This is a genomic window from Clostridium sp. CTA-19 (assembly GCF_054767855.1).
The window spans coordinates 1-40605 of sequence record NZ_BAAABH010000031.1; the positions used below are offsets into that span (position 1 = coordinate 1).

The following is a 40605-nucleotide window of genomic DNA, read 5'->3' on the forward strand; positions in this document are numbered from 1 at the left end:
GGCCTAGTGCTAGAGAAAATATTTATGAGCTTGTTATGGATACTAAACTTATTTTTGACGAATTAAATTCAAATAAAAATAAACTTTTTTCGTTAGCTTATGCTAAAAATTACCTAGTATAATTTTAATTCTGAACTTGGAACCCTATATAGGGTTCAAAATTAAATCTTAAACTTATTCATTTATCAAATGAGAAAACTTAAATTAATATTTTATCAATAACTAACAGATTATTTTAGTTAAAAGTTAAGAGTGAATAGTTAACAGTTGTTGTTATTACTATTCACTTCGTTCCTAGTAATTCTCAACGTATCTTTTTATAAACTTTCAAATCAAATTATATTGATAGATTTTTTAAAATCATTTTCAGAAAGTGTTTGCCACTTTCATCCTAAATTCATAATTCATAATTCTTAACTAAATATATTTGCACTTATTTTTCTCAACTGATAACAAAAATTTGATGAATAAATTTAAAATACTTTTATACAAGATACATTGTTGAATTTTAAGTAATTCGGAGCATGTCTCACTATTTTAGGTATCCAAGTTTTGGAATGGTTAATTTAAAAAGTCGACTTGGAACCTTATACCATATATAGCCTAATATATGAATATACTATAGGGATAATATTAAAAAGGTAGGTTGATTTATGGGCATAGATGGATATGCAACTTTAGAGGGTACAAAGATGTACTTTAACAAAATGAGTGTGGATAATTCTATTTTAAGAAGAACCCCTTGGTTTTATACATTACCAATGGCCATTGGCACATATCTTGGGGAAACTAAGGAAGTTCATTCAGAACTTTATGTAGATAGTATAATCTATGGATTAAGTCATGGCGTTAATTATGTTGATACAGCAGCCATTTATAGAGAAATGAGATCAGAAAAAGATATAGGAAAAGCCTTAGAATATTTAATAAATGAAAAAAGGTTAATTAAGAGAAAGGAAATTGTTATATCATCAAAGGCAGGTATTATTGATAACAATTATGATTTAGGTATTAGTTGTAGTGATTATATAAATAATATAATTTTAAAAGAACCTTCAATAAAAAGAGAAAATCAAATAATAGAAGAAAATCAAGCTATATATTCAATTGATAGTGCACTACATGAATTTTCTTTAAAAAATAGTATGGAAAATTTAAAAGTAAGTACTATTGATATTATGTATATACACAATCCGGAGCTATCAATGAGTATATTAAAAGAAAAAGAATTTTATAATCAATTACAAGAGCTATTTAAATTTTATGAACAGCAAGTTAAAAATGGTAGAATAAGATTCTATGGCATGGCAACTTGGTATGCTTTTAGAGTAGAAGAAAATAATCCAATGCATATTTCTTTAGAAAAAGTAGTAAGTTTAGCAAAAAAAGTAGGGGGAGAAGGACATCACTTTAAGTTTATTCAAATGCCATATAATATAAAGAATACTGAAGCATCTACAAGTAAGACTCAAAAGGTAAACAACAGATATGTTACTCCGATAGAGGCTGCAAATAGATTGGATTTATTTGTTACAATAAGTGCTCCGCTTAATCAATGTAAAGATTTTGACAACAGTGAATTTAATTATAAAAAACTTATAGATTATGTTATAAATACTAAAGGAGTATATGCTGCTATGATAGGAAGTAAAAGAAGAGAGAATTTAATAAAAAATATGGATGCTATTTTATAATTTTTAAATACAAGATGCAGTGTTAAATTCTAAGTAATTCAAAGCATGGCTCACTATTTTAAATATCTAAGTTTTGGAAAATAGTTTTCAAATTAAATATAAACTATTTAATAAAAATATAGCATCTTTTTAAATGCTATATTTTTATTATATTTCTAAATAGTCATATTAAAATGTGTTGTATGAATGTAAGAAAAAATTGTATAATACCTAGAGAAAGAAGGTGGGAAAATGTATTTTAATGCGTTAAAAGAGGTTAGTGCAATATTAAATAAACTGAATTGTTTATGGGCAGTAGGAGGTTCATTAGTGCTTTATAATAAAGGGTTATGGGAATGTCCTAATGATATAGATATATTAATAAATTTTAAAGATGTAGAAAAAGTAAAGAATGTAATGGATGTAAGGTATGAAAAGCTAGAACTTAAATACAAAGATAGTTTTAAAACAAAGGCATTTTTTGGATATAAGATTAATGGCATAAACATAGAGTTTATGGGTGATTTTAAAATAGTTTCTAATGATAATGTATACTCATTTTTATTAGATGAAAAAACCATAATAGACAAAATGGATATAGATGGTGTAAAAGTAAATGTATCATCATTAGAAGATTGGATTGTAGCATACTATTTAATGGGTGATCCAAAGGGACGAGTTCCTATAATAAAACAATATTTTATAGAAAATGGAGTAGAAAATAAGGAGATACTTGAAAGAGCATTGAAACAAAAAGTGTCTAAAAATTTGGAATATGAAATGTTAAATTTAATGTAGTAGGGAGAGTTTGATTTGAAAGAGTTAAATATAGATCAATGGAAGAGAAAAAAACAATATGAGCATTTTAAAAATTTAGATTATCCACACATTAGTGTATGTGCTAATATAGATATTACAAATTTTTATAATTATATAAAAACAAAAAGAAGACCTTTTTTTATATCCTTTGTATATGTTGTTACTAAAACAGCCAATCTTATAAATGAATTTAAATATAGAGTTAGAGATGAAAAAGTTATAGTACATGATGTTGTTAGTCCATCATTTACAATAATGAATGATGATGAAGTATTTAATTTTTGTCCTGTAGAATTTAGTGAAGATTTTAATGAATTTGTAAGTAGAGGGACTAATGAGATTGATAGAAGAAAAAAGTTTGTAGATCTTAAAGATGAGCCTAATAGAGATGATTTCTTATTTATTACAAGTATTCCATGGGTATCATTTACTAGCATGTCACATCCTATACATATGAGCCCAGTTGATACTATTCCAAGAATAGCATGGGGGAAGTATTTTAAAGAAAATGAAAAAATAAAAATGCCATTATCAATTCAAGCACATCATGCCTTGGTAGATGGTGTTCATATAGGGATGTACTTTGAAAAAATTCAACAAATATTAAATAATCCAGAAATTTATCTTTAAAAGTTGTTATGATAGCATTGAGAAAAATGATGAAATTATGTAAAATAAAGGTATGAACATGATGGTTTAAGAAGTATACTATTATATAAAAAGCATGACATGTAGTCATGCTTTTTATATAACTAAATTTATAGATAAGTAAAGTATGGTTTTTCAAGCGTTTAGGTGGTGATTTTAGGGAATATAAAGTTTATTCAATAGCGAATGTAATAGAAGATATAAGTAATTTATCTAATAAACATGTGGGAATAAAAGTGGTTTAAGATGTTAGAGAATATTAATATAATTGTAACTAAATAAAGGGTATATTGAATGAGGTGATGTTTTGGAATTTGATATTTCGGTGGCTATTGCTTTTATAATAAACATAATAATATGGGGTGGCATTATATGGTTACTGGTGAAAATAATAAAGATCATAAAAAAGAAAAGTTTATAGTATTTTAAAATAATAAAAAGTAGTATACGGAGCTGATAAAGTGAGCAGAAAAAAATCATTATTTTGTGAAGTAATAGATGAAATTATAGATATATTAACTTCTCCATTTAGAAGAAAGAAAAAGGATAAAAGAAAAGTTAGTAGCAAAAAAAGTACAAAATCAGAAGATATAAATGTATTAAAAAAAGCTATAGAAGAAAGTCAAGGGACTATAGAATTAGGACAAGAGGAAACTAATATTGTTAAGACATGGCTAAAAGATGATTAACATAAAAACCTATAGACTAGAACAATGAAAAGTTTAAGTCTATAGGTTTTATTATATAGGGTTCCAAGTTGACTCTTAAAGTTATCCTTTCCAAAACCTGGATAACTAGAATAGTGAGACATGCTCCGAATCATTTAGAATTCAATGCTGAATCTTGTATGAAAATATTTTAAAGTTATTGAATAAATTTGAGCTTGTTTCCCTATATACTTGAAAAAGTAAAAATTAAACATGAATACATAATGGAACTATGCCTATGTAGATAGGGGTAGGTTCTGGAAAATCAAAGTTTTCAGCATATGGAAAATTTAAATTATTTGTTGATATAAACTTTTTTATAGGCTCTATAACATCATCTACCATAGTATCTCTTAAGATAGAATCTATATAAGCTACTTTGCCAAAGATAGTTACAGGTTTATTTTCTATACAACTTAATGAAGAAAAATTATCTTTACTAAGAGGTATTACTAATCTATATTTATAAAAAAGTAGCTGAGAAAAATAATCTACACAATGATTAGTATCTATATCAGTTAAAGTAGATTTTAAGTATGTCAAAAATTTTGTAGGGTCCACCGTATTGGAATTAGCGTTGGATAGCATTTGAAGTTCTAGTGAATTAGCAATGGAACAAAGATTTTTTACCTCAGGATCTTTAAACAATAGAGTAGTAACTTCAATCATATCCCCTGCTTTAAGGGATTTTAAATCATTTAAATTATTTAAGTTTTTTATAAGATTATTTTCTTCTAGCATTTCATGCAGTCTTAAAAAAGTTGTAGTTGGACACTGACAAATAGATTCAATAGTTACAGTTACAAAAGCTTGAGTATATTCTATGGTTCCATTTCCTTGAGTAATTCTTCCACAGGTAAGTTCGCTTAATGGCAATGTTGACTTGATGGAAAATTCTTTTTTATTTATAAAAAATTCAGTGTTAGCAAGAGCGATTACAGTAGCTTTAAATATAGAAACTAAGTATGGTGGATTTAAATATATTGGTGTTACAATAGGCATAAAAATCAACTCCTAAAATTCATTTTACACTATAATTTTTATTAAGTTAAAATCTCTTTAAATAGATCTAATTTTTTAGTTATATATGTTTTAAAATTACACGTTTATTAAATTTCAAAATTTAAAATTTAATATTATATAAATATTTCTTATTATTAAGTGTATAAAAAATATTCTAAAGTAGAACTGTTGTAAACAAAAACGTAGTTATAATATGTTAAAAGATTAAAAAAAATGATATAATTTAAAAGTGATAATTTTCGAAAAATTTCAACTAAGGGGGATAGCTATGGAAATTTTAATTGCATTAGTGATAGGTATGACATTAGGGTACATAAGGCCATTGAAAGAAAAACAATTGAAAATCAATGGTAAACTACAACAATTAGGTGTTGTGTTTTTACTTTTCTTTATGGGAGCATCTATAGGATCAAATGATGAAATTATAAAAAATATAGGCTCTATAGGGTTAATTGCATTCATATTTTCTGCATTATCAGTAGTAGGTAGCATTGTGTTAGTATATTTTTTAAGTGAAAAATTAATTATTAAAAAGCATAAGGGTACCAATGCTTCCAATAATGGTAAAGTTATAGATGAATGTACAACATCTTATGAAGAAAATATTTAGAGGGGAGGAGATTTAAGTTTGACTATTGTAATACTTATATCAATGATGATAGGAATATTATTTGGAAAATTTATTTTTCCAGAACAAATTATAGGGAATATGGAGAATATAGCTAATATGGCTTTATTCATGTTAATATTTTTAGTAGGATTAGACGTTGGTTCTAATAAAGAGATATTAAGAGATATTAAAGAAACTGGATTTAAAGTTTTAATAATTCCTTTTGGAACAATAGTAGGTAGTTTAGCAGGAGGATTAATAAGTGGAATAATATTTAAAATGCCTTATAATGAAAGTTTAGCTGTAGCATCTGGATTTGGATGGTATAGTTTATCAGCTATATTGCTTACAGATATGGCTAATGCTAATCTTGGAGCTATAGCATTTTTATCAAATGTATTTAGAGAGGTTATGGCAGTTATTTTAATACCTATATTAGCAAAAAAACTAAACAATTATACAGCAATAGCGCCATGTGGAGCAACTTCCATGGATACAACTCTTCCAATAGTTGCAAAGGCAACAAATAGTGAAATTGGAGTTATATCTTTTATAAATGGAGTTATATTAAGTTCGTTAGTTCCAGTTTTTGTGACTTTCTTTTATAATTTATAAAAATTTAGGATTTAATAAAGTAATACAAGTTAATATTTTAAAATCAACATATTAAATAAAAAAGTTTAGAATGAATTTTTAGTTTCATTCTAAACTTTTTATGTTAATCTTTCTTTTTTATATTGCAACCTTGGCAGCTACCATTACAACCAGAGCAACCACCATCTTTAAGTTTTTTCTTACCTTGTTTAATTAAAATATATAAAGCAACTACAACGATACCTGCTGTTATTACTATTTCTATCATGTGACCACCTTCCTTAAATTTTAAAATAAAAGTGTTCCAATGTTAAATACTAAAAATGATACAATCCAAGCTACTGCAAACTGATATATTGCTCCAAATGCTGCAAATTTACCACCAAACTCTTTCTTTTGTGTACCTATAACTGCTACACAAGGAGTATATAATAGACAGAATGTTAAAAATGATAATGCACTTATACTTGTTAAAGTAGCTGTTAGTGATGCTTCAAGACCAGTTGGATATAGAACTTCCAAAGTACCTATAACTATTTCTTTTGCTCCAAGACCAGTTAGAAGTGCAACTGAATTTTGCCAATTTGCAAAGCCTAAAGGTTTAAATAATGGAGTTAAGAAAGTACCAATTGCTGCTAAAAAGCTTTTATCCATCTCTACCATACCACTAAAGCTAAAGTTAGATAGGAACCATACTAAAACTGAAATTGAAAATATAATTGTTCCTGCTTTTCTTAAGAAACCTTTTCCTTTTTCCCAAGTTAAAAAGATTACTGACTTTACTTCAGGTAGCTTGTACTCAGGTAATTCAACTATAAATGGTTCTTCAGACTTTTTAAATAAAGTATTTTTAAATAATAAAGCAATTGATAATGCTACAATTATACCTAGAAAATATAATGAAAATACTACTAATGTTTCATGGCCAGGAAAAAATAGAGGAACAAACATTGCGTAAATTGGAAGTCTAGCATTACAAGACATAAATGGTAAGATTAGCGCTGTAAGCTTTCTATCCTTTTCACTTTCAAGAGTTCTTGATGCCATTATTCCTGGAACAGAGCATCCAAATCCCATCATAAGAGGGATAAATGCTTTTCCGGATAGACCAACTTTTCTCATTATCTTATCCATTATAAAAGCAACTCTAGCCATGTACCCACTATCTTCAAGTATTGACATACCTAGGAATAAAGTTAATATTATAGGTAAAAAAGTTATAATTCCGCCGACACCTGCAATAATACCGTCAACTATTAATGATTGAAACCATGGGCTTGTGTTAGAAAGCAGTGATGAAACCATACTAGAAAATGGACCATCAAAGAAGCTTGCTAACAATTCTTGTAATGGAGCTCCTATCCAAGTAAATGTAAATTTAAAAATTATATATAGTATAAATAAAAAAGCAGGATATGCTAAAAATTTATTAAGAACGATTTTATCTATTTTTTCAGTTGTTGTTATTTTACTTTCATTAGGTTTAGTTATACAAGAATTTAAAATATTACTAATATATTTATATGTTCTTTCTTCATTCATTGATTCAAAATTATGCCTATTATTTATACTTAAATCTAAAAGAGAATAATCTTTAGATTTAAGAAAATCTTTTACAGTTGAAATTCCTTCTTTTTTAGAAGCAGATATAGGCATAATTTTAACCCCTAATTTTTTAGAAAGTAAATCAAAATTAATATTAATTCCTTTGCTTCGAGCAACATCTATCATGTTAACAACTAGTAAAATCGGTTTGTTAAATTGTGTTAATTGACTTGTAAGATATAAATTCCTTTCTAAGTTAGAAGCATCAACTATATTTATTATTAAATCAACTTCATCACTTTTAAGAAAATCTTTTGAAATTTTTTCTTCGTTTGAAAATGCATCCATAGCATATATTCCAGGCAAGTCCACAATTTTTATATCTTTATCTATAAAACCTTCTTTTTTATCTACTGTAACTCCAGCCCAATTTCCTACATGTTGGTTTGAGCCTGTTAGTGCATTAAATAAAGTAGTTTTTCCAACATTAGGATTACCAAGTAGTGCAATAGTAGCCATCATTATACCTCCATAGCTAGTTTGAATTTTTCTTCATTTGAATTATTATTTAAATCTATATCTATTGTTTTAGCATCTTTTTTCCTTATAGCTAAATTTGTGCCACGTACATTTATTATTATAGGGTCACCTAAAGGTGCAGTTTGTTTCATTAAAACCTTTGTACCTTCAACAAAACCTAAGGCTAATAATCGTTTTGAAAGTTTTTTATCACAATGTATATTTTTAATAAAACCTATATCTCCAGGTTTTAAATCTTGTAATGTCATTAAAATCACTCCTCATTGAAAACAATTCTCAATATCATTATATTAAGGGAAAGTGATTTTGTCAATATTTTTTTAAAATATACTGTAGAATATTAAAAATTTATACATATATATAATAAAATTTAAAAATAGAAATATAATTTAGATTATAGTTGAAATTATATTAAAAATGAAAGCTGTAACTAAATGGGTAAAACCACTTAATTACAGCTTTCATTTAAAGATGATATATTGGTATCCTTATTATCTTCATTTGAAATATATTTGTTCCAATTTACATAGATATAAAATAAACTTACCACATCTTGCATATTATATAAAAGTATTTTTTCTTTCTTAGCACGTGGCATTCTGTTAAAGTAAGTGTCATCTTTCATAATTTTGCTAAAGGTCTTTGCAAGATTAGAGCCACTTATAACTTCACTTTCACGCTTAATATTAAATTTACATTCTAAATTTTTAAGTCCTATTGAAGTATTCATAATTTTTTCATACTCTTTTTGAAGGTCTATATCTTTTAATGAATTTTCAATACTGAAATTTATATTATATTTCTTATAAAGATAATTTATAACTGTAAAATCATTATTGCCAGAGAATGTAACTATATATTTCTTATTGTGATTGTCGATTAAATCTTTAAAATATTTTTCAGATAAATCCAATAACTTTTTTAATTCAAACCTATTTTGAAGCATATATTGAGTAATTTTTAATGTATTATCTTTTGCTTCATAATATGCACTTCCAAAAACACCTATGCATATAGGTTTTTTGTATACATAATGTTCTAAATCAAAAAATATAGCATCTTTAAATAAATCGTTTTGATTATCAAATAACAGAGATGAGTCTAAATTAAAATCTCCAACAGGCATACTTTCATGTTTAATAATCACCATATCACTCTTTTCTTAAAAAAATTATCTATGTAAAACATATAAATTAAAGGTTACTTTAGACGATAACACAAAAAATATTATATCATAGAATAAGTATTTCCATCAAATTCTATTTTATCAAAAATTACCATTATATTAAATTAATTAGAATTTATTTGATATTTTGAAGGAAGATAGAGTTTTATTGCCAATTCGTTTTATTATAAATACATATTGTTAATAATCTTTTATAAAAAACTTTAAAAAGTGTTATATTTTTATACGTTGTAAAATAATATATAACTAATATAAGATTTAAAATTAGTAAATGATATTTGAAAAGTATCCCCAAATAAATATTTAATTATTAATTTTACATAATATAGTAATTATATGTAATATTTTTAATTCACGAGTTTACATAAAAAAAATAGGGGGTATGTAAAAATGGAGTTAATAAATAATATAGCAGAAGAAAAGATTCTTATAAGGAAACTTATGGATGTTGAAGAAATTTTAAATTTAAGAGAAAACAAAGGAGTTTTTAAGATTAAAAGTGAAAATAAAAATTTATCCCCAGACATACACAGTATTGTTTATTTAAGACTTAATGATAGCATAATAGAAAGGTTTAAGTTAGCGTTTAAAATAAAAGAAATACCAATGAGAATTTATGAAGTAGAGATGTTATGTGAAGGAAAAAGTCTGAATTACTTATACAAAGATTCTATTTTAAAAATAATTTCTAATAGAATAAAAGAAGAATTAGAACTTGAAAATTTAAATCCTAAAATAAATGAAAGTTTGCTTAAAGCATATAAAGGAGCAATTAAAGAAGCGTATAAAACATCTCTACAAAGTTAATGATGATTTAATATATGGATCTAAAATTATATTTTAACTTATGCATTGTAAATTTTGGATAGCCATTTGATAAAAATTTGCATTAAATTATATAAAATAAATCTAATCTCCTAATATATTTTTGGTATTAAAAAAGTTAGTTTTTAAAGCTAACTTTTTTTAATGCTTAAATTGTTTAATTTAATAAAAACTGGAAAAGGTATAAATAAAAGTAATTATTAAATAACTAAGAAAAGGAGAGGGTTTATTTATGAAAAAAGTAAAAAGAAAGAAGAGTGGATTCACTTTAATAGAGCTAGTAGTAGTTATATCAATAATAGCTATACTTGCAATTATTGCAGTACCTAAATTTGGACAAATTCAACAAAGTGCAAAACAAAGGGCAGACATTGCAACAGCTAAAAATATAGCGATGGCTGTAAACTCTCAATTATCTTGTGGAAAAACTATAAGTAATCTAAATGAAACAGAGATTTATGAGTACTTTAATGGTGATATAAAGCAACAAGCAAAAGTAGGAAATGAAATTCCAGGGGAGTTTACTGTATATTTAATGGCAAATGATAATATAGTAATAACTACAGGAAGTAGACAGGTATATCCTTCAGTTAAAGAAGATTACACTAGCAGTGGTACAGGAAAATCTATTAGTATAAAATGTAATAGAAATAATTAAGTTTATAAAGGGTTTAAATAAATGAAATATTCAGTTAAAATAGTATTTAAGTTTTATTTAAATTTAAGATTATATTTATTAAGAGTATAAATTAAAAGTTGCATAGGATTTTAAGTTGACTTTCAAAAACATACATTTCAAAATTTGGATATATAGAATAGTGAAACATGCTTTGAATCATTTAGAAATTAACACTACATTTTAAAAAAATATTTTTAAATTATTGAATAAATTTAAAGGGGGAGCTTGTTTCATTGTAACCATATAAACTTAAAATAATGGGGGTGAAAAAGTGATAGATAATATAGAGAAAATATTTAAAAATAGAAAAGTCAATAAAATGGGTGAATACAAAAAAGCAGCAGTTATGATATTATTACAAGAAGAAAATGATAAATTAAATTTAATTTTTGAATTGAGAGCTAAAACACTAAAAAGTCAGCCAGGAGATATTTGTTTTCCAGGAGGTAAAATTGAAAAAAACGAGAGTGAAAAAGACGCTGCAATAAGAGAAACCATAGAGGAATTAAATTTACAAGAAGAGGATATAAAGTACATAGGACAGATGGATGAGTTTGTAACACCGTATAGACTTATAATCTATCCATTTATAGCTAAAACTTCAATAAGAACAATAGAACCTAGTGAATTTGAAGTGGAAAAAATTATAAAAATACCTTTGGACGAGTTATTAAAATATAAGCCTAAATTATATAATATGAAAATAGGTCCAATAGATAAAAATGGTTTTCCTTTTGAACTTATAAATGGAGGAGAAACTTATAAATTTAGAGAAGGGGTAATAGAACAATATTTTTATACTTTTGAAGGATATACAATTTGGGGTTATACTGCATATATTTTAAAAGAATTTTTAGATATAATAAAATCAAAATAAATAATAAAAAACATTTAATGAATAAACTATAATTAAAATTTAAAGCCTTATAGTAACTTTATTTGAAGCTTATATATGTTGGTAATATTGTGATATAATTGTGAATATATATATATTAAATTAGAGTATATTAAAATAAAAAAATAAATAAAAAATTAGTTAATAATTGAATGAAAATGTGAATATTAAGTTAAAAAATTATTATATGTTTAATATTTGTAAAAAATAAATATAATTAGAGTTTGGTTAAACAAAGAGGGATTAGGAGGGGAAATTATGGAGCATATACATCATTGGCATAATGATACTTTAGGAAGAAAAGTTGTTAAGGCTTTAGAAAAAAATCAATTTCATGCAATATATGTTGATACGAAAGAAGAAGCAGAAAATTTTATAATGTATCATATTAAATCTGGAGATAATATAGCATTTGGTGGTTCTCAAACTATAAAGGCTATGAATTTAAAAAGAAAAATAAGAGAGTTAGGTGGAAATATAATTGACCATGGAGAAGAAGGACTAAACAAAGAAGAAAAATTGTCTGTAATGAGAAAAGAATTAATAAGTGATTTATTTCTTTGCAGTAGCAATGCTATCACACTTGATGGTAAATTAGTTAATATAGATGGAGCTGGAAATAGAGTTGCAGCTATGAGTTTTGGACCTAAGAAGGTTATAATTGTGGCAGGAATAAATAAAATAGTAGAAAATGTTGAAGAGGGATTTAAAAGAATACAAAATAATGTAGCACCTAAAAATTGCAAAAGATTAGGTGTAAAGAATCCTTGTGTAATAGAAGGTACTTGTGTAAATTGCAATTCACAAAGTAGAATTTGTAGAATTTCTTCAGTTATAACTAAAAGACCTATGCAAAGTGATATTAGTGTTATTATAGTAGGTGAAGAACTCGGATATTAAATTAGACCTTATTGGTCTAATTTTTTTTGAAAAATTATAAAAATCAATCTTAAAAATTAAATAAAATATAAAATATGTTAAGTAACTGATATAATTTTCTAAAAATACTTTATATTATGTTAATTATACCTTATAATGATAGTATAGCTTATAATGACTTGGGATGGGGGGATGAAATATGGCTAAATGTCCTTTGCTTAGCACAATTGATGAAGATGTAGAATGTTTTAAGGAATGTGATTTGTATAAATGGGAAGGCAATGATAATAAATGTCCCTTTATAGAACTTAAAAAATCCAAAAAAGCATTGAAACATATTTCTGAATATGAAGCTTATAAAGAAGATAAAACCTCTCCTATAAGTATTCTTTATAGTGATGATTATATCAGAGGAATATATACTAAAAATGAGGAGTTAATAGAAGAACTTTAACATATATTAATTATGTTGAATGTTATTTTATATTAGGAATATATTATAAATTCTAGAATGTATTTAGAATAAAGCTTTTTTATAATTTATGAATAATTAAAATTCGAGCTTATTGCGCTATATAGGGTTTCAAGTTGATGGTTAAAATTGCTGAACTTAAAACTTGAATATCTAAATAGATGATGCAAGCTCGTAAGTAGCTAAATTCAATATTAAATTTTGTATAAAAATATTTTTAAGTATTTAAATAAATTTAAATTTGAGCTTGTATCCCTATATAAATATTAAAATTTATTTTCTTTAAAAAGGCTATTATAAAAGAGATAATAAGATACATCAAAATAATTTTATATTAATTATTTTGATGTATTTTTTTATGATAAAATTTAAAATGAAAAAATGATAAATTCATATTTAGGATAGGAAAATTTACATATTATTAAAATACTGATATAATTTTAAAATGTATAATAAAATTTAAAACTTTACAAGTAGGTAATGGTGAATAAAATGGACAAAAGAGAAAAGGTTAAATGTTATTATAGTGAAAAATATAATAAGATAAATAAAGTTGTTACATCTAAAATAATAATAATTAAAGAAGATAAAGTTATTATAAATAAAAATGAAAAATTTAAGAGTAATAGTATTAGAGAAAGCTCTATAAAAATTATAGAATCCATATTAAAACTTTTGAATTGCTTATATATAGATAATAAAATAGATTTTAAAGAAGAAATTGAAATATGGGCTAGAAATAGAGAAATAGTAAAATCTTTAAATGAGTCTAAGAATAAAAATATTTATAGATTCTTAGAAAAAAGTGAAAATTGTAAAATAATATATCATAAATATAGTAATTCCTTTGTAAACAATTTTTTAGAAAAAAAATTTAAAAAAAGTAATAAGAAAGTAACTTTAAAGAGTTTAAAGGACCTGATAGATGACTATGAAAATATTGTATTTTTTGATTTAGAAATGAATTATGGTCTTATAGGAGAAAAAAATTTAAGTGAAACTATAGCTATAGGTGCCGTTAAGTATAATATTAAGGATGAATGTACAGATTACTTTTATTCTTTAATAAAACCCTTATTTAATGTAAAACTAAATGAAAAAATTATAGAACTTACAAAAATACAACAACCAGGTATAGATACAGCTAAAAGGTTTAATGATATTATGATTAAATTTGATAAATGGGTAGGAAAAAATAAAACTATTTTTGTAAGTTGGGGATCTGTTGATATGAAAACTTTAAAAAGAGATAATGAAAACAATGGAAATAAGCTAAATATAATTAATGTTATGATTAATAATTATGTGGACTTTCAAGAAGAATTCTGTGTTTATATGAAATCAAAGAATTGCATTTCATTAATAAATGGGTTAAAAACATATAATATAAATTTTAATGGTGTTCAACATAATCCTTTAGATGATGCTATAAATTTAGAAAATTTAGCGTTGAAATTTATTAGTGAGACAAAGTTGAAAAATAAACGTAAAATAAATTAAATATCCTTTAACAATAAAAATGTTTTAAGATGATATATTCATCTTAAAACATTTTTATTATATAAGGATATAAGCTTATATTTAAGTTCATTCATTAAATTTTTGTTATCAGTTGATAAAACTAAGTATAACTATACTTAGTTACTAGATAAAAGGTGAGAATTGATAGTTAAGGATGAAACTGGAGTAAGGTTTTCTTTAACCTAATAATATAATTTGCTTTACAAACTTATATAAAATAGAAAAATTAGGATTAGAACTATTAATTCTTAATTAAAATAAATTATTAATTGTCGGTAAAGTATTGACTTGAAATTGCTTGCTTGATAAATGAATAACTTTAGAATCCTATACAACATTCTTTTTATTAATTTTTTGTTTAGAAGATACACTGGTTCTAAATATAAGATTTTTAAGGGCATTCCAATTAAATGGAAACAATGGGTAAAGATAAGGTTCACCAGTTAATGTTTTAGTTGAAGCTAAAAGTACCAGTGATAATATAAGTCCAATTCCAAAACCCCAAAGATTAAATAATCCTGTAAGAATCAAAATTAGAATTCTTAAAAATTTTACGGCAAAACCCATTTCTATACTAGGTTGAGTAAAGCTAGCAAGGGCAACAATAGCCATATATAGTATAGCTTCTGATATAAACCAACCTGAATTAACAGCATATTCACCAAGTATTAATGCTCCAATTACTGAGAGAGACATTCCAAGGGAACTAGGAGTATTTAAAGACGCAAGTTTTAATCCATCTACAGAAAGTTCCAATAGTATAAATTGTAGTACCAACGGAACTGGATATATATCGCTAGGCAGTAGAAACTTTAAGCTTTCTGGTAAAACTCCAGGGTTTTGAACTATATAAATATATAGCGGCGTTATGAATACTGTAAATATTAGAATAAGATTTCTAATAAGTCTTAAGTAGTTCCCTGTAATTAAAGGGAAGTAATAATCGTCTATATCCTCAATAAAGTCAAAAAAACTTGTAGGCAAAATCATAGCAGAGGGACTGTTATCTACAAAAAGTACTATTTTACCTTCCATAACATGGGCAGATGCAACATCAGGTCTCTCTGTATACCTAATTTTAGGAAATGGACTGAACCAGTTTTTTCCTGCGATGCACTCAACTAATGTTTGGTCGCCTACAGTTAAGGCATCAACTTTTATGTTTTTTAATTGAGTGGTTACTATATCTAGGGTTTTTTTATCAACAACCCCATCAATATAACCAATAGCTACATCGGTTTTAGTCATTTCACCTATAGAAAACATTTGAAAAACTAATCTAGAATCTCTAATTCTACGTCTAACAAGAGCGGTGTTAAAAACTATTGTTTCAACAAAGCCATCTCTAGAACCACGAAGTACTTGTTCTTTTTCAGGTTCTTGTGGGCCTCTTGCAGGATATGTACGTAAATCTAAAAGAATTGCTGTAGGGAAACCTTCTACTATCATAGCTGTTTGACCAGATAAAACAGATGTAGATAATTTGGATACATCATCTTCCTCACTAACCTCCATAGAGGATATCATCTTTTGTATAAAATCGTTGGAAGTTTCAAATTTTGAAAAGCTCTCTTTAGTCATGAATAATAAAGAACGTATAAGAAATTCTAAATTTTCATCTTTAACAAAGCCATCTACAAAATATAAATAGATTTTTTTATCATGAACATCTAAAATTCTTTCAATTATATCAAAACTTTCTTTAACTTTTAATACAGAAGTAATGTTTTGAATATTTTCTTTTAAATTAGAAGTTATTTTCAAAATAGTCACCCCTTAAAATATAATAACGACAATATGTTTTGCAAATTAAGAAGAATTTATTCAATAATAAAAGCATTATATTATTAACTAATGATTATATTTGCTTATTTCTTTAGAAATAGTTTCTTATAATCATTTTAAAGTAATATAATGCTTTTAAAATATATTATATAGTTTTATTCAGGTAATTTTCTTAAAAGGTCATAGTTTATTAATGTTTTCAAATCAAATCTTTTACATTGGTCTGTAAATTTAATTTCTATTATATCCTCATCAATATAAGTAACTATTCCTTCGTTATTATTACCATGAATTACAGTATCATTTACATCAAAAGGTAGTTTTAATTTATAATTACATTCTTTTATAAAAGGGGATATTTTATAAGTTTTATTTTGAATTGTAGAAGGAATTAGAATATATAAATTATCAATAGCTCTAGTTAGTGCAACATACATAAGTCTACGTTCTTCTTCTAAATTATCCTCAATATTACTTTCATGTGGGATGTACCCCTCTACTGTATTTATTATAAAAATATTTTTAAATTCCATTCCTTTAACACTATGGATTGTACTTAAAATAACACCATCACTATTGTTTTTATTAGAATGTAAAAAATCATTATATTCCTCTATATAGGATAATAATGCTACTATTGTTCTGTGTTCAGTGGCTATAGATTGAAATTCATCTAAAATACTATCAAAATCTGTTATATCTATTTTGAATCTTGAGGTATATTCTCTTAAATAGTCATAATAACCTAAGGAGTTTATAATAAAAGAAATTGCACTCCCAAGGGACATTTTATTCAAATTGTGTATATCTAATTTTAGTTCATCTATATTTTTAATTTGAAAACTACGAATGTTATCAAGTTCTTTTAGAGTTTCAAAACAATCTATGTCTATTTTAGAACTTTTAATTTTTTCTATAGCATTTTTGCTTATATACCTAAAAGGTTTATTTATAATTGAAGTAAAAGCGTCTTTGTTTTTCATATCTAAGCTAAGCTTTAAATATGAAAGAATGTCTTTACAGATAAAATGATTAAAGAAATTAAACTCCTTGTCTATTAATTTAAATGGGATAGAGCGCTTAATGAAAGTATCTATAATTCTTCTACTTTCAAGGTTTGTCCTATATAATATTGCAAAATCAGAGTAATTATAATTGGAAGAAAGGACTGTTTTTTCTATATGATTTGCTATATATAGTCCTTGTTTAGTATCATTTTCTACATTTAGAACTCTAATATCCCCGTCAATTTTTTTATATGGAATAATTGTTTTAGTTCGTCTTGATTTATTATGTTTAATTAGATCATTGGAAATAGAAACTATATTTTTAGCACATCTATAATTTGTTTGCAGATATAATATTTTTGAGTCCTTAAAGTTTTCTTCAAAGGTAATCATATATTTAGGTTTAGAACCTCTAAAAGAGTAGATACATTGGTCTTCATCTCCAACAGCAAATACAAAATTGTCCTTATTAAGCATTTTTAATATTTCAATTTGAAGTTCATCACAATCTTGAAATTCATCTATTAATATATATTTAAACATATTTGAATAGCCATTTAAAAGCTTCGGGTTTTTTATGAAAAGTTGTTTGCACATTATTTGTAAGTCATCAAAATCACATAGACCTTTTTCTTTTTTATAGCTTTCATATATTTCATAAGCATTCTTGAAAAGATCTTTATCTAGTTTTGTTTCAAATTCAAATAGATTAAGCCCACTACTTTTAAAAATAGATATAGCGTTTAAATATTCCTTCACTTTGTCATCACTAACCTCATCCATATATGAAGAAAGAAAACTTCTTATTAATTTAAAACTTTCACTTGAATCCATTATTTTAATTTCACCATAATAATGGGTTAGAATTTTATAAAACAGACCATGGAATGTCCCGAAAAATGGGGTGTGCTCACTTTTAGCAAGTTCTTTATATCTATCTTTCATATTGTTGGCAGCGGCTTTAGTAAAAGTCAATATTATTATATTTCTAGGATTTATATTTTTGTATTTAATAAGATGATATACTTTATAGACTATAACAGTAGTTTTCCCGCTGCCAGGGCCTGCACTTACTAAAGTATTAGTTTCATCACTTAATATAGCTTGTAATTTTTCATTATCGAGATTTTTATATTCTTTATACACAAAAAGCAGCTCCTTATTTAGTCAAAATTAATTTTTTACATATTAAAAAATAATAAGCTAATACTCTTTGATAATATGAATTACTTTAAATTTTTCATTTCATATAAAATTATAATTATAATTAGAGTTTTAAGATTATTATTTAAAAACAATTTTAATTTATAGTTTTTTATATTTATAATAAATTTTATAAAAAACCTATGGTCATTTTATAAAATTTATCGTATACTTATTAGTAAATTTAGTAAATATTAGAACAAATATAATTATAAAAGACAAATAGTTACAAATTTTATTTGTAAAATACTATTATATAGATTGTATAATAGTAATATGTTATAATATAACACATAATTTACAAAACAGTAAGGGGAGAAGAAATGAATACTTCAGAAGGCTTTAATGTTAAAAATCAAAGAAATTTGACTATGCTTGTAGATTTTTACGAGTTGACAATGATGAATGGATACTTAAAAAATAATGTCCAGGATGTTGTTGCTTATTTTGATATGTATTTTAGAAGAATTCCAGATGGTGGTGGATACTGCATAATGGCTGGAGTAGAACAAGCAATAGATTTTCTTAAAGGTTTAAACTTTACAAAAGATGATATAGATTACCTTAGGGAAAAGGATATGTTCAATGAAGAATTTTTAAAATATTTAGAAGATTTCAAGTTTGAGTGTGATGTTTGGGCAATTCCAGAAGGAACACCAGTTTTCCCAGGAGAACCCCTTGTTACAGTGAGAGGTCCTGTAATGCAAGCACAATTTATAGAAACTATGCTTTTACTTACTATAAACCATCAAACATTAATTGCAACTAAAGCAGCTAGAATATGTGAAGCTGCAAAGGGTAGACCAGTTATGGAGTTTGGTTCAAGAAGAGCTCAAGGATATGATGGTGCTATATATGGAGCTAGAGCTGCTATAATAGGTGGATGCAATTCTACAGCATGTACAATAGCAGAAGAAATGTTCAAAGTTCCAGCTATAGGAACTATGGCGCATTCTTGGATTCAATTATTCAAAAATGAATATGAAGCATTTAAAGCGTGGGCTAATACTTATCCAGATAATACAGTTCTTTTGGTCGATACATATAACGTGTTGAAATCTGGTGTTCCAAATGCAATTAAAATATTTAATGAGGTTTTAAAACCATTAGGAAAAAGACCAAAAGCAGTTAGAATAGATAGTGGGGACATAACATATCTTACAAAAGAAGTTAGAAAAATGTTAGATGACGCAGGATATGAGGATGTTAAAATTACTGTATCAAATTCATTAGATGAGTTTATAATAAATTCTGTTATTGAAAATGGAGCACCAATTGACAGCTTCGGTGTAGGTGAAAGACTTATAACAGCTAAAAGCGAACCAGTTTTTGGTGGTGTTTATAAACTTGTAGGTATAGAAGAAGATGGAAAAATAGTACCTAAAATAAAAATAAGTGAAAATATAGAGAAAATAACAAATCCAAGTTTTAAAAGAACTTATAGAATCTTTGACAAATATACAGACAAGGCTATTGCTGATTTAATATGCACTCATGATGAGGTTATAGATATAAATGAGCCGTTAGAAATTTTCCATCCTACATTTACATGGAAAAGAAAAAGAATTAAGGACTACTATATTAAAGATTTAATGGTTCAAGTTTTTGAAAAAGGTAAGCAAGTCTATACTAGTCCTTCTGTTATGGAAATAAGAGAATATGCTAGAGTTGAGAGAAACAAGCTTTGGTCAGAGGTTTTAAGAATTCAGAATCCACATGCATATTATGTTGATTTATCAAAAAATCTCTGGGAGTTAAAAGAAAACTTATTAAATGAATATTCATCTAAATATGGAAATTAAGAGCAGAATTTTATTCTGCTCTTAATTTCTGCAAAGCTTGATGATTTAGCTATTTCTTGAAGTATTTGAAATTATGTTATATAATCAGTAGTAAGTTTAAATATTTATTTATGAATAATAGACTCAAGAGTCTATTATTTTTTTATGAAAAGAGGTGTTTTTATGGACTTTTTAAGTATTGTAACGGAATTTGAAAATCAATTAATATCTCTAAGAAGAGAGTTTCATAAAAGTCCAGAGCTAGATTTTGACCTTCCTAAAACTACAGCAAAAATAAAGAATTTTTTACAAAAAGAAAATATAGATTTTAAGGATATTGGAAAAGGTGGAATTGTTGCAATTATAAAAGGTCATAAAGATGGAAAAACTATAGCTATAAGAGCGGACATGGATGCACTATCAATAATTGATAAAAAGAACGTTATTTATAAATCTCAAAATGAGAATAAAATGCATGCATGTGGGCATGATGCACATATGACTATAGCATTAGGTACTGCAAAAGCACTTAACAATATGAAGGATAATTTAAAAGGAAATATAAAAATTATTTTTGAACCAGCAGAGGAAACATCTGGCGGTTCAAGATTTATGATAGAAGATGGTGTATTATTAGACCCTAAAGTAGACGCTATAATGGGGCTTCATGTTAATGAGGAGATTCCTTGTGGAATGATAGGTGTGAAAAATAATACTGTTTATGCAGCTTCAAATCCATTTAAAGTAAAAATCACTGGTAAAGGCGCCCATGGAGCTAGTCCACATAGGGGAATTGATGCAATTGTTATAGCTAGTGAGGTTATATTAATGCTTCAAACTTTAGTTAGTAGGGAAATGTCGCCAACTTCCCCAGCAGTTATAACTGTTGGTAAGATAAATGGAGGTATGGCTCAAAATGCTATTGCTGATGAAGTTATAATTGAAGGTATGATACGAACTGTTAATATGGAAGATAGAGATTATATAACTAAAAGATTTAAGGAAGTTATAGAAGGAATAGTGAGTATAAAAGGTGGAAAATGTGAAATAACATTAATAGATGGATATCCTTGTGTTATAAATGATAATGCCATGTACAAGTTATTTAGTGAATCATCTAGAGAGATTTTAGGTAATGATAATGTAAAAGAAGTTTTAGAACCTACACTAGGTGTTGAAAGTTTCTCGTACTTTTCACAAAAAGTTCCAGCTATGTTTTATTGGTTGGGATGTAGGAATGAGCAAAAGGGTATAATACATCCAGCACATAGTAGTCTATTTGATATAGATGAGAGATGTCTTAAAATAGGAATAGTTACTAATTTAAATATGATAGTAAATTATTTAAATAATTAATGAATATATGAAATTAACATTTTAATTTTAGGTATAATTAAAGAAATAAGAGGTCAAATATGCTTTGAATCTTTGGTCTCTTATTTCTTTTGATATGGCTTATATAAAAATTTACCGTATACAAATTTTTAGGAGGAAGATATATGATAATAAACATTGGACCGAATGAAGCTGGGCAAAGATGTGATAAATTTGCAAGAAAGCTTTTAAAAGATGTACCATTAAGTGCTATTTACAAATCTTTTAGAAAAGGTGATATTAAAGTCAATGGAAAAAAAGTAAAAGAAAAGTATTCTCTTCAAGATGGAGATGTAATTGAAATTAGAGAAATAAAGACAGAAGCTTCTCAAAAGAAAAAAAGTAATTTTGAGAGAATTGATAATAAACTAAAAATTACATATGAAGATGAAAATATATTAATGGTTGAAAAATGGCCAGGAGTTTTAGTACATAGTGATAAAAAAAATGGAGAATCAACACTTACGGATTATGTTTTATCTTATCTTTATGACAAAGGAGATTATGAACCAGAAAAGGAAATCACATTTACACCAGCACCTTGTAATAGATTAGATAGAAATACATCAGGTATTGTTATATATGGTAAGAATTTTTCTTCATTAAAAGAAATGAATGAAATGATAAGAGAAAGAAACGTAGAGAAATATTACATGGCTCTTATTAAAGGGAAAATAAAAGAAGGTTACTACGAAGCATATATATCTAAAAATGAAGATAATAATATATCTAAAGTTTATGAAGAATATAAACCAAACACTAAAAAAATAGCTATGAGAGTAAAAGTAATTCAAAGTTGTGGAATTTTTTCTTTAGTGGAGTTAGAATTATTAACAGGTAGAAGTCATCAATTAAGATCTCACTTAGCATTTTTAGGCAATCCAATAGTTGGAGATACTAAATATGGCGAGAAAAAGCTTAATAGTTTCTTTGTTAATAGATATGGATTAGATTATCAATTCTTATATGCTTATAAAGTGATATTTAAAGATACAGGAGACAAGTTAACATACTTAAAAAATAAAACCATAGCGGAATCACTTCCACCTATTTTAAAGAAAATAAAGACAGACGTATTTAAGTTTTAGTGGAGGAAAATTTCATGGGTAGCAATTCGAATTTTGATACTAAATCTGCAGCTAAGGGTATGGCTATATTAAGTATATGTATGTTTATGACAAAAATTATGTCTATTTTATATTTGCCATTTTTAAGAGCTATATTAGGCCAAGACGGAATGGGAATATATCAATCTTGTTATGTAATATATGCATATATATATATGATTGCTAATGCAGGTCTTCCAGTGGCAATATCAAAGATAGTTGCTGAATATGCATCAGTTGGTAATAAACATGATGCAATTAAAGCTTTTAAAATATCTAGATTGCTTGCAATTGGAATTGGAGTTTTATCAACAACTATTTTAATTGTATTTGCAGGACCAATAACAAGAGGGATGAATACTGAAAGATCCACATATGCACTTATGGCAATTGCACCAACTATGCTTTTTACTACTGTATTAAGTACTTATAAAGGATATTTTCAAGGCGTTGGGAATATGGTTCCAACTGGGGTTTCTCAAGTTATGGAGCAGGTAGCTAATGTAGTGTTCAGCTTACTTTTTGCATATATTTTAATAGGTTTTTCACTAGAATTAGGTGTTGCAGGAGGTACAGTAGGAACTACTCTTGGCGCACTTTTGGCACTAGTATACTTTATAAATTACTATAATCGTAGAGGTTATGAAGGTTTAGCACATATTAAAATAGAGAAAGAAATAAAAAGAGATAGCAACAAAGAAATTTTAAGAAAAATTTTATGTTATGTAATACCAATAACTATAGCTATTGCTATACAACAATTAGGTGGAATGATAGATGTAAAAATGGTACAAGGAACATTGGTTGACGTATTGGGTTATACAGAAAAGCAAAAAGATGTTTTATGGGGATTTTATGGTCAATATACAACGCTTATAAATGTACCATTAGGCTTATTAAGTTCTATATCTGTAGCTGCTGTGCCGATGATAGCTACATACAATGCAGTTAAAGACAGAAAATCTGTAAAAACTAGCATAAATTCTACTATGAAGATCATGTATTTATTTTCAATACCTTCAGCAGTAGGACTTGCAGTTTTAAGTAAGCCAATATTACGTACACTTAAATTAGATCAAGAAATATCATCATTTCTAATTTATGGTTCTTTTGTACTAGTAATAATGGGAATAGTATATCTTCAAACTTCTATACTTCAAGGTCTTGATAGGGTAAAGGCAGCAACTATATTTTGTGCAATAGGTATGATTGGTAAAATAATAGTAAATTATTTTGTTGTTTCAATTCCTAGAATTAACGTATATGGAGCCATAATAAGTAGCACAATATCATTTGCTATAATGTTTATACTTAATCAATGGCTTATAAATAGAGTGTTAAGGGTTAGAGTTAGATGCATAGTTCCAACCATAAGACCTATAATAGCATCAGCTTTTATGGGAATAGCAACGTATTTCACTTATAATGGAATTATTAAAGTTTTAGGATTAATATCTAATGGATATATATTTAATGTTATAGCAATGATAGTAGCTATAGCTGTAGCTATTATAGTATATAGTGTTGCAATAGTGTTATTAGGTGGTGTATCTAAAAAAGAAATAAATATATTACCAAATAAAATTAAAAATCTTATACCACAAAAATTATTAAAGTATGTAAGATAGTTTTATCAAATAAGAATTATTAAAGGGACTGTTGCAAAACTAACTGAAGGTCAGAGGAGCGATAGCTCCCTTTTTTTATGTGCAATTTTCTTAGTAAAAGGTATTAAGAAAAAAATGAAAGAATTGGAAAGCATCTTCATGGATTAAAACTTACTGGTTAATAATAAGAAAAATACTTGTTATTAAAATGAAGATAAAATTGAAAAATAGCATTATTAAAAGTTAAAAAAGTTAAAAAAGTTAAAAAAGTTATAAATATAGTATATAGTTGTAATATAGAAAAATAAATGGTATTAATGTATAATAAATACAATAACTTAATAAGTAAAATTTAAACTTGATTAGTTGAAAAATGAAAGGAGTACTAAAAACTTGAATGTTTTATTAGTAGATGATGAACAGTCCATTGCAGATTTAGTAGAAGTTTATCTGCAAAATGACAATTATAATGTATATAAATTTTATACAGGAAAGGAAGCTTTAAGATCTTTAGATAAGGTGGATTTTGACCTTGCAATTTTAGATGTTATGCTTCCAGATATTGATGGATTTAAGATATGCAAGATAATAAGAGAAAAGTATTTTTTCCCTATAATTATGTTAACTGCAAAAATTGAGGATATTGATAAGATAACAGGATTAACTTTAGGGGCTGATGATTATTTAACTAAACCATTTAATCCATTGGAACTATTGGCAAGAGTTAAAAGTCAGTTAAGACGATATAAAAAATATAATAAAAAAAATTCAGAGGATAAATTTGAATGTAGGAAAAGTGAATATGATTTTCATGGATTGATAATTAATAATGATAACCATAAATGTAGCTTATATGGAAAAACAATAACACTGACACCTATTGAGTTTTCGATTTTATGGTATTTATGTGAAAATAAAGGACGAGTAGTCTCGTCAGAAGAACTTTTTGAATCGGTGTGGAAAGAAAAGTATTTAGACAATAATAATACAGTAATGGCTCATGTGGCAAGACTTCGTGAAAAAATGAATGAGCCATCAAGAAAACCTAAATTTATTAAAACAGTATGGGGAGTTGGCTATACCATTGAATAAAGAAAAACAATTGACTAATAAAAGTTTAAAAAATATAGTGTTAGCAAAAATTTTTATTACCATACTATTATCTAGTATAGCTTTAGGAGTTATACTAATATTAATGTTTATTACATATCATCAATTTACTTTTTATGGGGATGAAACAGTATATATATTAGCACAGATGATTAAGTATTATTTACCTTGCTTAGTTATATTCGTTTGGCTAATAGATATTATATGTGTTATTTTGTATTATTGGAAAAAATCATTAGGTCATATAGAGATTATGATGGATGCAAGTAAACAACTTATATTAAATGATGATAATTCAATACATTTTCCAGATGAATTGAAAGAAGTAGAAGAACAAATGAATCAGATAAAGCAGAAAACTATTCTAAATGCACAATTAGCAAAAGAATCAGAAAAGCAAAAAAATGATTTAATAGTGTATCTTGCTCATGATTTAAAGACTCCTCTTACATCTGTTATTGGTTACTTAAACTTATTAAATGATGAAGAACATATATCTGATGAACTTCGAAAAAAATACTTAAACATATCTTTAGAAAAGGCTGAGCGATTAGAAGAATTAATTAACGAATTTTTTGATATTACAAGATTTAATTTAAGTAATTTAACTCTTGAATTAAGTAATATTAATTTAACACGAATGATTGAACAGATTGTTTATGAATTTAAGCCAATGTTAGCAACGAAAAATCTTAGATGTGATTTGCAGATTACTTCTAATATTGAGTTTAAATGTGATGTTAATAAAATTGAAAGGGTTTTTGATAATTTAATTAGAAATGCTATTAATTATAGTTTTGAAAATCGCTTAATAAAAATTATAGTAGAAAAAAAATCTGATGGAATATATATGTGTTTTAGTAATAAAGGAAATGTTATTCCTAAAGAAAGATTAAATCTAATATTTGACCAATTTTATCGATTAGATAGTTCTCGTGGAACTAAAACAGGAGGCGCAGGGTTAGGTCTTGCAATAGCAAAAAAAATTATTGAGGCTCATAAAGGAACAATAAGTGCATATAGTGAAGATGAAGAAATTAGATTTGAGATTTATCTTCCAAGTTTATTGTAAGAAAATCGTATGATTTTAAGAAGAAAAACATAAGAAAACTTTACTAAATAATGAAAAAAATACACATCTTATTTTGATATCATGTAGGTATAAAAATAAGATGTGTATTTTTTATATAAGTAAGGAGGAATAATAATGAATTTAAAATTAAAAAAACAAATAAATAATGTATCCATTATTAAAAAATTTATATCATTTGGAGTATGGGTAATTGCTATAGTATATATTTTGGCATTATTAAAAATTGTATTATTTAAATATGGGTTTACTACTGAGTTACGCTCATTAAATTTAAAGCCCTTTGCTTTTATTGAAAGTTATTTTACTGAAGATGTGACTATAGATGTAGCTTTGAAAAATGTGGCTGGTAATTTTGCACTATTTATTCCATTAGGAATATTGTTGCCAGCATTATTTAAAAATATAAATAAAAAAAAGACTGTATTTATATGTTTTGGAGTAAGCTTATTATTTGAATTTCTTCAATATATTATAGGATTAGGTGCAAGTGATATAGATGATGTAGTATTAAATACTTTTGGCGGTATTATAGGTATGTTTATTTATTTTAAAATATTGAAAAGAATTGATATAAAAATAAAGATGAGAATAGCTACATTTTCATTTTTAAGTGTATTTGGTTTATGTGGTTTATTATCATTATATTTATACCAACCTAATATTCTTCCAGCACAAGTAGAAGTTATTAATCAGGAAATATTAGAAGGTGTAGATGCGTATAGTGCTGATATACAAACGGTGTGTATAAATGTGGATAATGATAGTATCCTAATAGACAAATCAAGAAGATTTTATGATGATAATTATAAAGTTCAAAGTAATGAAGATAAATATATAATAGATAACAATACTAAATTATTTCTTCAGTTAAGAAAATATAAGTATTCACCTAATGGAAATATTCAAAAATCAACATTCATATATAATAAAATTACCATGGATGAATTCAAAAATCTAATAAAGAAAGAAGAAAAAAGTGTGAATTTATGGATATCAGAAGATAATAAATGTAGTAGAGTATTGGTGGTAGAAAAAGGGGATATGGAATAAATGGATATAAATATAAAGATATTATGATTTGACATGTGTTTGTAAAAAACAACTTTGTTTAAATAATTCATTTTGGCTCAGAAAAATTTAATAGGTTGATTGTTGATATGGGAAATGTTATCATTTAAGAAAATAATTGTTTGTATATTATGGGGGATAAGAATAACATGAGAATAGAAACAAATCATGTAATAATTCGAGATTTTGAAAGGAAAGATGCAGAAAATCTTTATAGGATTGTTAGAGAAAAGAATATTCTTCGCTTTATGCCTGATTGGGCAGAAAGTAGTAGTTCACCACAATCTTATTTTGAATACATTGATTGGCACCAAAGCAAAAAAAATTCAACAAATATCTATGAAAACAAAAGATATGTAATCGCATTACCTGATACAGATGAGATGATAGGAATGGTTGGTATGGGGTTGGAAGATACATTGAATGAAGTTGAAGTAGCCTATTTTATGTCAGAAAAATATCAGAGAAAGGGATACACAGAAGAAGCAGTAAATGCTTTAGTTAATTGGTGTTTTAGTATGTCAGAGATAACGTATCTTATTTTAACTATTGATTGTGCAAATATACCTTCTTGCACTCTTGCAAAAAAATGTGGTTTTGAATTATTTGAAAAACGAACACCTATTGAGCATAAGCAACCTAATATGGAAAGTGATAGTTATTTTTATTATAGAAAATATAGAAGTATGTCATAAATAACATAACTGTTCTTGTAATTTGGATTAAGTGAATTCAAATGATTTTCTTTAATTATTGATATATTTGTCAACAGTATTTTAAAATATAATCAAGTATAAAATAACCACTCATTTTCTGAGTGGTTATTTTCATAGATTTTTACAAGAATCAGAGTTTTTTCTTATTATAAATATAGATGATAAAAATAATCCACTACCTATAAAAATTAAAAAGATATTTTTAATGATGAAATTAACATTAGGAATAATAGCATTGAAAATTCTAAGAAGAAATGCTGTTATTAAAGTTAAAAGACAAATTACAAAAAATTTATATATGCTAATTGATAAATGAACAGATTTATTTATTTCTAGAATATTCAATATAAGACCTAATAAAGAAGATGCAAATATGGCTATAGCAAAGCCAAATATATTTATAGATGGTATAGCCATCAAAATGTACATTAAAATAAGCTCTACAACAGCTGTAATTAAAGAATTTATAAGAATAGCCTTTTGTTTACCTAGCCCATTTAAGATACCATAAGTACAGGATGAACCATACAAAAATGGAACTGAAAACGCTGCAGCTTTAATGAAAGCATCTAAATCGTTACGTTTATAAAAGAGCATACCAAGATTTGTAGGTATTACTAAGCAAACAAGCATTATTGAAATTCCTAATATAAAGCACATTTTTATTACTTCATTCACTCTACACTCTACAGCAGAATAATTTCCTTTTGTAATATTTTTAGATATGTCAGGGACTAGAATAGTAGCCATAGAAATTACTATCACAATAGGAAAAAATATTATATTAAGTGTCATTCCACAAAACTTACCTATAGCTTCTAGTGCCAAGGTATGAGTCATTCCTGCTGTTACAAGTCTTCCTGGTATAAGCAAAGTAGATACACTACTTATAGCAGTGGTAAGAAACCCATTGACAGCTAAAGGAAACGCAACAACTAGACAATTAAAAAGGAGCTGAGCACCATTTTCTACATATTTATCTTTTCCTAAGGAATAATCGAATTTTTTACAACTCTTCTTAAAGAAAATATATAATAAAACGAAACTAACAAATTCTCCAATAGCAAAGGATGAGTATGTAGCTGTTACTGTTTTTGAAATATCTTTAAGAAGAAATAAGTCTATTAAAGATAGTGTTACAAAAAGTCTTAATGCTTTTTCTACAATATCTATTATTGCTGGTGTGTTAACTTCCATAACTCCAAAAAAATAGCCTTTTAAAACTGATGATAGAGCTATAAATATCAGTGCAGGACATAAAACCCATAAGGAATATAAAGTTCTGATATCTTTTATAATGTATTTACTAAAAAAAGGTGCCAAAGCAAACATTATAATGGTTACAAATATTGCCCAAACTAATATGAAAGATAATGTATATCTAACACTTTTATTCATATTTTTATAAGAATCAGTTCCATAATATGATGAAACCTCTTTAGAAACGGCAGCAACAAGCCCACCGCAAACTAAACAACAAAACAAATCATAAATAGGCATTATAAGTCCATAAAGTCCTACTCCTTCTGCACCAAGCTTGTCCGAGAGAACTATAGAAAAAATAAATCTTATAACTGCCATAGCAAGATTTGAAATAGTTAATACAAATGTATCTCTATAAAAACTGTCACTATTCATAAACAAACCTCCAGTAATATGGTTGAATAAAAATTATATCTTAAAGTAATATATAAATTTTATATAGCTCATTGTGTTTCTTTATAATAGTTATGATTTGCTTTAATACTTTATTCAAAAAATAATCAAATAAATAAAAAAAATTATTACAGTAATTAAAAATATAAAAGCTAGATAAGGAAATTAAATATAAGTAATTTAAACTATTATTTAATTTAATATAAGAGAGTATAGAAAAAGAAGTTGAAAATTAAAATACTATGAACAATGTTAAAAATATTTATATAAATGTTATAAATAATATACAATATTCTTCAAAAAATACTAAAAATTAGACGTATAATTTTAATAATAAAAACTTTATAAAAAATAAATAATAGTAGATATTTTCAATAACTCTTAACTAAAATAAGCTGTTAATTAGCAATTTTAAATTTTCACATTTGATAAATGAATAAACTTCATCTTATAACCCTATATTTATACTTTTAGTGATTGGAGAAATACACATATGGATATTATTATTGAATTAGGAAAAACAAGTGATATTGATGAATTAGAAAAGCTTTATAATGATTTAAATGATTATTTAGAAAAGGAAATAAATTACCCTGGATGGAGAAAGGGTATATATCCTACTTGTCAAAATGCAATTGATGGAATTAAAAATTGTAATCTTTATGTAGCAAAAAATAATGGCAAAATAGTTGGATCACTTATTTTAAGTCATGAACCTGAGCCTGCATATTATAAAGCTAAGTGGAATTTTGAATCTGATTATTCAGATGTTTTTGTTATATATACATTTGTAGTACATCCCAATTTTTTAAAATGTGGTGTAGGTAAAGCATTAATCGATTTCTCAATTGAACATAGTATTAAGTCAAAGGTAAAGTCAATTCGATTAGATGTTTACGAAAATAATATGCCTGCTATAAGATTGTATGAAAAATGTGGTTTTAAATATATTGATACAGTTGATTTGGGGCTTGGAAACTATGGATTGAACTGGTTTAGATTATATGAAAAAATACTATGATATAACAAGAATAATACCCAGAAATAGTGTTGGTATGTGGAGGTAATGTATATGAGAATTTTAATAGGACAACCAGTACATGAAAGAGGAGTTAAACAAATTAAAGAAGAAATAGAAAAAAATAAAGAAATAGATGTTGTTTTATATCCAGAAGGATATTTATTTGATGAAAAGGCTTTAGAAGATGCCTGTAATATTGCAAGAGAATATAATATAAAAATTATTACATCTTACAGAAAAGATAATAAGGATAGAGCAGTAATAATAAGTAATTATGGTGAGAAAATTTTAGAAAGATCAAAAACATCTTCAAATGCTAATGAAGAATTATGTAATCCATTAGTAGTTAATCATAATGGCATAACTATTGGATATATTTTATGTATGGAAATTTTGAAAGGGGTTAGAGATTTTAAAAAAGTAACTTCAAAAATTAATTTTATTGCCCACCCAATTGGTGTAGGAATGTTTAGTGATGATCAATTTGAGTTATGGATAAATGAAGCTAAAAAAATTGCAAGAACATATAAAACTATAGTATTAGGAACAAGTCATGCAGATGGTTCATATAGAAATTGTGGAATATCAATACCTATTTCATATTGTATTGATAGTGATGGAGAACCTATATATATATCAAAGTATGATACAAGAACAAGGATACTAAATTTAAATACAAAGGAGGTTAAGGTGAAGTATGATAAAGAATGATTTAAAAACATATGCTGAAAATTTAAAAGAACCATGGTGGTTGTTATTTTATAGAATTGTATGGGAGCAAATACCTATAAAAAATGGTATAAAAATTCTTGATTTTGGTAGTGGGTTAGGCGTTACAGCAAGTCACTTAGCAAAAGACAATGAGGTAGTTGCCATAGAACCTAATAAAGATATGATAAAAATGAGAATAGATGAAAATATATATGAACAAATAGTTGGAGATATAGAAATTTTAAAACAGCAGAAAGATGAATCTTTTGATGTTATAGTATGTCATAATGTTTTTGAATATGCAAAGGAGAGAAAAGATATATTTAAAGAATTCTATCGAGTTCTTAAACCTAATGGGATAATATCCATAGTAAAGCATAATCATGTAGGTAGGATAATGCAAAAAGCTGTTTTTGAAAATAGTTTAGATGAAGCGATATATTTACTAGATGGTGGAAGAGTTAAAGTTATGAATTTTGGAGAAGTAAATTATTATGATATAAATGACATCAAGCAGTGGATAGGGGATAAGGATATTAGTATTGAAAAAATACTTGGAGTTAGAACATTTTGGGGATTACAACAAAATAATGATGTAAAGTATAGACAGGATTGGCAAGAAAAAATGTACAAACTTGAAATGAAAGTAGCAGATATAAAAGATTATCTTAATATTGCATTTTATAATCATATAATACTTAGAAAAGCCTAAAATTTGATTTTTAAGAATATTAAATAGTTGATTTTTATTTAGAAAAATAATTGTTTGAAAAATGTCTTAAGAAATATAGGTGTAAGTGCATAGGCGTAAGTGAGTACTTTAGGAGGGGATTATTTGAATATTTTGTTAGACAAGCTCGATTTTAATGAGGATTGGGCATATGAAACACTAAAAAATATAATTAAACCAGGACATAAAATTTGTATGATACCTTTTGCTTTTCATGAAGATTGGATAAAGGATAAATATGAGTGGGAGAAAGCTTATAATAAATTAACTGGGGAATATTATAAAAATTCAATTCAGCCTTTTTATAGTTATGGTATAGAGGATAAAAATATAATTTTAGTTAATTATTTTACAGATAATAGTGAGAGTGCTAAAGAAAAGATTAAAGCAAGCGATATAATATTTTTTACAGGTGGTTTTCCAGAAAAAACAATGAAAAGGTTAGGCATATGAAAAGAAATAAAAGGTCAAAGATTCGAAGCATATTTGTCACGAAACAAGAAGATGAAATCCAGTCATAGTGGGGCTATGTATGGATTTTGTCGACGAAGTATTTGTGGCAAATAGGCGAGAATACTGACTTATTATTTATTTGATTATGCCTTAAGTGAACTTGAACTAATTAATACTGTTCAGCATCATACTGGAATAATAATGGGATGGAGTGCAGGTGCTATGATGCAATGCTCTGATTATTATATTTCACCGGATAAAGATTATAAAGAATATACTTATGAAAGAGGATTAAACTGCATAAAAGATTTTGCTGTTGAGGTTCATTATAAAGATACGGATGTACAGAATAAAAGCATTGAAAAGTATATACATGAAAAGGGTAAAAATGTTTATACAACAGAATCACAAAGTGCAATAATTGTTGATGAGGATAATATTACGTTATTAGGAAATGCAAAACAGTATGTAATTAAAAAATATATTAGGTAAACGAATAAATTAAAAGAAAGACATTTTATTGGAATAGTGTAGCTTAATTCTACGCACATGTTTGGAACATTATAAAATATTTTAGAATTTTATAATATGATAATTGATAAATGAGCTACATTAAATTACTTGTACAATTAGAAAAAGAAGAATACTGACATGAATTTTAAAGAAGTAAGAATAGAAATATATATTCCAAAAGAGTATATAGAAAAATTCATCCTTATGAAGATCCAATAATTAATGTTATACCAATTATAAATGAGTTGTTTGAATAATTTTAATTATAAAAAAATAGGATTTGCAATATTTATGAAAAGGAAGAGAAAATATATGAATTACAATATGACTTTATTTGAAGAACCTTTTAATATGATTAAAGATAAGAAAAAGGTTATAGAAGTTAGATTAAATGATGAAAAAAGAAAATCTATTAATGTTGGCGATTTAATTACATTTCATAAACTTCCACATAAAGAAGAGAAAATAGATGTTGAGGTTTTAAATAAATATGAATTTAAAACTTTTGAGCAGCTATACAATAACTTTGATTTTTCACTTTTTGGATGTAATGGATACTCAATGCAAAGTATGATAGATGAAACTTATAATATTTACACAAAAGAACAAGAAGAAAAATATGGTGTATTAGGAATTAGAATTAAGCTAATTAAGAAGTAATAGAACAGTATAAGTTTGCAACTTAATACAGGTTATTTAAAAATTAAGATTTAAAGCTGATTTTTGGAAAGGGAAGAAAAGATGATATATTTAAAAGAAGTTACAGGTGAAAATTGGAGAAAAATCATAAGACTAAAGGTAACAGAAGAACAGCAGTGTTATGTAAGTTCAAATACTGGAATTTTAGCAAAAGCATATGCTTATCTTTTTCAACGAAGTCAAGCAAAGGTTATATATGATGACTGTAATATAGTTGGTTTAATAATGTATAGAGATTATGATGAACGTAATGCTTATATTTTAGATCAGCTTATGATTGATAGTAAATTCCAAAGAAAAGGATATGGTGAAAAAGCTGTATTAGAAGCAATAAAAATTATGAAAAATGATAAAAAATATAATCGTATAATTTTATGTTATTGTGAAGGAGATAATGCAGCGAAAAACCTCTATACAAAGCTTGGATTTTACCATACAGGTGAAGTGGATGAAAATGAAATAATTATGGCTTTAGATTTTTAGATTAACTGCATATTTAAATTTAAAAAAATAAAAGTAGGGTATGATGTACATTTTGAAAATTTAGAGTAAAAATAATATTTTTTGAAAACTGAATAATGTGGTATAAAAAATATTATGTAATAGGATTGATTTTTAAGTTAAATAAATTAGAATTTTTGGGAGAAAATATAATATGGGGAATTATAGAATTGTAAAAATACAGGAACAACCAGGGGTGAGAAATGATGCAGCAAATTGGTTTCATAAAAAATGGAATATACCCTTTGAAGCATATCTTGAAAGTATTGATGAATGTTTGAAAAATGAAAATGCTGTCCCACAATGGTATATAGCAATGATTGGAGATAAAATTGTGGGTGGACTTGGAGTAATAGAAAATGATTTTCATAAGAGAAAAGATTTGACTCCAAATGTTTGTGCTGTTTATGTAGAAGAAGAATATCGTTCTCAAGGTATTGCAGGTAAAATGTTAGACTTTGCGTGCGATGATATGAAAGAAAAAAGTATTAATATACTTTATCTTATTACAGACCATAATTCATTTTATGAACGTTACGGATGGGAGTTTTTGTGCCTGGTCCAAGGTGATGGTGCAGAAGAATTATCTAGAATGTATATGCATAGAGCAATATAAATTTCAATTTTAAATTATTATGAAGATAAAATTAAATATTAAATTGTCCAAATACCGTATTATTTAAAAATGAATATACGGTATTTTTATTTTGTAATTCAAAAATTTGACGAACTAATTAATAAACTATGATATTTGAAATTAAATAGTATGGTATTTTAGGAAAGCTTAATAAGTATTTTTCTCCAAGGTAAATACTATGAAATTGTATTTAAGAGGGGAAAAGGAAATGAAATATTTAAAGAGTAAATAATACACTGTTTACAAAATATGTTATAATTTATTCATGATAATTATAATATTGTGTTCGATAAGTAGGAATCTGCAGAGGTGTTAATATGAATTTAAGAATGGCTAACATTGATGACTTGTCACAGCTTAAAGCTGTATATGGAAAAATAATTGACAATATGAATAAAGATAATATCCAGATTTGGGATGAAATTTATCCATGTGAATTTTTTTGTGATGATATTGAAAGTAATCGTCTTTATGTTTTAGAGGAAAACAATGAGATAGTTTCAGCTTTTGCTTTATGCAATTCAAATCCAGGATCAGAGTATGTGAAATGGGAAAACAAACATGATAAAGCATTATATATTGATAGGCTTGGAGTTAATGTCAATTATTCAAGAAAAGGAATTGGTAGTGTAATGCTTAATAAGGCGATTGTTATTGCAAGAGATAAGGGCGCTAAATATTTAAGGCTTTTTGTTGTGGATATAAATAAACCTGCGATAAATCTTTACATAAAGAATGCATTTAAAAAGGTTGATGGAATCTATGATGAAATAATTGACAAAGACCTTGTATTGCATGAATTTGGATTTGAAATAAAAACATAAATGTAATACGAATTCTAATTTATTATACACTTGAAAGTGTATAAAGTTAGGGAAGTGAATTTTAGTAAGAATTTGGTACTTATAATATACTCTCTTAATAAATATAAACAATGAAAGATGATAAAAAATATAATCGTATAATTTTATGTTATTGTGAAGACGATAATGCAGCGGAAAACCTCTATACAAAGCTTGGATTTTACCATACAGGTGAAGTGGATGAAAATGAAATAATTATGGCTTTAGATTTTTAGATTAATTGCATATTTAAATTAAAAAAAATAAAAGTAGGGTATGATGTACATTTTGAAAATAAAGCGAAATAAGTATTAAAATTTGTTCTTTTAAAATTGAACAATACGGTATTAAAAAATAGAAGTTATCTCAAGTATATTGAAGATTAGTGTAGAAAAGTGGTAAATGTGATAAACTTTTCTTATGAGCTAAGTCATAGTTGTAAATTAATACGAAGAAAAGGGATGATTTAATATGCTAATTATCGAACACTTAGCAGACCATAAAGAATATTTAGATAATGTAATAGATTGGCTTTGGAAAGAATTTGGTAATGAAGATAATTATACTTTTTGGGAAAGCATAGTCAAAAATAGTTTGAGAAAAAATCAATTACCTTTAACATTTATTGCACTTATGGATAATAAGTTGGTTGGAACTGTAGGATTATGGAGAAGTGATTTATTGAGTAGACAAGACCTTTATCCATGGCTGTCAGCATTATTTGTTAAAGAGCAATATAGAAATAAAGATATTGGACAAGAGTTACAGCGATTTTTGATTGATTATTGCAGAAAAAAGGGACATGAAGAACTTTTTCTTTATACCGACATTTGCAATTATTATGAAAAAACTGGATGGCAGTATCTTAACGATGGTATTGAATACTCAGGTGGAAGTATAAAAATATACAAGAAAAAACTAAGTTAGCAATAGATAATATTATTATTTAATGACTAAAATTAAAAATCAAATATTTTTACGTCGCAATTCAAAAAATATGAATTAAATAATCTTTGAAATTTCAACAATATGTTACAATTGAATTATATAATAAAATAACCTTAAGTAAAAATTTTTTGTATGAGAGATACAGATCAATAGTAATTTTAAGGGGGGAAATATGTATATTAACTTTAGAGAGATAGATAAATCAAATTATAACACTTGTGTGTCTTTAACGGTAGGAGAGTATCAAACTAACTATGTTGCTAGTAATGTGTTTTCATTGGTACAAGCTTCTTATGAAGATGGATTATATCCATTAGGAATATATAATGGTGATGAAATGGTAGGATTTTTATTATATGATTATGATGAAGAATTAGAAGGATGGTCATTTTCAAGATTCATGATTGATATTAAGCATCAAAATAAAGGATTTGGTTCAAAAGCGTTAGAAAAGTTTTTAGATCTTTTTCATGAAAAATTTTCAAATGAAAAACTATATACAAGTGTAGAAATAGATAATGAAATAGCTATTAGGTTGTATGAAAAATATGGTTTTAATAAAAAGAATTCGTTTGAATATAAAGTTGGAGATATCATATATAAGGAATTTAGAATGTTGAAGGAATTATGGTAGTATATAGACAAATTTCAATTTGTAAGATAGATTAAGGCAACTTCAAGGAAACAATTTTAAAAATATTATGAAAAATAAATTAAATATTAAATTATTTAGAATACCGTATTATTCAAAGGAATATGCGGTATTTTTGCATCCTTTAGTTAAAAGGTGCACTATGTCATTTGAAAATTAAACAATAGGGTATTTACAAAATATGTTATAATTTATTGATGATAATAGGAAAATTTTAAATAAAAATTATTTGAATGAGAAATACAGATAAATAAGAATTTATATATAGAGTATTAATAAGCTGATTTATATTTATAAGACAAAGGTGAGCAAACTAAGACAAGAAAGTTTAAATAGAAAACCGTATACTATAAATGCGAGGTGAATAAAATGATGGATTGTATGAGAAGTATACAAATGGCGATTGAATACATGGAAGAGCATATTTTACAAGGAATTAGTTATGAAGATGTTGCAAAGCAGGTACACATGTCAAATTATCATTTTCATAGAATCTTTAGTATGATTACGGGAATAACTGCAAATGAATATATTCGTAAAAGAAGGCTATCTATTGCAGGGCAAGAATTGATTATGTCTGATAATAAAGTAATTGATATAGCATTTAAGTATGGGTATGAGACTCCAGAAAGTTTTACTAAGGCATTTACACGTTTTCATGGAGTGACTCCAAATGTGGCTAAGCGCTCTGGGGTGCAATTACAATCATTTAATCGCCTTGTAATAAAAATTAGCTTGGAGGGCGGAACATTGATGGAATACAAAATTGTTGGAAGAGAAACATTCAAGTTATTGACTAAAGTACAGGCATTTAGAAATGAAGTTGTTTCTGAAGATGGCAACAATGAAATACCAGATTTTTGGAAAAAATGCGGGGAAAACGATACATTTAAAGTACTTAATAAGTATACTAAAAAACATGATGTTTATGGTGTGTGTGCTCCTATATCAGAGCAAAGCATTCATTTTAATTATGGAATTGGAATGTTATATGAAGGTGGAGAAATTCCTAATGGATATGACATTTGGGAAGTTAATCCAACACTTTGGGCAGTATTTAAATGTATTGGTAACAATGGTGATTGTATTGGTGCTACATGGAATAGAATTTTTAAGGAATTTTTACCAAGTTCAGATTATGAGATGTTAGACGATACTGATTTTGAATTATATCCAGAGAATAATGACACAAATTGCTTTTGTGAAATATGGATACCTGTGAGAAAAAAATAGACACTGTATATTTTATAAAGTTCCAATCTGCTAAGGAACTTAAAAAGTAAATATAAAATAATATATTAAAATACTGCAGTATTCATAGGTGAATTTGCGGTATTTTTGCGTCGTACGTTGATTAAATGACGAACTAAAAACGAAATAAGTGCTTTGAAAATTGAATAGTACTGTGTTTGGGGATTAATATTAATTTATACAAAAATATGGTAAAATTTATATGGTAAGAAATAAATAAACAAGTATAGACTAGAATTTTAGTTGCATTTCTAATATTTATAATTGGGGGATGATAAATAAATGAAGAAAAAACTAAAGGGTATTGATATATTAATAATAGGAATTATTATATTATTGGTATTTATAACAATAGTTGGGGTGTGTTCTTTTAATACAGATAAAAATTATATTGTCGTAAATCAATATGGTGATAATGTAAAAATTTTTGGAAGTGGAATATATGCTCATGATTCATATTTTAAAGCTCCAATTTTTATAGGGAGTGATTGTACAATGCTTTTTTTAGTTGTTCCAATGATAATAGTTGCTTTGATTTGTGAAATAGAAAGAAGAACAATAAAATCCAAGTTACTATTAACAACATTTATAGGAACAGTAGTATATTATGCTACCAGTATAGTATTTGGAGTTACCTATAATGCTCTTCATTTGTCATATATTGCTTTATTTTCTAGTTCATTTTTTGCTTTTATTATTTTAATAAGAAGTATAAATTCAGATGAGTTGCGAAAAATGCAAAAATGGATTCTTCCATCAAATGGATTAAGTATATTTTTGATACTATCTGGTATATCTCTTTTTGTTGCATGGCTACCAGATATAATAGTTTCAATTATACACGGAAAATCATTATCTCTAATAGAAGTATATACAACAGAAATTACTTATGTACTAGATATGGGAATAATAAGTCCATTAATATTCATATGTCTATTTTTCCTTAAAAAGAAAGATGGAATGGGAGATATTTTACTTCCAATAATTTTAACGTTATGTCAAATTATTGGAATAATGCTTCCTATTCAAACAATTTTTCAAACATTAGCTGGCATTGTAGTACCTATTACAGCGCTTATAACTAAACTTGGAATATTTGTTATACTTGCTATTGTTGCATCATATTTTAATATTAAATTTTATAAAAATATAACAATGTAGAGTTATAATAATAATTATTATTTTTACATGAAATTAAAGGAAATTAATTTACTAAAATACCGTATTGTTCAGAAATAAAGTTGCAGTATTTTTTATGCTGGAATACAAATAAGAGTTTAATATAAATAAAGAAAGATGAGGAAGTAAGTTAATGAAAGAATTTAAATTTCCTTATAAAGAATTTAAGCTAAAAATATCAGAGCATTTTGGAAAAAAATATCTCATAGTAAAAGCTGAGAGAATATTGGGTGGAGCACAAAAATTTGTTTATAAAGTTACAACTCAAAATGGATTTATGTTTGTTATTTACATTTGGCATGAAAGTACTTCTTATTTTTCAGATTTGGAAGGTAATGATATCTTT

The 40605-nt window shown here is 26.0% G+C and carries 43 protein-coding genes; 35 read left to right on the forward strand and 8 right to left on the reverse strand.

The window, feature by feature from the left end; genetic code table 11:
* The first annotated feature begins 653 nt into the window (after positions 1 to 653).
* From ACYUE0_RS14370 to ACYUE0_RS14385, 4 genes are all read left to right on the forward strand, one after another.
* Positions 654 to 1694 (forward strand): aldo/keto reductase, encoded by a 1041-nt coding sequence (locus ACYUE0_RS14370; protein ID WP_460271118.1) that lies wholly within the window; start codon positions 654 to 656, stop codon positions 1692 to 1694.
* A gap of 231 nt (positions 1695 to 1925) precedes the next feature.
* Complete coding sequence (locus ACYUE0_RS14375) at positions 1926 to 2471, forward strand: nucleotidyltransferase family protein (RefSeq protein ID WP_460271120.1); 546 nt, start codon at positions 1926 to 1928, stop codon at positions 2469 to 2471.
* Positions 2472 to 2486: 15 nt separating this feature from the next.
* Positions 2487 to 3122, forward strand: a complete 636-nt coding sequence (locus ACYUE0_RS14380) for a CatA-like O-acetyltransferase (RefSeq protein ID WP_460271122.1) — start codon at positions 2487 to 2489, stop codon at positions 3120 to 3122.
* A 479-nt stretch (positions 3123 to 3601) separates the two neighbouring features.
* Positions 3602 to 3829 (forward strand): hypothetical protein, encoded by a 228-nt coding sequence (locus ACYUE0_RS14385; protein ID WP_010292003.1) that lies wholly within the window; start codon positions 3602 to 3604, stop codon positions 3827 to 3829.
* 225 nt (positions 3830 to 4054) lie between these two features.
* Here the strand turns inward: ACYUE0_RS14385 and ACYUE0_RS14390 are convergent, their stop codons facing one another.
* On the reverse strand, positions 4055 to 4849 hold the full coding sequence (locus ACYUE0_RS14390; RefSeq protein ID WP_010292002.1) for a hypothetical protein: 795 nt from the start codon (positions 4847 to 4849) through the stop codon (positions 4055 to 4057).
* Positions 4850 to 5138: 289 nt separating this feature from the next.
* Here ACYUE0_RS14390 and ACYUE0_RS14395 point away from each other — a divergent pair, with 289 nt between their 5' ends.
* Both ACYUE0_RS14395 and ACYUE0_RS14400 read left to right on the forward strand, forming a co-directional pair.
* Positions 5139 to 5480 (forward strand): LysO family transporter, encoded by a 342-nt coding sequence (locus tag ACYUE0_RS14395; RefSeq protein ID WP_061995876.1) that lies wholly within the window; start codon positions 5139 to 5141, stop codon positions 5478 to 5480.
* An 18-nt stretch (positions 5481 to 5498) separates the two neighbouring features.
* Positions 5499 to 6095, forward strand: coding sequence for a LysO family transporter (locus ACYUE0_RS14400; protein ID WP_460271125.1), 597 nt, complete (start codon positions 5499 to 5501; stop codon positions 6093 to 6095).
* Positions 6096 to 6198: 103 nt separating this feature from the next.
* Here ACYUE0_RS14400 and ACYUE0_RS14405 read toward each other — a convergent pair whose 3' ends face one another.
* From ACYUE0_RS14405 to ACYUE0_RS14420, 4 genes are all read right to left on the reverse strand, one after another.
* Positions 6199 to 6342, reverse strand: coding sequence for a FeoB-associated Cys-rich membrane protein (locus tag ACYUE0_RS14405; RefSeq protein WP_157450894.1), 144 nt, complete (start codon positions 6340 to 6342; stop codon positions 6199 to 6201).
* Between the two features lie 20 nt (positions 6343 to 6362).
* A complete protein-coding gene (gene feoB, locus ACYUE0_RS14410; RefSeq protein ID WP_460271128.1) occupies positions 6363 to 8138 on the reverse strand; it encodes a ferrous iron transport protein B in 1776 nt (591 codons plus the stop codon).
* A gap of 2 nt (positions 8139 to 8140) precedes the next feature.
* On the reverse strand, positions 8141 to 8407 hold the full coding sequence (locus ACYUE0_RS14415; RefSeq protein WP_061995873.1) for a FeoA family protein: 267 nt from the start codon (positions 8405 to 8407) through the stop codon (positions 8141 to 8143).
* A 200-nt stretch (positions 8408 to 8607) separates the two neighbouring features.
* Complete coding sequence (locus ACYUE0_RS14420; protein WP_061995894.1) at positions 8608 to 9285, reverse strand: ribonuclease H-like domain-containing protein; 678 nt, start codon at positions 9283 to 9285, stop codon at positions 8608 to 8610.
* A gap of 450 nt (positions 9286 to 9735) precedes the next feature.
* On the opposite strand from ACYUE0_RS14420, the gene ACYUE0_RS14425 reads away from it, so the two are divergent.
* From ACYUE0_RS14425 to ACYUE0_RS14450, 6 genes are all read left to right on the forward strand, one after another.
* The gene (locus ACYUE0_RS14425) at positions 9736 to 10152 is read left to right on the forward strand and encodes a hypothetical protein (RefSeq protein WP_460271130.1); all 417 of its coding nucleotides are present in this window, start codon (positions 9736 to 9738) and stop codon (positions 10150 to 10152) included.
* Positions 10153 to 10402: 250 nt separating this feature from the next.
* Positions 10403 to 10828, forward strand: a complete 426-nt coding sequence (locus ACYUE0_RS14430) for a type II secretion system protein (protein WP_061995871.1) — start codon at positions 10403 to 10405, stop codon at positions 10826 to 10828.
* Positions 10829 to 11120: 292 nt separating this feature from the next.
* Positions 11121 to 11726 carry an NUDIX domain-containing protein gene (locus ACYUE0_RS14435; protein WP_199869851.1) on the forward strand — a complete coding sequence of 202 codons (606 nt, stop codon included), beginning with the start codon at positions 11121 to 11123 and terminating at the stop codon, positions 11724 to 11726.
* 276 nt (positions 11727 to 12002) lie between these two features.
* A complete protein-coding gene (locus tag ACYUE0_RS14440; RefSeq protein WP_061995869.1) occupies positions 12003 to 12644 on the forward strand; it encodes a lactate utilization protein in 642 nt (213 codons plus the stop codon).
* 178 nt (positions 12645 to 12822) lie between these two features.
* On the forward strand, positions 12823 to 13077 hold the full coding sequence (locus tag ACYUE0_RS14445; protein WP_061995868.1) for a hypothetical protein: 255 nt from the start codon (positions 12823 to 12825) through the stop codon (positions 13075 to 13077).
* A 510-nt stretch (positions 13078 to 13587) separates the two neighbouring features.
* The gene (locus tag ACYUE0_RS14450) at positions 13588 to 14595 is read left to right on the forward strand and encodes a 3'-5' exonuclease (RefSeq protein WP_460271134.1); all 1008 of its coding nucleotides are present in this window, start codon (positions 13588 to 13590) and stop codon (positions 14593 to 14595) included.
* Positions 14596 to 14943: 348 nt separating this feature from the next.
* Here ACYUE0_RS14450 and ACYUE0_RS14455 read toward each other — a convergent pair whose 3' ends face one another.
* Together ACYUE0_RS14455 and ACYUE0_RS14460 are read right to left on the reverse strand one after the other, a co-directional pair.
* Entirely contained in the window at positions 14944 to 16380 is a 1437-nt protein-coding gene (locus ACYUE0_RS14455; protein ID WP_199869848.1) for a spore germination protein, read from the reverse strand.
* 176 nt (positions 16381 to 16556) lie between these two features.
* Positions 16557 to 18554: an ATP-dependent helicase gene (locus ACYUE0_RS14460; protein WP_460271136.1), complete on the reverse strand. Its 1998-nt coding sequence runs from the start codon at positions 18552 to 18554 to the stop codon at positions 16557 to 16559.
* Between the two features lie 380 nt (positions 18555 to 18934).
* Here ACYUE0_RS14460 and ACYUE0_RS14465 point away from each other — a divergent pair, with 380 nt between their 5' ends.
* The 8 genes from ACYUE0_RS14465 to ACYUE0_RS14500 all read left to right on the forward strand — a co-directional run bounded on the left by ACYUE0_RS14465 (position 18935) and on the right by ACYUE0_RS14500 (position 28445).
* Positions 18935 to 20413, forward strand: a complete 1479-nt coding sequence (locus ACYUE0_RS14465; RefSeq protein ID WP_199869846.1) for a nicotinate phosphoribosyltransferase — start codon at positions 18935 to 18937, stop codon at positions 20411 to 20413.
* Between the two features lie 162 nt (positions 20414 to 20575).
* The gene (locus ACYUE0_RS14470; RefSeq protein ID WP_460271138.1) at positions 20576 to 21748 is read left to right on the forward strand and encodes a M20 metallopeptidase family protein; all 1173 of its coding nucleotides are present in this window, start codon (positions 20576 to 20578) and stop codon (positions 21746 to 21748) included.
* Positions 21749 to 21891: 143 nt separating this feature from the next.
* Positions 21892 to 22854, forward strand: coding sequence for an RluA family pseudouridine synthase (locus tag ACYUE0_RS14475; protein ID WP_460271140.1), 963 nt, complete (start codon positions 21892 to 21894; stop codon positions 22852 to 22854).
* A gap of 14 nt (positions 22855 to 22868) precedes the next feature.
* Positions 22869 to 24500: a putative polysaccharide biosynthesis protein gene (locus ACYUE0_RS14480; protein ID WP_460271143.1), complete on the forward strand. Its 1632-nt coding sequence runs from the start codon at positions 22869 to 22871 to the stop codon at positions 24498 to 24500.
* Positions 24501 to 24845: 345 nt separating this feature from the next.
* On the forward strand, positions 24846 to 25571 hold the full coding sequence (gene vanR, locus ACYUE0_RS14485; RefSeq protein WP_460271145.1) for a VanR-ABDEGLN family response regulator transcription factor: 726 nt from the start codon (positions 24846 to 24848) through the stop codon (positions 25569 to 25571).
* A complete protein-coding gene (locus ACYUE0_RS14490; protein WP_460271146.1) occupies positions 25564 to 26661 on the forward strand; it encodes a sensor histidine kinase in 1098 nt (365 codons plus the stop codon). The genes vanR and ACYUE0_RS14490 overlap by 8 nt, the downstream gene beginning before the upstream one ends.
* Positions 26662 to 26796: 135 nt before the next feature.
* Entirely contained in the window at positions 26797 to 27732 is a 936-nt protein-coding gene (locus tag ACYUE0_RS14495) for a VanZ family protein (protein WP_460271148.1), read from the forward strand.
* A gap of 167 nt (positions 27733 to 27899) precedes the next feature.
* Positions 27900 to 28445, forward strand: a complete 546-nt coding sequence (locus ACYUE0_RS14500; RefSeq protein ID WP_460271150.1) for a GNAT family N-acetyltransferase — start codon at positions 27900 to 27902, stop codon at positions 28443 to 28445.
* Positions 28446 to 28577: 132 nt separating this feature from the next.
* On the opposite strand, the gene spoVB is transcribed toward ACYUE0_RS14500, so the two are convergent.
* The gene (gene spoVB, locus ACYUE0_RS14505; RefSeq protein WP_460271152.1) at positions 28578 to 30104 is read right to left on the reverse strand and encodes a stage V sporulation protein B; all 1527 of its coding nucleotides are present in this window, start codon (positions 30102 to 30104) and stop codon (positions 28578 to 28580) included.
* Positions 30105 to 30615: 511 nt separating this feature from the next.
* Between spoVB and ACYUE0_RS14510 the strand changes: the two genes are divergently transcribed.
* The 15 genes from ACYUE0_RS14510 to ACYUE0_RS14580 form a co-directional block, all read left to right on the forward strand.
* The gene (locus tag ACYUE0_RS14510) at positions 30616 to 31143 is read left to right on the forward strand and encodes a GNAT family N-acetyltransferase (RefSeq protein WP_216449193.1); all 528 of its coding nucleotides are present in this window, start codon (positions 30616 to 30618) and stop codon (positions 31141 to 31143) included.
* A gap of 51 nt (positions 31144 to 31194) precedes the next feature.
* Positions 31195 to 31854, forward strand: coding sequence for a carbon-nitrogen hydrolase family protein (locus ACYUE0_RS14515; protein WP_460271155.1), 660 nt, complete (start codon positions 31195 to 31197; stop codon positions 31852 to 31854).
* Complete coding sequence (locus ACYUE0_RS14520) at positions 31841 to 32566, forward strand: class I SAM-dependent methyltransferase (protein WP_216449191.1); 726 nt, start codon at positions 31841 to 31843, stop codon at positions 32564 to 32566. The genes ACYUE0_RS14515 and ACYUE0_RS14520 overlap by 14 nt, the downstream gene beginning before the upstream one ends.
* 123 nt (positions 32567 to 32689) lie before the next feature.
* A complete protein-coding gene (locus ACYUE0_RS14525; RefSeq protein WP_460271157.1) occupies positions 32690 to 33037 on the forward strand; it encodes a type 1 glutamine amidotransferase family protein in 348 nt (115 codons plus the stop codon).
* A 168-nt stretch (positions 33038 to 33205) separates the two neighbouring features.
* The gene (locus tag ACYUE0_RS14530) at positions 33206 to 33529 is read left to right on the forward strand and encodes a Type 1 glutamine amidotransferase-like domain-containing protein (protein WP_460271181.1); all 324 of its coding nucleotides are present in this window, start codon (positions 33206 to 33208) and stop codon (positions 33527 to 33529) included.
* A gap of 333 nt (positions 33530 to 33862) precedes the next feature.
* On the forward strand, positions 33863 to 34210 hold the full coding sequence (locus ACYUE0_RS14535; RefSeq protein WP_460271159.1) for an ASCH domain-containing protein: 348 nt from the start codon (positions 33863 to 33865) through the stop codon (positions 34208 to 34210).
* Positions 34211 to 34291: 81 nt separating this feature from the next.
* Positions 34292 to 34732: a GNAT family N-acetyltransferase gene (locus tag ACYUE0_RS14540; RefSeq protein WP_460271161.1), complete on the forward strand. Its 441-nt coding sequence runs from the start codon at positions 34292 to 34294 to the stop codon at positions 34730 to 34732.
* A 172-nt stretch (positions 34733 to 34904) separates the two neighbouring features.
* A complete protein-coding gene (locus ACYUE0_RS14545; RefSeq protein WP_460271163.1) occupies positions 34905 to 35366 on the forward strand; it encodes a GNAT family N-acetyltransferase in 462 nt (153 codons plus the stop codon).
* A 338-nt stretch (positions 35367 to 35704) separates the two neighbouring features.
* Positions 35705 to 36211, forward strand: coding sequence for a GNAT family N-acetyltransferase (locus ACYUE0_RS14550; RefSeq protein WP_460271165.1), 507 nt, complete (start codon positions 35705 to 35707; stop codon positions 36209 to 36211).
* A gap of 110 nt (positions 36212 to 36321) precedes the next feature.
* Positions 36322 to 36465: an N-acetyltransferase gene (locus ACYUE0_RS14555; protein ID WP_460271167.1), complete on the forward strand. Its 144-nt coding sequence runs from the start codon at positions 36322 to 36324 to the stop codon at positions 36463 to 36465.
* A gap of 235 nt (positions 36466 to 36700) precedes the next feature.
* Positions 36701 to 37156 carry a GNAT family N-acetyltransferase gene (locus ACYUE0_RS14560; protein ID WP_460271169.1) on the forward strand — a complete coding sequence of 152 codons (456 nt, stop codon included), beginning with the start codon at positions 36701 to 36703 and terminating at the stop codon, positions 37154 to 37156.
* A 193-nt stretch (positions 37157 to 37349) separates the two neighbouring features.
* Entirely contained in the window at positions 37350 to 37811 is a 462-nt protein-coding gene (locus ACYUE0_RS14565; protein ID WP_460271171.1) for a GNAT family N-acetyltransferase, read from the forward strand.
* A 387-nt stretch (positions 37812 to 38198) separates the two neighbouring features.
* Positions 38199 to 39062, forward strand: a complete 864-nt coding sequence (locus ACYUE0_RS14570; RefSeq protein WP_460271174.1) for an AraC family transcriptional regulator — start codon at positions 38199 to 38201, stop codon at positions 39060 to 39062.
* A 300-nt stretch (positions 39063 to 39362) separates the two neighbouring features.
* Complete coding sequence (locus tag ACYUE0_RS14575; protein WP_460271176.1) at positions 39363 to 40241, forward strand: hypothetical protein; 879 nt, start codon at positions 39363 to 39365, stop codon at positions 40239 to 40241.
* Between the two features lie 151 nt (positions 40242 to 40392).
* The coding region (locus ACYUE0_RS14580; protein WP_460271178.1) for a hypothetical protein at positions 40393 to 40605 on the forward strand (213 nt) is incomplete at its 3' end.

What these genes read in the sequence shown, in the direction of transcription:
- ACYUE0_RS14370 (WP_460271118.1), top strand. Translation starts at nt 654, where the DNA reads ATGGGCATAGATGGATATGCAACTTTAGAGGGTACAAAGATGTACTTT.
- ACYUE0_RS14375 (WP_460271120.1), top strand. Translation starts at nt 1,926, where the DNA reads ATGTATTTTAATGCGTTAAAAGAGGTTAGTGCAATATTAAATAAACTG.
- ACYUE0_RS14390 (WP_010292002.1), bottom strand. Translation starts at nt 4,849, where the DNA reads ATGCCTATTGTAACACCAATATATTTAAATCCACCATACTTAGTTTCT.
- ACYUE0_RS14395 (WP_061995876.1), top strand. Translation starts at nt 5,139, where the DNA reads ATGGAAATTTTAATTGCATTAGTGATAGGTATGACATTAGGGTACATA.
- ACYUE0_RS14405 (WP_157450894.1), bottom strand. Translation starts at nt 6,342, where the DNA reads ATGATAGAAATAGTAATAACAGCAGGTATCGTTGTAGTTGCTTTATAT.
- feoB (WP_460271128.1), bottom strand. Translation starts at nt 8,138, where the DNA reads ATGGCTACTATTGCACTACTTGGTAATCCTAATGTTGGAAAAACTACT.
- ACYUE0_RS14415 (WP_061995873.1), bottom strand. Translation starts at nt 8,407, where the DNA reads ATGACATTACAAGATTTAAAACCTGGAGATATAGGTTTTATTAAAAAT.
- ACYUE0_RS14420 (WP_061995894.1), bottom strand. Translation starts at nt 9,285, where the DNA reads ATGCCTGTTGGAGATTTTAATTTAGACTCATCTCTGTTATTTGATAAT.
- ACYUE0_RS14425 (WP_460271130.1), top strand. Translation starts at nt 9,736, where the DNA reads ATGGAGTTAATAAATAATATAGCAGAAGAAAAGATTCTTATAAGGAAA.
- ACYUE0_RS14430 (WP_061995871.1), top strand. Translation starts at nt 10,403, where the DNA reads ATGAAAAAAGTAAAAAGAAAGAAGAGTGGATTCACTTTAATAGAGCTA.
- ACYUE0_RS14440 (WP_061995869.1), top strand. Translation starts at nt 12,003, where the DNA reads ATGGAGCATATACATCATTGGCATAATGATACTTTAGGAAGAAAAGTT.
- ACYUE0_RS14445 (WP_061995868.1), top strand. Translation starts at nt 12,823, where the DNA reads ATGGCTAAATGTCCTTTGCTTAGCACAATTGATGAAGATGTAGAATGT.
- ACYUE0_RS14450 (WP_460271134.1), top strand. Translation starts at nt 13,588, where the DNA reads ATGGACAAAAGAGAAAAGGTTAAATGTTATTATAGTGAAAAATATAAT.
- ACYUE0_RS14465 (WP_199869846.1), top strand. Translation starts at nt 18,935, where the DNA reads ATGAATACTTCAGAAGGCTTTAATGTTAAAAATCAAAGAAATTTGACT.
- ACYUE0_RS14470 (WP_460271138.1), top strand. Translation starts at nt 20,576, where the DNA reads ATGGACTTTTTAAGTATTGTAACGGAATTTGAAAATCAATTAATATCT.
- ACYUE0_RS14475 (WP_460271140.1), top strand. Translation starts at nt 21,892, where the DNA reads ATGATAATAAACATTGGACCGAATGAAGCTGGGCAAAGATGTGATAAA.
- ACYUE0_RS14480 (WP_460271143.1), top strand. Translation starts at nt 22,869, where the DNA reads ATGGGTAGCAATTCGAATTTTGATACTAAATCTGCAGCTAAGGGTATG.
- ACYUE0_RS14495 (WP_460271148.1), top strand. Translation starts at nt 26,797, where the DNA reads ATGAATTTAAAATTAAAAAAACAAATAAATAATGTATCCATTATTAAA.
- ACYUE0_RS14500 (WP_460271150.1), top strand. Translation starts at nt 27,900, where the DNA reads ATGAGAATAGAAACAAATCATGTAATAATTCGAGATTTTGAAAGGAAA.
- spoVB (WP_460271152.1), bottom strand. Translation starts at nt 30,104, where the DNA reads ATGAATAGTGACAGTTTTTATAGAGATACATTTGTATTAACTATTTCA.
- ACYUE0_RS14510 (WP_216449193.1), top strand. Translation starts at nt 30,616, where the DNA reads ATGGATATTATTATTGAATTAGGAAAAACAAGTGATATTGATGAATTA.
- ACYUE0_RS14515 (WP_460271155.1), top strand. Translation starts at nt 31,195, where the DNA reads ATGAGAATTTTAATAGGACAACCAGTACATGAAAGAGGAGTTAAACAA.
- ACYUE0_RS14520 (WP_216449191.1), top strand. Translation starts at nt 31,841, where the DNA reads ATGATAAAGAATGATTTAAAAACATATGCTGAAAATTTAAAAGAACCA.
- ACYUE0_RS14535 (WP_460271159.1), top strand. Translation starts at nt 33,863, where the DNA reads ATGAATTACAATATGACTTTATTTGAAGAACCTTTTAATATGATTAAA.
- ACYUE0_RS14540 (WP_460271161.1), top strand. Translation starts at nt 34,292, where the DNA reads ATGATATATTTAAAAGAAGTTACAGGTGAAAATTGGAGAAAAATCATA.
- ACYUE0_RS14545 (WP_460271163.1), top strand. Translation starts at nt 34,905, where the DNA reads ATGGGGAATTATAGAATTGTAAAAATACAGGAACAACCAGGGGTGAGA.
- ACYUE0_RS14550 (WP_460271165.1), top strand. Translation starts at nt 35,705, where the DNA reads ATGAATTTAAGAATGGCTAACATTGATGACTTGTCACAGCTTAAAGCT.
- ACYUE0_RS14555 (WP_460271167.1), top strand. Translation starts at nt 36,322, where the DNA reads ATGAAAGATGATAAAAAATATAATCGTATAATTTTATGTTATTGTGAA.
- ACYUE0_RS14560 (WP_460271169.1), top strand. Translation starts at nt 36,701, where the DNA reads ATGCTAATTATCGAACACTTAGCAGACCATAAAGAATATTTAGATAAT.
- ACYUE0_RS14565 (WP_460271171.1), top strand. Translation starts at nt 37,350, where the DNA reads ATGTATATTAACTTTAGAGAGATAGATAAATCAAATTATAACACTTGT.
- ACYUE0_RS14570 (WP_460271174.1), top strand. Translation starts at nt 38,199, where the DNA reads ATGATGGATTGTATGAGAAGTATACAAATGGCGATTGAATACATGGAA.
- ACYUE0_RS14575 (WP_460271176.1), top strand. Translation starts at nt 39,363, where the DNA reads ATGAAGAAAAAACTAAAGGGTATTGATATATTAATAATAGGAATTATT.